Origin of the sequence: Devosia sp. Root685 (genome assembly GCF_001427875.1) — a bacterium.
Taxonomy (GTDB): domain Bacteria; phylum Pseudomonadota; class Alphaproteobacteria; order Rhizobiales; family Devosiaceae; genus Devosia.
On sequence record NZ_LMHK01000002.1, the window covers coordinates 1198023 to 1252873 of the forward strand.

The 54851-nt window shown below is 61.2% G+C and carries 62 protein-coding genes (2 of these 62 cut by a window edge); 42 read left to right on the forward strand and 20 right to left on the reverse strand.

Annotated features, from left to right (window positions below; translation table 11 throughout):
- Positions 1-234, reverse strand: the beginning of a protein-coding gene (locus ASD83_RS14040; protein ID WP_082561187.1) for an abortive infection family protein. It extends 543 nt beyond the left edge of the window; only the first 234 of its 777 coding nucleotides appear in the window; it begins with the start codon at positions 232-234; the stop codon falls past the left edge of the window.
- Between the two features lie 490 nt (positions 235-724).
- Between ASD83_RS14040 and ASD83_RS14045 the strand changes: the two genes are divergently transcribed.
- The 3 genes from ASD83_RS14045 to gmtX all read left to right on the forward strand — a co-directional run bounded on the left by ASD83_RS14045 (position 725) and on the right by gmtX (position 6124).
- Positions 725-2251, forward strand: a complete 1527-nt coding sequence (locus ASD83_RS14045) for a site-specific integrase (RefSeq protein ID WP_056311859.1) — start codon at positions 725-727, stop codon at positions 2249-2251.
- 65 nt (positions 2252-2316) lie between these two features.
- Positions 2317-5409, forward strand: a complete 3093-nt coding sequence (locus ASD83_RS14050; protein WP_162249169.1) for a VPA1269 family protein — start codon at positions 2317-2319, stop codon at positions 5407-5409.
- Positions 5396-6124, forward strand: a complete 729-nt coding sequence (gene gmtX, locus ASD83_RS21025; protein WP_156385965.1) for a gamma-mobile-trio protein GmtX — start codon at positions 5396-5398, stop codon at positions 6122-6124. Before ASD83_RS14050 ends, gmtX begins: the two co-directional genes overlap by 14 nt.
- Here the strand turns inward: gmtX and ASD83_RS14055 are convergent.
- From ASD83_RS14055 to ASD83_RS14065, 4 genes are all read right to left on the reverse strand, one after another.
- Positions 6094-6663, reverse strand: coding sequence for an HNH endonuclease (locus tag ASD83_RS14055; RefSeq protein ID WP_056311864.1), 570 nt, complete (start codon positions 6661-6663; stop codon positions 6094-6096). The genes gmtX and ASD83_RS14055 overlap by 31 nt on opposite strands.
- Positions 6660-7157 (reverse strand): HNH endonuclease, encoded by a 498-nt coding sequence (locus ASD83_RS20735; RefSeq protein WP_082561189.1) that lies wholly within the window; start codon positions 7155-7157, stop codon positions 6660-6662. Before ASD83_RS20735 ends, ASD83_RS14055 begins: the two co-directional genes overlap by 4 nt.
- An 89-nt stretch (positions 7158-7246) precedes the next feature.
- The gene (locus ASD83_RS14060; RefSeq protein WP_200946510.1) at positions 7247-7900 is read right to left on the reverse strand and encodes an alpha/beta hydrolase; all 654 of its coding nucleotides are present in this window, start codon (positions 7898-7900) and stop codon (positions 7247-7249) included.
- Positions 7897-8574: a DNA-3-methyladenine glycosylase family protein gene (locus ASD83_RS14065; RefSeq protein ID WP_056311866.1), complete on the reverse strand. Its 678-nt coding sequence runs from the start codon at positions 8572-8574 to the stop codon at positions 7897-7899. The genes ASD83_RS14060 and ASD83_RS14065 overlap by 4 nt, the downstream gene beginning before the upstream one ends.
- On the opposite strand from ASD83_RS14065, the gene gluQRS reads away from it, so the two are divergent.
- Entirely contained in the window at positions 8573-9418 is an 846-nt protein-coding gene (gene gluQRS / locus ASD83_RS14070; protein ID WP_200946511.1) for a tRNA glutamyl-Q(34) synthetase GluQRS, read from the forward strand. The genes ASD83_RS14065 and gluQRS overlap by 2 nt on opposite strands.
- A gap of 201 nt (positions 9419-9619) precedes the next feature.
- On the opposite strand, the gene ASD83_RS14075 is transcribed toward gluQRS, so the two are convergent.
- Entirely contained in the window at positions 9620-10567 is a 948-nt protein-coding gene (locus ASD83_RS14075; RefSeq protein ID WP_056311868.1) for an NAD-dependent epimerase/dehydratase family protein, read from the reverse strand.
- A gap of 88 nt (positions 10568-10655) precedes the next feature.
- On the opposite strand from ASD83_RS14075, the gene ASD83_RS14080 reads away from it, so the two are divergent.
- The 5 genes from ASD83_RS14080 to ASD83_RS14100 all read left to right on the forward strand — a co-directional run bounded on the left by ASD83_RS14080 (position 10656) and on the right by ASD83_RS14100 (position 12980).
- Positions 10656-11546, forward strand: a complete 891-nt coding sequence (locus ASD83_RS14080) for a LysR family transcriptional regulator (RefSeq protein WP_056311870.1) — start codon at positions 10656-10658, stop codon at positions 11544-11546.
- Positions 11547-11566: 20 nt separating this feature from the next.
- Positions 11567-11767, forward strand: coding sequence for a twin transmembrane helix small protein (locus ASD83_RS14085; protein WP_056311872.1), 201 nt, complete (start codon positions 11567-11569; stop codon positions 11765-11767).
- Between the two features lie 152 nt (positions 11768-11919).
- Positions 11920-12519, forward strand: coding sequence for a rhomboid family intramembrane serine protease (locus tag ASD83_RS14090; protein ID WP_244489176.1), 600 nt, complete (start codon positions 11920-11922; stop codon positions 12517-12519).
- A gap of 65 nt (positions 12520-12584) precedes the next feature.
- Positions 12585-12767, forward strand: coding sequence for a putative motility protein (locus tag ASD83_RS14095; protein ID WP_056311875.1), 183 nt, complete (start codon positions 12585-12587; stop codon positions 12765-12767).
- A gap of 9 nt (positions 12768-12776) precedes the next feature.
- Positions 12777-12980, forward strand: a complete 204-nt coding sequence (locus tag ASD83_RS14100) for a hypothetical protein (protein WP_056311877.1) — start codon at positions 12777-12779, stop codon at positions 12978-12980.
- Between the two features lie 157 nt (positions 12981-13137).
- Here ASD83_RS14100 and ASD83_RS14105 read toward each other — a convergent pair whose 3' ends face one another.
- A complete protein-coding gene (locus ASD83_RS14105; RefSeq protein WP_244489177.1) occupies positions 13138-13800 on the reverse strand; it encodes a TlpA disulfide reductase family protein in 663 nt (220 codons plus the stop codon).
- A 23-nt stretch (positions 13801-13823) separates the two neighbouring features.
- Here ASD83_RS14105 and argH point away from each other — a divergent pair, with 23 nt between their 5' ends.
- The 3 genes from argH (at position 13824) to lysA (ending at position 17612) form a co-directional block, all read left to right on the forward strand.
- Entirely contained in the window at positions 13824-15272 is a 1449-nt protein-coding gene (gene argH / locus ASD83_RS14110) for an argininosuccinate lyase (RefSeq protein ID WP_082561190.1), read from the forward strand.
- A gap of 178 nt (positions 15273-15450) precedes the next feature.
- Entirely contained in the window at positions 15451-16167 is a 717-nt protein-coding gene (locus ASD83_RS14115) for a gamma-glutamylcyclotransferase (protein WP_056311881.1), read from the forward strand.
- A gap of 185 nt (positions 16168-16352) precedes the next feature.
- Positions 16353-17612 carry a diaminopimelate decarboxylase gene (lysA, locus tag ASD83_RS14120; RefSeq protein ID WP_056311883.1) on the forward strand — a complete coding sequence of 420 codons (1260 nt, stop codon included), beginning with the start codon at positions 16353-16355 and terminating at the stop codon, positions 17610-17612.
- 134 nt (positions 17613-17746) lie between these two features.
- Here the strand turns inward: lysA and ASD83_RS14125 are convergent, their stop codons facing one another.
- Both ASD83_RS14125 and ASD83_RS14130 read right to left on the reverse strand, forming a co-directional pair.
- Positions 17747-18157 carry a response regulator gene (locus ASD83_RS14125; protein WP_056311885.1) on the reverse strand — a complete coding sequence of 137 codons (411 nt, stop codon included), beginning with the start codon at positions 18155-18157 and terminating at the stop codon, positions 17747-17749.
- Between the two features lie 104 nt (positions 18158-18261).
- Positions 18262-19233 (reverse strand): zinc-ribbon domain-containing protein, encoded by a 972-nt coding sequence (locus tag ASD83_RS14130; protein WP_056311888.1) that lies wholly within the window; start codon positions 19231-19233, stop codon positions 18262-18264.
- Between the two features lie 208 nt (positions 19234-19441).
- On the opposite strand from ASD83_RS14130, the gene ASD83_RS14135 reads away from it, so the two are divergent.
- The 5 genes from ASD83_RS14135 (at position 19442) to ASD83_RS14155 (ending at position 22861) form a co-directional block, all read left to right on the forward strand.
- Entirely contained in the window at positions 19442-20104 is a 663-nt protein-coding gene (locus tag ASD83_RS14135; RefSeq protein WP_056311890.1) for a cell division ATP-binding protein FtsE, read from the forward strand.
- Entirely contained in the window at positions 20097-21044 is a 948-nt protein-coding gene (locus ASD83_RS14140; RefSeq protein WP_244489178.1) for a cell division protein FtsX, read from the forward strand. Before ASD83_RS14135 ends, ASD83_RS14140 begins: the two co-directional genes overlap by 8 nt.
- Before the next feature lie 3 nt (positions 21045-21047).
- Positions 21048-21572: a YcxB family protein gene (locus ASD83_RS14145; protein WP_056311894.1), complete on the forward strand. Its 525-nt coding sequence runs from the start codon at positions 21048-21050 to the stop codon at positions 21570-21572.
- A gap of 28 nt (positions 21573-21600) precedes the next feature.
- A complete protein-coding gene (locus ASD83_RS14150) occupies positions 21601-22410 on the forward strand; it encodes a lysophospholipid acyltransferase family protein (RefSeq protein WP_056311896.1) in 810 nt (269 codons plus the stop codon).
- A gap of 103 nt (positions 22411-22513) precedes the next feature.
- Positions 22514-22861: a hypothetical protein gene (locus ASD83_RS14155; RefSeq protein WP_056311898.1), complete on the forward strand. Its 348-nt coding sequence runs from the start codon at positions 22514-22516 to the stop codon at positions 22859-22861.
- Here ASD83_RS14155 and ASD83_RS14160 read toward each other — a convergent pair.
- On the reverse strand, positions 22849-23430 hold the full coding sequence (locus tag ASD83_RS14160) for a gamma-glutamylcyclotransferase (RefSeq protein ID WP_082561191.1): 582 nt from the start codon (positions 23428-23430) through the stop codon (positions 22849-22851). The genes ASD83_RS14155 and ASD83_RS14160 overlap by 13 nt on opposite strands.
- Before the next feature lie 262 nt (positions 23431-23692).
- Here ASD83_RS14160 and ASD83_RS14165 point away from each other — a divergent pair, with 262 nt between their 5' ends.
- A complete protein-coding gene (locus tag ASD83_RS14165; RefSeq protein ID WP_056311900.1) occupies positions 23693-24664 on the forward strand; it encodes a DUF2125 domain-containing protein in 972 nt (323 codons plus the stop codon).
- Positions 24665-24716: 52 nt separating this feature from the next.
- On the opposite strand, the gene ASD83_RS14170 is transcribed toward ASD83_RS14165, so the two are convergent.
- Positions 24717-25622 (reverse strand): alpha/beta hydrolase, encoded by a 906-nt coding sequence (locus tag ASD83_RS14170; RefSeq protein ID WP_156385966.1) that lies wholly within the window; start codon positions 25620-25622, stop codon positions 24717-24719.
- A 489-nt stretch (positions 25623-26111) separates the two neighbouring features.
- Here ASD83_RS14170 and rpmF point away from each other — a divergent pair, with 489 nt between their 5' ends.
- The 3 genes from rpmF to ASD83_RS14185 all read left to right on the forward strand — a co-directional run bounded on the left by rpmF (position 26112) and on the right by ASD83_RS14185 (position 28779).
- A complete protein-coding gene (gene rpmF / locus ASD83_RS14175) occupies positions 26112-26291 on the forward strand; it encodes a 50S ribosomal protein L32 (RefSeq protein ID WP_035086813.1) in 180 nt (59 codons plus the stop codon).
- 131 nt (positions 26292-26422) lie between these two features.
- Positions 26423-27823, forward strand: coding sequence for a class II fumarate hydratase (gene fumC / locus ASD83_RS14180; protein ID WP_056311904.1), 1401 nt, complete (start codon positions 26423-26425; stop codon positions 27821-27823).
- A gap of 134 nt (positions 27824-27957) precedes the next feature.
- Complete coding sequence (locus tag ASD83_RS14185) at positions 27958-28779, forward strand: sugar phosphate isomerase/epimerase family protein (RefSeq protein WP_244489179.1); 822 nt, start codon at positions 27958-27960, stop codon at positions 28777-28779.
- A gap of 138 nt (positions 28780-28917) precedes the next feature.
- Here ASD83_RS14185 and ASD83_RS14190 read toward each other — a convergent pair whose 3' ends face one another.
- A complete protein-coding gene (locus ASD83_RS14190) occupies positions 28918-29799 on the reverse strand; it encodes a sugar phosphate isomerase/epimerase family protein (RefSeq protein ID WP_056311906.1) in 882 nt (293 codons plus the stop codon).
- Positions 29800-29911: 112 nt separating this feature from the next.
- Between ASD83_RS14190 and ASD83_RS14195 the strand changes: the two genes are divergently transcribed.
- The 4 genes from ASD83_RS14195 (at position 29912) to ASD83_RS14210 (ending at position 34227) form a co-directional block, all read left to right on the forward strand.
- Positions 29912-31396 (forward strand): GMC oxidoreductase, encoded by a 1485-nt coding sequence (locus tag ASD83_RS14195; RefSeq protein ID WP_056311908.1) that lies wholly within the window; start codon positions 29912-29914, stop codon positions 31394-31396.
- 100 nt (positions 31397-31496) lie between these two features.
- A complete protein-coding gene (locus ASD83_RS14200) occupies positions 31497-32555 on the forward strand; it encodes a Gfo/Idh/MocA family protein (RefSeq protein WP_056311911.1) in 1059 nt (352 codons plus the stop codon).
- Between the two features lie 273 nt (positions 32556-32828).
- Complete coding sequence (locus ASD83_RS14205; protein ID WP_056311912.1) at positions 32829-33722, forward strand: 2-dehydropantoate 2-reductase; 894 nt, start codon at positions 32829-32831, stop codon at positions 33720-33722.
- A 55-nt stretch (positions 33723-33777) separates the two neighbouring features.
- Entirely contained in the window at positions 33778-34227 is a 450-nt protein-coding gene (locus ASD83_RS14210; RefSeq protein WP_056311915.1) for a hypothetical protein, read from the forward strand.
- A 61-nt stretch (positions 34228-34288) separates the two neighbouring features.
- On the opposite strand, the gene ASD83_RS14215 is transcribed toward ASD83_RS14210, so the two are convergent.
- Both ASD83_RS14215 and gloB read right to left on the reverse strand, forming a co-directional pair.
- The gene (locus ASD83_RS14215) at positions 34289-34540 is read right to left on the reverse strand and encodes a hypothetical protein (protein ID WP_056311917.1); all 252 of its coding nucleotides are present in this window, start codon (positions 34538-34540) and stop codon (positions 34289-34291) included.
- A gap of 141 nt (positions 34541-34681) precedes the next feature.
- Positions 34682-35449, reverse strand: coding sequence for a hydroxyacylglutathione hydrolase (gene gloB / locus ASD83_RS14220; RefSeq protein WP_056311919.1), 768 nt, complete (start codon positions 35447-35449; stop codon positions 34682-34684).
- Positions 35450-35533: 84 nt separating this feature from the next.
- Between gloB and ASD83_RS14225 the strand changes: the two genes are divergently transcribed.
- The 3 genes from ASD83_RS14225 to ASD83_RS14235 all read left to right on the forward strand — a co-directional run bounded on the left by ASD83_RS14225 (position 35534) and on the right by ASD83_RS14235 (position 38553).
- A complete protein-coding gene (locus tag ASD83_RS14225; RefSeq protein ID WP_056311921.1) occupies positions 35534-36265 on the forward strand; it encodes a class I SAM-dependent methyltransferase in 732 nt (243 codons plus the stop codon).
- A gap of 225 nt (positions 36266-36490) precedes the next feature.
- Positions 36491-37585 (forward strand): histidinol-phosphate transaminase, encoded by a 1095-nt coding sequence (gene hisC, locus ASD83_RS14230; RefSeq protein WP_056311923.1) that lies wholly within the window; start codon positions 36491-36493, stop codon positions 37583-37585.
- On the forward strand, positions 37582-38553 hold the full coding sequence (locus ASD83_RS14235) for a prephenate/arogenate dehydrogenase family protein (RefSeq protein WP_056311927.1): 972 nt from the start codon (positions 37582-37584) through the stop codon (positions 38551-38553). Before hisC ends, ASD83_RS14235 begins: the two co-directional genes overlap by 4 nt.
- A gap of 118 nt (positions 38554-38671) precedes the next feature.
- Here the strand turns inward: ASD83_RS14235 and ASD83_RS14240 are convergent, their stop codons facing one another.
- Positions 38672-39385 (reverse strand): biosynthetic peptidoglycan transglycosylase, encoded by a 714-nt coding sequence (locus ASD83_RS14240; protein WP_082561255.1) that lies wholly within the window; start codon positions 39383-39385, stop codon positions 38672-38674.
- Between the two features lie 84 nt (positions 39386-39469).
- Here ASD83_RS14240 and ASD83_RS14245 point away from each other — a divergent pair, with 84 nt between their 5' ends.
- The 5 genes from ASD83_RS14245 (at position 39470) to ASD83_RS14265 (ending at position 42661) form a co-directional block, all read left to right on the forward strand.
- On the forward strand, positions 39470-40372 hold the full coding sequence (locus ASD83_RS14245; RefSeq protein WP_056311929.1) for a polyprenyl synthetase family protein: 903 nt from the start codon (positions 39470-39472) through the stop codon (positions 40370-40372).
- A gap of 1 nt (position 40373) precedes the next feature.
- Positions 40374-41006: an MOSC domain-containing protein gene (locus ASD83_RS14250; protein WP_056311931.1), complete on the forward strand. Its 633-nt coding sequence runs from the start codon at positions 40374-40376 to the stop codon at positions 41004-41006.
- 12 nt (positions 41007-41018) lie between these two features.
- Positions 41019-41486 carry a YbaK/EbsC family protein gene (locus ASD83_RS14255; protein ID WP_056311933.1) on the forward strand — a complete coding sequence of 156 codons (468 nt, stop codon included), beginning with the start codon at positions 41019-41021 and terminating at the stop codon, positions 41484-41486.
- On the forward strand, positions 41468-42124 hold the full coding sequence (locus ASD83_RS14260; protein ID WP_244489180.1) for a class I SAM-dependent methyltransferase: 657 nt from the start codon (positions 41468-41470) through the stop codon (positions 42122-42124). The genes ASD83_RS14255 and ASD83_RS14260 overlap by 19 nt, the downstream gene beginning before the upstream one ends.
- Before the next feature lie 108 nt (positions 42125-42232).
- Positions 42233-42661, forward strand: coding sequence for a PACE efflux transporter (locus ASD83_RS14265; RefSeq protein ID WP_056311938.1), 429 nt, complete (start codon positions 42233-42235; stop codon positions 42659-42661).
- An 86-nt stretch (positions 42662-42747) separates the two neighbouring features.
- Here ASD83_RS14265 and ispG read toward each other — a convergent pair whose 3' ends face one another.
- Positions 42748-43989 carry a flavodoxin-dependent (E)-4-hydroxy-3-methylbut-2-enyl-diphosphate synthase gene (ispG, locus tag ASD83_RS14270; protein ID WP_200946512.1) on the reverse strand — a complete coding sequence of 414 codons (1242 nt, stop codon included), beginning with the start codon at positions 43987-43989 and terminating at the stop codon, positions 42748-42750.
- A gap of 201 nt (positions 43990-44190) precedes the next feature.
- Here ispG and ASD83_RS14275 point away from each other — a divergent pair, with 201 nt between their 5' ends.
- Entirely contained in the window at positions 44191-44481 is a 291-nt protein-coding gene (locus tag ASD83_RS14275) for a YkvA family protein (protein ID WP_210168347.1), read from the forward strand.
- A 73-nt stretch (positions 44482-44554) separates the two neighbouring features.
- Here ASD83_RS14275 and ASD83_RS14280 read toward each other — a convergent pair whose 3' ends face one another.
- From ASD83_RS14280 to ASD83_RS14290, 3 genes are all read right to left on the reverse strand, one after another.
- Positions 44555-45070, reverse strand: a complete 516-nt coding sequence (locus ASD83_RS14280; RefSeq protein WP_056312457.1) for a DUF1465 family protein — start codon at positions 45068-45070, stop codon at positions 44555-44557.
- A 371-nt stretch (positions 45071-45441) separates the two neighbouring features.
- Positions 45442-45663: a hypothetical protein gene (locus tag ASD83_RS14285; RefSeq protein WP_056311944.1), complete on the reverse strand. Its 222-nt coding sequence runs from the start codon at positions 45661-45663 to the stop codon at positions 45442-45444.
- A 100-nt stretch (positions 45664-45763) separates the two neighbouring features.
- Positions 45764-45955, reverse strand: coding sequence for a DUF1192 domain-containing protein (locus tag ASD83_RS14290; protein ID WP_244489181.1), 192 nt, complete (start codon positions 45953-45955; stop codon positions 45764-45766).
- Positions 45956-46034: 79 nt separating this feature from the next.
- On the opposite strand from ASD83_RS14290, the gene ASD83_RS14295 reads away from it, so the two are divergent.
- The 8 genes from ASD83_RS14295 (at position 46035) to ASD83_RS14325 (ending at position 54428) form a co-directional block, all read left to right on the forward strand.
- A complete protein-coding gene (locus ASD83_RS14295) occupies positions 46035-47057 on the forward strand; it encodes an NAD(P)H-quinone oxidoreductase (protein ID WP_056312459.1) in 1023 nt (340 codons plus the stop codon).
- A 150-nt stretch (positions 47058-47207) separates the two neighbouring features.
- Entirely contained in the window at positions 47208-47930 is a 723-nt protein-coding gene (locus ASD83_RS14300; protein ID WP_056312461.1) for a DUF1013 domain-containing protein, read from the forward strand.
- Between the two features lie 294 nt (positions 47931-48224).
- Complete coding sequence (locus ASD83_RS14305; RefSeq protein ID WP_056311948.1) at positions 48225-48983, forward strand: sulfite exporter TauE/SafE family protein; 759 nt, start codon at positions 48225-48227, stop codon at positions 48981-48983.
- A 59-nt stretch (positions 48984-49042) separates the two neighbouring features.
- On the forward strand, positions 49043-50845 hold the full coding sequence (locus ASD83_RS14310; RefSeq protein ID WP_056311950.1) for a M3 family oligoendopeptidase: 1803 nt from the start codon (positions 49043-49045) through the stop codon (positions 50843-50845).
- 103 nt (positions 50846-50948) lie between these two features.
- On the forward strand, positions 50949-51062 hold the full coding sequence (locus ASD83_RS20740) for an aa3-type cytochrome c oxidase subunit IV (protein WP_244489182.1): 114 nt from the start codon (positions 50949-50951) through the stop codon (positions 51060-51062).
- 57 nt (positions 51063-51119) lie between these two features.
- The gene (locus tag ASD83_RS14315) at positions 51120-52652 is read left to right on the forward strand and encodes a Re/Si-specific NAD(P)(+) transhydrogenase subunit alpha (protein ID WP_056311952.1); all 1533 of its coding nucleotides are present in this window, start codon (positions 51120-51122) and stop codon (positions 52650-52652) included.
- 1 nt (position 52653) lies between these two features.
- On the forward strand, positions 52654-53016 hold the full coding sequence (locus tag ASD83_RS14320; RefSeq protein ID WP_082561195.1) for a proton-translocating transhydrogenase family protein: 363 nt from the start codon (positions 52654-52656) through the stop codon (positions 53014-53016).
- Between the two features lie 8 nt (positions 53017-53024).
- Positions 53025-54428: an NAD(P)(+) transhydrogenase (Re/Si-specific) subunit beta gene (locus ASD83_RS14325; RefSeq protein ID WP_156385999.1), complete on the forward strand. Its 1404-nt coding sequence runs from the start codon at positions 53025-53027 to the stop codon at positions 54426-54428.
- 161 nt (positions 54429-54589) lie between these two features.
- On the opposite strand, the gene ASD83_RS14330 is transcribed toward ASD83_RS14325, so the two are convergent.
- Positions 54590-54851 carry the 3' end of an insulinase family protein gene (locus tag ASD83_RS14330; RefSeq protein WP_056311956.1) on the reverse strand. 2648 nt of this gene lie beyond the right edge of the window, so 262 of the gene's 2910 nt are visible here — the last part of the coding sequence; its start codon lies off the right edge, out of view; the stop codon is at positions 54590-54592.

The window sequence follows — 54851 nt, forward strand, 5'->3', positions numbered from 1 at the left end:
TAGCCGACGACACACGTGACCGACGATGTGTGCATCCTCCACCTCGATGAAGGCTCGCACATGCCTGGCTTTCGAGGTCCCATTGAAGCCATAGCGCTCTTGATAAATTTCGATGCCGAACTCGTCCTCAAAGAATTCGGCAATCGTGCGGTCGGAGAAGTCGAGCACGTACCCGCCTCCCATTTGGAAAGCATCGTCCAACACGCGCCACTCCGAGCGCTTTAGTGAAACCATCGGACTCGCCTCCCTCAGTACGCAGCTTGCGCCGTTCTCGCAGCGGTCGGCTCATGCTTTGGCCTCGCGGGCCCCTCTAGCAATTCTTCCTAGCTAATTGGCCTCATTTTCTCATTAGAAATTAGGACATGACCGTCATAGGCCAGTGGAGCAGGAGTAGATTAGGATAATGTTCTAATCTTCTAATACAAATCGGCCTTTAGAGATGCGAAAGCAAAGTTCTTGACAATAATTTTCTAATGCCCATTCTGGCTTCGGCGAACAGTGAGCGCCGCGGGAGCTTGGCATCGATGCGAATGGGACAGGGTGCAGACGCACTTTCAGTTATGACTGTCAAAGTTGGAGTGATGGGTAGGCCGCGCCCCGCTATTGACCGACACGGTGCCGAAGTCATGGGTTTTCCTGTTCGCGGGAGCAAAAACTCGGGAGCGGGTTCGCCTTCGGCCTTGCAGAACTCCTCGCATCTTGGTCGTTGTCCGGTGCGGTAAAAATGCAGGTCGATCCAACGAGCATCTCGACCCAGTCCAACCCGTGGCCCTACGGGCAGACTGAACCAGAGGACCACCCGCCCTATCACTTCACCGTCTGGGTGCCGGTCCTTTCCCCTGCGGGGCAAAAGGCTCCGCTCATCATCACTGATCGGGGTGAAGTTCTATTTGAGGCCTGGTGGTATTTTGGGACCGGGTATGTCCAGGGCCTGAGCAAGAGCTGGAAGGAAAAGGCAGCCAGATTTATCGGCCTATTCTACGACTACTTCCGCGCTCGCCAAATGCATGATCGAGCCGAAACCATTCCTGAGCGCTGGATCGAGGATTGCATCACAGCATTTCAGTTCGGTACGAAAATGGAGAACGGGGAGGATCCTCTAGCACTATTCTGGTCACCGATGCCGGCTGCGACGATCAGTTTCGCAGTGAGCGTGCTGAGGCGCTTCTGCCTTTCGACCGCGGACATCTTCGGTGAGAAAAACCCACTCGCGAACTCGGTCTTCGCGCGCAGCACCGCGAGCGCCTTTGCCATTGAACAAAGGAAATTTCACTCCAAGCTATTCCACTTGCATGCTAGGTCGAGGAACCGGGTCGGGCAACAGCAGCGCAGGCTCAGAAGAGGCACATTAGTAGCCAAAGGCACCGCGAAGTCCTTCCCGCGAAATCTCTTGGGCCCGCTGCTGTTTGAGGGCTGCCGTCGGCCAAGACTACTAGAGCAAAACGGTCACGACGCCGCCTCTCAATACAACATCTGCCTCATGATGATGCTGACACTGCTGGCGGGAGGGGGCATCCGCAAAAGCGAAGCATTCCACATATTCGTCGACGACGTCCGTGGGGATGAGGTTAGACTATACGATCCCGTGATTGGCCAAATGGCATGGAGCGACGATCAAGGTCTGCCGGTGGTGGGGCCAAGAGACGATTACCTCAAGCTCGTATGTAATCGGGTGCCAAGATCTATGCTCACCGGCAGCCAGCACGCGGGTTGGAAATCGATGCTGATGGATCACGGCGCGCCATACAACTACTCCGTAGTTCATTGGATCGATCCGCACCTCAAGAAGCTCTTCTTCGACCTATTCGCAGTCTACATCAAGCACGTGCGCCCCCGTCACCTCACCCACCCGTACCTGTTTGTTTCGATGGACAAGTCGAACTTTGGGCAGCCCTGGACGATTGCTGCGTTTGATAAAGCCTTTGCGGAAGCGGTTTTACGCATTGGCGAGCACCCAAACGCCAAACTGGGCCTCAATCCCCATGGTCTTCGGCATTTGTACGGTCAGACGCTGACTGACATGGGCGTGAAGCCCGTGATCATCCAGCACGCGATGCACCACAAGAGCATTGAATCTCAGCTCGTCTACACGAAGCCATCCGTTGGAAAAGTGACCGAGGCTCTTGAGAAATTGTCGCGTTCCGACGGTGTGCCCCTCCCTGACCTAGCAACCGATCTTCAATGGGGGCAGGTCTGGAGATCGGACCCTCTGAACATACTTTCGTCCTGGAATTTGGGCCCACTAAATTGAAAAAAACGTTCATCCATACAACCCGTGAGTTTATCTCACGGGACCGCTTTCGCTTGAACACCTCTATGAATCAGTTGGCACTGATCGAGGACTCTATCTCGGAGTGGAAGCTGTTCGCGCTATCGCTAGACGGAGAAATTAAGGCCGCCGATCAAAAGGGGCTCCTGACGTTTACAAAGGCCCATCAAAATTTCTTCGCTAACTTTCAGCAGAGGATACTGGAAGCTGTTTCGATAGATTCAATACAAGGTGCGGTCGAGAACCTTCTCCTCGCTAGCGTCGAAACGATGGAGGGCGGCTTCTCCGGTGGAACAATAGCGATGCGGAAAACTTCCGGCACTCGCTTGCGTACTGGCATCTTCCATGTTTTGCATCAAGCAAGGGAAATGGATTTAATTCTATTTCCATTAGGTCACCTCAATACATCTGTTATCGAATGGCTCCCCAAAAGCACAAAACTACGCTCCCATCGGCAGCATTCGACAGTCGGAAGTAAGGTGCTAGCGAAATGTGCTCCGATCGTCTCCTTGCAAGATCAGGGCGTTTTAGATCGACTTTTTGACATTCTAGTCAGGTCATGCGCGTTCCAATCGACCTCAGATCTAAACTCAGAATTCTTCGAAGATTTTTGGAATTTCTTTCTTGGCCCCTATAAGGCAATTTTTGATACTTACGCCACTAAATACAGCCGAGAAAAAGGGCTGTACAACAAACTTTTCAAAGCGATTTTTGATTTAGGCCTTCTACCTGACGACCTTGACAGTATGTTCGAATATACTAGCGCGTACTTTGATCGCATCGAACGGAATGAAAAAAGCCTAAGCTCTACAAATTTCAACTGGGTCGGGATCACATATACCAAGGTGAACCTGAGCAAATGGGCAGAAGCGCTGTCTTGGTGGGTACATCACCGACCCAAAAAAACGCCTGCAAATCTGGTGACTGCGGTCAAGCCGTTTGTCGCCTTTTTGGGACAGCTGAATAATCCTCCACCTGCACCGGAGGCCTACACAAGATCTCACACCATCTCACGGCCGGACTCTCCAGAAATCACCTTCTTGGACTATCTCAAGCGAGAAGGCTATTGGGGAACCCAGACAGGGTACAACGCGGTCCAGGACACTCGCAGGTTCTTTGAGGACTGGCACGATCATCATGGGATGGATTTGGCTGAGTGGAGTCCTCCCATTCGTGCGCAGGACCATCCAGTAATTTACTCAAGGGGTAAGACGAATAAGGAGATACTTCCAGTTCGCATTATTAGATTGATGAAGGAGGTGTTGACCGCAGAAGACTACGCCTGGCCAAAAACTCAAACCTCAGACTACATCAATTACTCCAACCCAGAAACAGGCGAATATGAGAAGGTCTGGTGCCCAGTACGGGCCATTGCCATCCAAACTTTGCTCACCTTGCCCATCCGAACGGTTCAGCTGCGAATGGAGGACAGCGGAGAAGCTGACGACCAGATCTACGATCCGGCTTCCGGGCAATGGCTTTCCAACGATCATCCGCTTGCAACACCAGGTAGGTCTCGCGGCTTTTGGACGCCAATGCGCGACCACGCTACTGGTAAGGACTACGTCGGCATTCATGTCACCACAAATAAGACCGCTGCCATCGGAGCCCACGATTTCGAAGAAGGTTACGACATCCCTTGGGATTGCGCTGAGTTAAAGCCCTGCATTAATCAACTCATGAACTGGCAACGATTTTATAATCCGGTGGCCGGCCTTCTCAGCCGCAAAGACTTTATTTTCGACACAGACCGACCAAGTCGGGCAATTAAAAATCTCTACGGCTACACTTTTCTCTTCAGGGACCCCGCAAGCAGCAAACGTCCTCCCAACGAACCGGTGAGTTACGACCGGCTTGCCACCTTTTTTGGTAAACTTCTCGAAGAAGTAGAGCGCAGATTCAAGGTAGGTGGGGAGGACGTCAGTCTCGTCACATACGATCAGTTTGGTAACATCAAATCTCCCTATACTCTCCACGGCTTAAGGGCTGCTGGCATCACGCATTTTGTCGAAGGGGGTGTGCCGATTCAGGTGATCGCGGAGTTCATCGCGGGTCACGCTCACTTCCTCATGACACTCCACTACACCAGGCTCGGCCCATCTTACGTCACAGACACGATTGACCGTGCGCTACAGAAGATGGAGGAAGGCTCCTATGATAACTTCGAACGCTTCCTGCGCGACTCCCCGCTCAGCGAGAGACGCCGATGGCTAGTTGGCAACAGCGATGCTGCCTTTCAATCACTTGCCGACATCTCGCCCGGTCTCTGGTCAACGTCGCATGACGGCATCTGCCCCAATGGGCGCGCGTTGTGCCACATAGGTGGGGAAGTAGCTTCGACGCAATCAAATGCGTACTACGGACCAGTGCCCGGTGGACCAAGAAACTGTCCGCTGTGCAGATTTTGGATGACCGGTCCGGAATACCTTGAGGGCCAGCTGAATTCCTATTGTGTATTCCTGTTCAAGCTCGGCGAACGGGCTCAAACATCAAATCAGCTATCACGGAAATTAGCCGAGCTGGTGGCGTCGGGGGCCGCCAGCAATCGTCAGATTGAACGAGTTAAGGCAGACATCGAAGCCATCACCATCGAGCTCAACATCATGGTCCAAGGTGCTCAGGAGCGCGCTAGACTAATTCTGCAGTCGTGGGCCCTGAGAGATAAGATCAAGAACGATCCCGACCATGATGGAAGCAAATTCGCACTCATCACGCGTCTCGACGAAGACGAATTAGAACTCGTCTTTGAAGAAACGACCTATTGGGATCAGGTTGATTTCGCAGCCCATGCCTTCGAATTTTTCCCTCAGATTGGAGAGACCTCCGCCCCTCTCCGTAAGGGGCGACTGATGGACCAGCTATTGAAGCGAAATGGGTATCAAGCCTTCTTCTTCAACCTCCCTGAAGACGAGGCCCTGCATGCATCAAATTCTCTAACTCGCCTCCTTCAAGGGCTTGCCGGCAGATCAGGTCTACGGTCACTCGTAGAGGGTGAAGAGACGCTGGAAAGTCTGGGCCTCGTCGACAAATTCGAGAACACCTTGAAGGAAATCTCCAAACTCGAGCCTCTCCGTCTTCGACCAATCAATGGCAAAGCACGACTGACGCAAACAGTGGAGGACACAAGTGGGCAAAGGTGATCCCAACTCTGATCCTCTTGCAAATCCTGAGTGGGACGATGCGAAGTCGTTCCGGGACACACTGTTGGATAAAACCGACCGCCCGAATTCGATTAATCGGATTTGGGAAGCATGTTTGGATCTGGAAAAGTCAGGAGTGAAGATCACAGTCGCCGAAGTCGGGCGTGTGACGGTTGCTCGTTGGGGTTCTCCAAAAACACAAAGCATCCGAGACCAGCCACTCAAACTGACTCGTCTGGTGGAGCTTTGCGCAGCCGCTCAAAGGCAAGGAACAGCCAATGGCCCTAGAGGGCCCAGAAATGAGAGCAGGATCGATAGCATTTTGGCTGGTGTAGCGGACCAAACTGACCGGGCTTGGTTAAGACAGATGTCCGTTGAGTGCTCAGATCTCAAGCGCGAAAATCGGGCCCTTAAAAAGGCGTTTCTAAAGTTAGCCCCACTGGCAACTTCAGGCGGCACTAGAAGCGATAATACGCCTGGCGACGAGCCGATGCCGACCTACCAGCCAATTCTTTCTGGAGATGAGAGGAGCCAGCTGGCGCGCGCTGCAGACCGGGAGTTCTGGTACAATGAGGGGTACAACGTCGACGCGATACATGGCCTGCTGACCAGTTCAGGTCGAGCAATCCTTTCTGCATCGTTTTTTCAAGGATTGCAGAAGGTGTTGGGCCGTCATTCCATGGATCACGACCTATCCAGTTCAGAATCCCAATAGAGGAAATCGAGCCAAGTTTCGTGCAGATCACCGAGTGCAAAAGGAAGCTTCCTCGCGACTTGGTCGAGCTCGAACGGACTGGGTTCGAAGGGCTTGCGAATGAGTTTGAGGCCAGCTTCCTCCGGCGTTTTGTCGCTTTTCCTCAGGTTGTCCGCGGCGCAGGAGGCGACGATGTTTGACCACTCGGATCGGCCCCCCTTGCTGCGGGGTACAACGTGATCAAAGGTCAGCTCTTTCGAAGAAAATCTACCCCCGCAGTATTGGCATCTGAAACCATCGCGTAGGAACAAATTATACCTAGTAAACGCTGCGCCGCGCCTCTTCTTATAGCTCTTCAGCGCTACGACAGCCGGCACTTCGAAGATCTGACTAGCCGAATGAACAAAAACGTCTTCGTAGGCCTTAACTTGGATGACACGCTCCTGGACGACGGCCACCAGCGCGTCCTGCCACGACCAAACCGAGAGCGGCGCCCAGCTCAAAGGCTGCATATCGGCATTCACTACGAGGGTGCGGCGTGACGCGAGCGCAACGTTCATTTCCGCCTCCCGCCGCCACGTTGAGCAGATTTTCCTGACCGCCCGTCCCCCGAACAATATGCCGTCACACTACGTATAGTGCGGCTAACCCATTGTGCCGACAGCAACAATATATTTCCGGCTCCACACAAGTTTGCCCACGTCGTCAAGCCGCCCTTCGAGCGCGGAATAACGTGATCAAAAGTCAGATCATCGCGCGAGCCGCAATATTGGCATTGGAAGCGATCGCGGAGGAAAACATTGAAGCGCGTAAAGGCAGGGTGCCGCGCCGGCTTCACATAGTCCTTGAGCGAAACCACGCTCGGCAGCCGCATTTCGAAGCTGGGCGAATGGATCACCGTGTCGTAGAGCGACACGATGTTCACCCGTTCAAGGAACACCGCCTTGATCGCGTCCTGCCACGACCACAACGATAAGGGATAATAGCTGAGAGGCCGGAAATCGGCGTTCAGCACGAGAGCGGGACAGGCCTCTGGCGACACATGGATGGTCACTAGAGTCTCCCGAAGCGGGAATCTGTTAAGTCCATAGCCCCTTTATACTAAGCCCTTTGTGTCAGGGCTGTGAAGCGGGGACGAAAGACTTATTTCGCTGCCAGCCGCCCGATAAAATCCCCGGCAAAGGCCAAGCCGTCCGGAGCAATCCCATGCCCGACGCCGCGGCTCACATGATAGCTGACATCAAAGCCCGCCTCATCAAGCACCGCATTGGCCTCACTCGACAGGTTCGGATCGACCACATCGTCCATATCGCCATGCACGAGGCAGATCGGCGGCTTGGCAAGCGCCTCGCCCCCAAAACCCTCCGGCGGCAAAAAGGCGCCGGAAAACCCGATAACGCCCATGAGCTTTTCGGGAAGCCCCGTCCCCACATGCAGCGCCATCATCGCCCCCTGGCTGAACCCGGCGAGAATCGTCCGCTCCGGCGTGATTCCCGTCTGCGCCCAAAGATCGCGCAAAAAACCTTCGAGCACCGGACGCGCCGCGATAACGCCCGTCTGCCGGCTCGCCAGCCGGTCACCGCTCCAGTCGATGGGAAACCACTGAAACCCACCCATTTCCGTCCCGATCGGCGCATTGGGCGACACGAACAACGCGCCGGGAAGCACATGCTGCCAATGCGGCGCCAACCCGATGAGATCATTACCGTCGCTGCCATAGCCATGGAGCAGAACCACCGCAGCATCGGGCGCTTGCCCATTGGCTGGCGGCATCATCGGCCCCGAAAGCTTGGTCACAGCAAAATCCCTTCCTTGTCGCGCAGAATGGCGAAATAGCGCCAGAACAGCAGCGCCGCGGCCGACCGATGCGGCGACCAGTTTTCGGCCATGCCGATCATCTCCTTGATCGTCGGACGCTCGTCAAGACCAAGCCCGTGATGCGCCGCCTTGAGCAAAGCCAGATCCCCCGCCGGGAAAATGTCGGGATGCGCAGCGCAGAAGAGAAGATAGACCTCGGCCGTCCACGGCCCGATCCCTTTCAATGCCACCAGCGCCTTGATCGCCTCTTCGGCCGGCAAAGCATCCACCTCGGCAAAATTAAGCTCCCCCGCCCGTACCGCCTCCGCGATCGTTCGCACCGCCAGAAATTTCCCACGCGAAAACCCGGCGCCCCGCACCGTTTCCTCATCGAGCAACATGTAAGAATCCGGCTCCAGCGCCCCCGGCAAAAGCGAAAACCGCCCCCAGATCGCCGCCGCACTCTGCACCGAAAGCTGCTGCCCGCAAATCACCTTGGCCATCCCCGCAAACCCCTTGGGATTGACCCGCGGCAACACCGCTCCGACCCGCTCCCGCATCGGCAGCAATTGCGGCACCATGGCGATCAAATGGTCGAGATGCACGGCGACGCCCTCCGCCGTATCGATCCGCGGTGACGCTCCGGGCGCAAAAGTGCTAGTCGGTAAAATCATGAAAGAACCAATTCTTCGTTTCGCCCCGAGCCCCAATGGGCGCCTGCATCTCGGTCATGCCCTATCGGCGCTCGTGACCTGGCAGGCGGCCGAGTTTTTCGGCGGCACAGTGCTTTTGCGCATCGAAGACATCGACATCACCCGCTGTAAACCCGAATTTACCGAGGGTATCTTCGAGGATCTCAATTGGCTCGGCCTCGCCTGGCCCGAACCGGTCCTAATCCAGTCCCAACGCTTCGAGATTTACGCCGAGGCCGCCAATCGCCTGCGCCAGCGCGATCTCATCTATCCCTGCTTCTGTTCCCGCTCGGACATATCGGCCAAGGCCGCAGATACCGACCCCGACGGCGCACCCATTTATCCCGGCACCTGTAAGCACCTTTCCAACGCCGAGCGGATAGAGCGGCTCGAACGCGGCGACCCCGTGCAATTCCGTCTCCATACCGATCGTGCCATTGAAGAAGCCGGCATGCTGACGTTTACCACCATCGGCCCGACGCTGCGCGATCGCCCGCAAATCCGCTATGCCCGCCCCCAGCGCTGGGGCGACGTCGTGCTGCAACGAAAAGATATCGGCACCAGCTACCACCTCTCTGTCGTCGTCGACGACGCCGCCCAAAGCGTGACGCACATCACCCGCGGCCGCGACATGGAAGCGGCCACCGACATCCACGTCCTCCTGCAAATGCTGCTCGGCTATTCGACGCCCCTCTACCACTTCCACCGCCTCCTCCTCGGCGACGACGGCCAAAAACTGGCCAAATCCAAAAACAGCAAAACCCTCGCCGACCTGCGCAGCGAGGGTTGGACGGCGGCGGATGTGCGGAAGGCTGTGGGGTTTTAACTACCCGCCCCACCCACCAGCCTTCCCTCGCCCCTTGAGGGAGAGGGACAGATTTTCTGCGTTCAGCAGAAAATCAGGGTGAGGGGTTTCTCTCCTCCGCAGAGGAGCTGCTGGACGGCGCTGCGAGAATACCCCTCATCCGCCCGTTGGGCACCTTCTCCCGCAAGGGGAGAAGGCGAAAAACCGGAATACCAGCGACTGCTAAGCCGCCTTCTTCGCTTCCATCAATTCCTCCACAGTCGCCGCCACCGCCTCCTCAAATGGCGTCCCAAAGCCCGCTCCCAACAAAGCGTCCAGCCTCGGGTCAACCAGTTCCATCTCGTTGAGCCACAAATACCGCATCCGATAGAGGTCGCGCATAACCGGATTGAACAGTCCCACCGCCCGCATCGTCCACCACTGCAAAGGCGAAACGGCCACCTTGCGCGGCAATGCCGCCTCTATCGCGCCCATCATCTGGCCATGCGACACCCAATGTCCGGCAAAGTGCAAACTTTCGTACCGTCCAAGCGCGCTCCGCTTTTCCGCCAGCGCAGCAAAAGCGCGCGCCAGATCGGGCAGATAAGTCCAGCTATGGCGCATCTGCAGCTCACCCATATGGTACAGCTTGCCCTTGCTCACATCCGGCAGCATCCCCGCATCGAACCAGTCTCCGCGATTGCCCGGCCCGTAAAAATCTCCGGCACGCAAAATGATCGCCTGGAATTTTCCGGCCGCCGCCGCCTCGCGCAACAGTGTTTCGAGCCGAATGCGGATTTCCCCGCGCGGCATCTCGGCGCTCTGCCGCGTTGCCGGCGAGACGGTGCGGTCGCCCGCCCGATAATTGTATATCGACCCCGGAAACAGCAGCGTCTTGCCGCTATTGCCCAATGCGTCGATGACCACCTGCAATTGCTTTTCCGATCGGCCATTGCCCCACTGATCATAACGCAGGTGCAGGGCATTCACGACCACGTCCGCATCGGCAATCGCCGCCCGCACCACCGCCACATCGTCAGCGTCCCCGGCCACAAATGTCGTGCCGCTGACCGGCTTGCGATTGCTCCGCCCCAGTCCCGTCACGCTCCAGCCCGCATCGCGAAACGCCATCATTGCCGCATTGCCGATATGGCCGTTGCTACCCAGAACCGTCACTTTACCCTTGGTCATTCACCGTCTCCTTGACTTGCTGGAGACGAAAATGCCCGCTACAGATTTTTATAGCGATTGGCCAAATTTCGAGATTTGATATTCAATCATGAATAGAGAGCCTGACTGGTCCCTGTGGCGCAGCTTTGCCGGTGTCATCGAGCACGGCTCGCTTTCCGGCGCGGCACGCGCCCTCAAATCGAGCCAGCCCACGGTGGGCCGCCATATCGAACTGCTCGAAGCCCAGCTTGGCCTGCAGCTTTTCGAGCGCAGCCTTTCCGGCCTCAAGCCCAACAGCACTGCCTTAAAACTCTATGGCCCCATAGCAGAGGCGCAAACGGCCCTTGCTCAAGCCAACCTGATGGCCGAAGGCGCCCAGGACGAAACCGGCGGCACCGTGCGCATCACCGCCAGCGCCATGATTTCCAACTATGTGCTTCCCGAAATCCTGGTGCCGATCCGCGCCCTCCATCCGCGCATCGCTCTTGAAAGCGTCCCTTCGGATTCAGCCGAAAATATCCTCATGCGCGAGGCCGATATCGCCATCCGCATGTTCCGTCCCACCCAGCTTGAACTGGTGACAAAACACCTCGGCGACATCGCCCTCGTCCCCGCCGCCCACGAGCGTTATCTCGCCCGTCGAGGCCGCCCCACAACGCTGGCCGAACTCTGGCAGCACGATCTTTTAGGCTTCGACCGCTCCAGCGCCATCGTCACCCACGCGAAAAAACTCGGCTTTACCCTCAATCGCGAAAATTTCATCATCCGCTCCGACGATCAGGCGCATCTGTGGGAATTGTTGCGCGCCGGCCTCGGCATCGGCTTTGCTCAGGCCAATCTGGTGCGCCGCACGCCCGGCCTTGTCGCCCTCCCTATCGACCTCGCCATCCCGCCTTTGCCGGTCTGGCTGACGACGCACCGAGAATTGTACACCTCCCACCGTATCCGCGCCGTTTATGATGCCTTGGCGAGTGGCCTTCTCACCTATATTGAAAGCTGAACCCTTCGGAGGCCAAACCCATGCAGACCCTTCTCAATATCGGCATCGCGCTGGCCCTCTTGTTTGTCGTCATCGTCCTCGGCATGGGCCTCTGGAACATGACCAAGGGCGGCTCGGCCAATACCAGCCAGCGCCTGATGCGCCTCCGCGTCATGGGCCAGGCCGTCGCCATTCTGTTGCTGATCGGCGCGCTCTTCTTCTTCGGCGGCGGTCGGGGCTGACCGCTGCCGCCCTCCTTGCCGCCCGGCGGCAAAAGTACTGACGTCCGCCCGGCCCGAGGAGAAACGCCCTGTTCCTGCCCCTGCATGACGTCAATCCCCACCGCCATATCCGCTTCCCCTACGTCACCTATGGGCTGATCGCCCTCAATATTTTGGTTTTTCTCATCCAGGCGACGCTGCCCCCCGCAGCCTTCGATGACGCAACCATCTACTTCGGCATGATCCCCATCGTGGTGCGCGACATCTATCCCGCCCCGCTCCCCTGGCTACCCGATTGGGCAACGCTGATCACCTATGCCTTCCTCCACGCCGATTGGCTGCATCTGCTTTCGAACATGCTGTTCCTCTGGGTCTTTGGCGACAATATCGAAGACGCCATGGGGCACCTGCGCTTCCTCGTCTTCTATCTCGCCTGCGCCGTGCTCGCCGCCCTCGCTCATCTCGCCTTCAACCTCGATGGCAACGGCCCCCTTATCGGCGCTTCGGGCGCCGTGGCCGGGGTCATGGGCGCCTATATTCTTCTCTTCCCCCATGCCCGCGTCTTCGTCCTCGCGCGCATCGTCATCCCCATTCCGCTGCCGGTGCCCGCCTTCTGGATGCTGGGGTTCTGGGTTGCGACCCAGCTCTTCTATGTCGTCATCGGCTCGCAGGAATCCGTCGCCTGGTGGGCCCATATCGGCGGCTTTGTTGCCGGCATTATCCTCGCCGCCCTGATGCGCCGCCGCGACGTCATGCTGCTCGGCGGCCGGTAGAAGGTTTCTTTACTCTGCCCTGCTAGGCTTCCCTGCGTTATAGTATTGCGTAGGGAAGTCAGCCCATGGACACCGATCTCGCCTCCAGCCTCATGGTGGCTCGCACGGCTCAAACCCAGCAATCGGTCCAGTTGGCGGTATTCAAAAAATCCCACGACATGCAGACCCAGCTTCTCGATATGCTGCTGCAGCCCGCCCAGGCAGTGCTTCCGCCGGGCCAGGGCACGCAGGTCGATAAATCGGCCTGAGGTTTTCCGATGAGCAATGCCCTCAGCGTCAGCCCATCGGTCATGATCAACCGCATCGCCACAAGCGAAGGCGCCTCGCCCAACACGCTCCTTGCGCAAGTCGCAAAAATGCGCGGCGAACTGGCGCTCACGCAAAACAAGGCCGAGCCCGAAGCCCTGCCTGACATTGTTCGCAATCCCGTAAACGGCGCCGAAGTGGATCTCTTGGTTTAGGCAGTCTTCACAGTAGTCCTCATGGTGAGGTGCTTTGCGGAGCAAAGCCACGAGGGCGTGGCACTGCAGCATCCGGGCACCCCCTCGCCCTTCGAGGCTTCGCTACGCTCCGCGCCTCAGAATGAGGGTTACTGTTGCGCCCCCGGGCTGGAACGGTTTACCCCCGCAACCCGATCAGCGCCTCGATCACCGCCCGCCCATCCCGGCTGTGCCATTCCGCCGGCCCCTGCAACACGGCCAGTTCACACCCTTCCGGATCGAGCAGCAGCGTCGCCGGCAGGCCCACGGCCACCGCCTCGCGCTTCAGCCGGTCAAACGCAGCAAACGTATTGTCGGCATAAAGCGGCAGGTTTTCAAACTTGCCCTCGGCCAGAAATTCCTCGGCCTTGGCCAATCCACCCTCACCAATATCGAGATTGATCGGCACCACCTGGAACTTGTCCGAATTATATTCCGTCGCAATCGCATCGAGCGCCGGCATTTCTTCGCGGCACGGCACGCACCAGCTGGCCCAGAAATTGACCAAGAGCGCCTTGCCCGAAAAATCCCCCAGCGTCATCGCCGTGCCATCGGCCGCCTTGAAGGCCATATCGGCATAGCCGCGCCCCTCGCCCGTGCCATTGAGCGCTGCGAGTTCCCCCACCGCTGCCGCATCGACGATCTGCGCTTGGGCCGCCTGCACCGGGCACGAGTTGGCCGAGGCGGCATTGCCGAGATAAACCCACGCCGCTATAGCTACGCCCAATCCGGCAACCCCCATCGCCGCATATGGCTGCCAGCGCCGCGGTGATACTGGCTTGGGTTGGCTGGTGTCCGACATGGGCTACTCCTGAAAGGCAGACGATGAGCAACAAGATGTGGGGTGGACGGTTTGCATCCGGCCCCGACGCCATCATGGAAGAAATCAACGCTTCGATCGGTTTCGACCAGCGCCTGTTCCGCCAGGATATTGCCGGATCAAAGGCCCATGCCACAATGCTCGCCGCAACGGGCATTCTGACGCAGACCGATCGCGACGCTATCCTTGTCGGTCTAGACGAGGTGCTGGCGGAAATCGAGAACGGCTCGTTCAAATTCTCGCGGGCGCTCGAAGACATCCATATGAATGTCGAATCGCGGCTGCGCGAAAAGATCGGCGATGCCGCCGGGCGCCTCCACACGGCCCGTTCCCGCAACGATCAGGTCGCGACCGATTTCAAGCTCTATGTCCGCGACACCATCGATCATCTGGTCGCCCAGATCCACACGCTGCAACTGGCTCTCGTCAAGCGCGCCGAGGAAGAGGCCGAAACCATCCTGCCCGGTTTCACCCATCTCCAGAACGCGCAACCCGTCACCTTCGGCCATCATCTCCTCGCCTATGTCGAAATGCTCGGCCGCGATGCCGGCCGCCTCCTCGACGCCCGCCGCCGCCTCAATGAAAACCCGCTCGGCTCGGCGGCGCTGGCCGGCACGCCCTACCCGATCGATCGCGACATGACCGCGACGACGCTCGGCTTTGACCGTCCCACCGCCAATTCGCTCGACGCCGTCGCCGACCGCGATTTCATTCTCGAAACCCTCGCGGCCGCAGCCATCTGCGCCATGCACCTTTCCCGCTTTGCCGAGGAAATGGTCATCTGGTCCTCGGCCCAGTTCGGCTTCATCAAGCTCAGCGACAAGTTCACCACCGGCTCGTCCATCATGCCGCAAAAGCGCAATCCGGACGCCGCCGAGCTGGTGCGCGCCAAGATCGGTCGCATCATGGGCGCGCTGAATTCCCTGCTCGTCGTCATGAAGGGCCTGCCGCTCGCCTATTCCAAGGACATGCAGGAAGACAAGGAAGTCGCCTTCGACGCCCTCGACGCGCTCTCCCTGTCGCTCGCCGCCATGACCGGCATGGTTTCGGACATGCAGCCGAACCGCGAAAAAATGCACGCCTCGGCCTCGGCCGGTTTCTCCACCGCCACCGATGTGGCCGATTGGCTCGTGCGCGAATTGAACATCCCCTTCCGCGACGCCCACCACATCACCGGCCAGGTCGTCGCCCTCGCCGAATCCAAGAATTGTGGTCTCGAAGGCCTCACCATCGAAGATTTCAAAACCGTCGACACCCGCATCGACAGCCGCATCCACAAGGTGCTCACCGTCGAAGCATCAGTCGCCGCGCGAAAATCCTATGGCGGCACCGCCCCCATCAACGTGATGGCCCAGGCCGCCCGCTGGAAATCGACCCTCACCGGCGAAGACCACGAGCCTCAGCCCCTTGCCAAGAAAAAGCATGGCGGCCATGGCGATGGCGGGGTTGAGTAAAACCGCGAACTCCTTCACTTTCTTCCTTCTCCCCTTGCGGGAGAAGGTGGCCCGAAGGGTCGGATGAGGGGTCGGGGACTATCCGCACACGCGGCGTTCGCAACACAAAACCCCTCACCCGTCTCGGCTTTAGCCGATCCACCCTCTCCCGCAAGGGGAGAGGGAAGACGGAGAAAAAATGCCCGACAAAAAGCGACAGATGCGCCTCACCCCGCGCCATGTCGCCTATCTCCAGCCCGAAACCATCATCGAAACCCTGCCCCCACCCCCCGCAGGCATGACTGAGGCAACCGAGGCCGATCACCGGGCAACCATCGCAAAATTCTTCGGCCCCGACGACCACGACGAAACCTGGATTTTTGCTTACGGCTCGCTGATCTGGAAACCCGCCTGCGATTACGTCGAAATCCGCACCGGCCTCCTCCACGGCTGGCACCGCGCCTTTTGCCTGGGCTGGAACAACCGCTTTCGCGGCTCGGACGAAAATCCCGGCCTCATGCTCGCGCTTGATCGCGGCGGCGCCTGCAAGGGCGCGCTTTATCGCCTTCCCCCCGGCAGACGCGACGAGAGCCTGATAAAACTTTTCGAACGCGAGATGGGCTGGAAGCCCACCGCCTTTCCGCCCCGCATGGTCACAGTCCGCTCCGGCGACCGCACCATCCGCGCCCTCACCTTCTGCATCGACCGCAATTCCGGCCGCTACATTTCCGGCCTTTCGGAAGACCAAATCGCCGATGTCCTCGCCAAGGCCGTCGGCAGCCGCGGCTCCATGGCCGAATACCTGTTCTCGACCGTCGAACACCTCGAACAAATGGGCCTCCACGACCCCCATCTCTGGCGCCTCCAAAACCTCGTCGCCACCCGCATCGAAGCCGTTTATGAGACGGATCGATAAGTCTCACTTTTGTTTTTTTGGGCTTTGGCTTAGGGATTTCCCCGAAAGCCCACCCCACACTCAGGCTGTCATCCCGGCGAAGGCCGGGACCCATCCTGAGATGTAGCAAATTACCCCGATCTCAGGATGGACCCCGGCCTTCGCCGGGGTGACACCGTGCGGTTGGCGCAAATGAGGATGACACCTTGGTCCACCATTTCAACCACCGCGACGGCACCCTCTATGCCGAGGACGTCAATCTCAACGACCTGGCTGAAAAGGTCGGCACCCCGTTTTACGTCTATTCCTCGGCGACCCTGCGCCGCCATGTCCGCGTCGTCCGCGAAGCTTTTGAGGGCATCCCGACGCTGATGGCCTATGCCATGAAGGCCAATTCCAATCAGGCCGTGCTGACCCTCATGGCCCACGAAGGCTGCGGCGCCGACGTCGTCTCGGGCGGCGAACTGCAGCGCGCCCTCGCCGCCGGCATCCCCGCCGAAAAGATCGTCTTCTCCGGCGTCGCCAAGACCGTCGCTGAAATGCGTCAGGGCCTTACCGCCGGCATCAAGTGTTTTAACGTCGAAAGCGAACCCGAGCTTGAACGCCTCTCGATGATCGCCGGGGATATGGGCCTCACCGCCCGCGTTTCCGTCCGCATCAATCCCGATGTCGACGCGCGCACTCACGCGAAAATTTCGACCGGCAAGAGCGAAAATAAGTTCGGCATCCCCTTCAAGCGCGCCCGCGAAGTCTATCAGCGCATCGCCGAACTCCCCAACATCGTCGCCGTCGGCGTCGACATGCATATCGGCAGCCAGATCACCGATCTCGAACCTTTTGGGAACGCCTTCGGCCTCATGGCTGAACTGGTAAAGGCGCTGCGCGAAGACGGCCACGACATCCACCATGTCGACGTCGGCGGCGGCCTCGGCATTCCCTACAACCAGAACGAAGCCTCCCCGCCCCATCCGTCGGCCTATGCCGCCGTTGTCCGCGACAAGATCGGCCAGCTTGGCTGCACCCTCGTCATCGAGCCCGGCCGGCTCCTCGTCGGCAATGCCGGCGTGCTCATCACCAAGGTCGAATATGTGAAGGAAGGCGCGTCCAACTTCATCATCGTTGACGCCGCGATGAACGACCTGATCCGCCCGACCCTTTACGAAGCCCATCACGACGTCGAACTGGTCAACCAGTCCAACCTGCCCCCCATCACCGGCGACATCGTCGGCCCCGTCTGCGAAACCGGCGACTATCTCGCCAAAGGCCGCACCATCCCCGGCGTCAAGGAAGGCGATCTCCTGTCCATCATGAGCGCCGGTGCCTATGGCGCCGTCATGGCCTCCACCTACAATTCGCGACCACTGATCCCCGAAGTGTTGGTCGACGGAACCCGCTGGCACGTCATCCGCCCGCGCAAATCCATCGAAGAATTGCTGGCGCTCGATTCCGTGCCGGATTGGGTGTGAAAACCCCCACCTAACCTCCCCCTGGTAGGGGGAGGGACGTATCGAGTTTGCTTTAGTGTTGGTGAGCCACCGGCAGATCCCTCCCCCTATCAGGGGCAGGCTAGGTGGGGGTCACGGCAAACGCCAAACCCGCCCTACTCTTCCCGCGCCTGCCGTGCCAGCGACAGCACCTCAACCGGCCGCCCTTCCAGCGCATCCTCGACCTTGGCCAGCAGTTCCGCCAACGTAAACGGCTTCACGATCACATCATAAACCAGCGCCTCAAGCCCATGCGCCCGCTCGCGCTGGTCGGCAAAGCCGGTCATCAGGACAATCGTCACATCGGGAAAAGCCGACCCCACCTGCAAGGCGAGCGCGATCCCGTCCATCACCGGCATCTTGATGTCGGACAGCAGGAGATCGAACCGCCCCTCCTCCGCTTCCATGGTCTCGGCAGCCAAGCCGCCGTCTTCCTCGGCCACGACCTCATGACCCTTCATGGTGAGCGCACTCACCACGAAAGCGCGGACGGATGGATCGTCTTCAGCGACAAGTATGCGGGCCATAGGCAGTCTCCGGGCGGCGGGTCGGCGGCCTTACGGCACCGACCGGACCTGTCAGGGGCAAAAATGACAGGCCACACGCTGACTTCAATATAGGAACGATCCGATCAGTGGTGAACAGCGGGCGCCGCAGCTTCAACAGAAGGTTCTGCCGGATGGCCAGCTTCAGCGCTTTGCGCCGCTTCCCCACTATGGCCTTCTGCCTCACCACGCGCTGGCGGCGCCTCGGTAATTGCTGGCGGGGCCGCGGCCTGTTCGCCCGTGTTGGTGGCAGCACGCCCCCCCGCAAAGGTCAGGCGCACCTTGACCGCTTCGGCGGGCGGCAGTGGCAGCCGCGTATCGAGCGTCGCCCGTTCGCCGGCCATCAGGTCGCGAATACGCGGTGTCACGCTCCATTCGTAAATCGTGTGGCCGGTATCATCGAGTAGGCTCACCAGCACCGGCGGCACGCTGACGGGATCGGGCATCAGCCCCACGAGCTGGGCCGAAACCACAAGCACTTCCTTGCCCTCGGAGAGCCCCCGCGTCGATTGCAGATGCGACAGCTCGAGCCCGACCACGTTCACCCCCAGCCCAACCGCCTCATAAAGACCGGCAAGATCGGGATTACGCTCGACGATCTGGAGCCGGCCAAAATAGGCAATCCCGAGAATCCCGACGAGCCCCACCGCGCCGGCCACCCGCGCATAGCGCCGCATCCGTGCCAGCGGCATGCGCGACACCATGGCAGTCTGCCGCCGCGTCAGCGCCTTTTGGCGCGCGCGAATTTCCGCGGCGGTTTCGCGCTTCTTGGCCGGCCTTGGCTCGATCGGTTCGATAGAGCGCGGCAACTCATCGGCACCGGTTTTTTCTTCGGCCTCGATGGCAGCATCGAGCGCCTCTTCGGCCATGCTCTCGAACAGGCGATCCGATTCGGGATCGTCCTTCGGCACCAGCTTCAGGTCGGGCTTGGGATCGGGGAGCGCCGATTGCTGCCAGGATTGGCGGCACGAGGCGCACTGCACCTTACGGCCAACCGAGCCGATGGCCTCGTAGGTCACCTGGTATTTGGTCTGGCAATTGGGGCAGGTAATGATCATCGCGCCGGCAACCGTTTCGATATTGCCTGACCCTATCCCTGCTTGGGTTAATACTCCTCAAACCCATGAGAAATCACAATTGTGCCGCTTTCCCCCCGGCATAGCGGGCACCAGTTCCGCAAACACGGCGTGGCGCTGCTATGATGCCGCCCACTCGTGATTCGCTTTTTGCGTTGAGACCACCGGACGAGCTGGGGAGCACCCGTTCTTGATCGATTTTTCCGATGTTGGCCTGCGCTATGGCAATGGTCCCGAGATTCTGAGCGATCTCACCTTTTCCATCGAGCCCGGCTCCTTCCATTTCCTCACCGGTCCCTCCGGTTCGGGCAAGACCAGCCTCCTGCGCCTGCTGCTGCTGTCGTTGAAGCCGAGCCGCGGCAAGGTGACGATGTTCGATGAGGATGTGGGAAAACTCGACCGCGACAGCCTCCTGCAGATGCGCCGCCATATCGGCATCGTCTTCCAGGAATTCCGCCTTCTCGATCACCTGACGACGTTCGAAAACGTCGCCCTGCCGCTGCGCGTCCTCGGCCAGCCCGAGAGTGAATATCGCCCCAATGTCACCGAACTGCTCGAATGGGTGGGCCTTGGCGAACGTATGCACGCGCTCCCCACCGTTCTTTCCGGTGGTGAAAAACAGCGCGCCGCCATTGCCCGCGCCGTCATCGCCCGCCCCAAGATTCTCCTCGCCGACGAGCCGACCGGCAATGTCGATCCGGACCTGTCGAGCCGCCTCGTCCATCTCTTTGCCGAGCTCAATCGCACTTTGGGCATGACCATCATTCTCGCCACGCACGAATTGCCGCTGCTCGATCGCTTCTCCTATCCGCGCATGGTGCTCAACAAAGGGGCTCTGACCATCCATGACTAGGAGCCTCCTGTCCCGCCTGCCGCACTGGTTGCCCTTCCCCCATCGTGGCGGCGGCGCCCCCATCGTGCCCGAGCGCTCCGTCGCCGGCCGCACGCTGCTTTTGCTCATCACCATCATGAGCTTTCTCTCCGCGGTCACTCTCGGCGGCGTGGTGCTGGTGCAAAAATCGGCCATCGCCTGGTCCGCCGATGTCGGCCGCGAAATGACCATCCAGATCCGCCCGGTCGAAGGCGAGGTGATGGAAAGTAATCTGCGTACCGCCGTTTCCCTCGCCCAAACCACCCCCGGCGTTGCCGGCGCCCGCGCCCTCACCATCGAAGAGAGTCAGGCTCTTCTCGAACCCTGGCTCGGGGCCGGGCTCGATCTCTCCGCCATCGCCATTCCACGCCTCGTCGTCGTGCAATTGGCCGATCCGGGGGATGCCGATATCGAGCAACTGCAGCGCAATCTCCAGGCGATAAAGGGCGCAAGTCTCGATACCCACGCCGCCTGGCGGCAACAGCTCAACACCATGGCCGGCACGGTCGTCGTTTCCGGCCTGCTTGTGCTCGGCCTCATCGGCGTTGCCACCGTCCTCGCCATCATTTTCGCGACCCGCGGCGCCATGGCGTCAAACCGCGAAATCGTCGACGTGCTCCACTTCATCGGGGCCTCCAACAAATTCATTGCCGGTGAGTTCCAGGGGCGATTTTTGTCCATTGGCTTGCAAGGCGGGCTGCTCGGCGCCCTCCTTGCCGCTCTCTTTTTCCTCCTGATCGGCACCGCGGCCGGCTCGGTCCTCCCCACCGAAGCCACGACGCAGGTCGGCTATGTCTTCGGCGGCTTCGTCCTCGGGATCGATGGCATCATCTTCATCGCCCTCGTCGTGCCGGTGATCGCTGTGCTCACCGCCGTCACCTCGCGCCTCACCGTCCGCCGCTATCTCAGCGAGGCCTCCTGATCCATGGTGCATGCCGTTCGCTTCCGGCTGACCGAAGATGACATGGTCCGTGCCGCAAGGCTCTTTAGCCTCGTGTCGCTGCGCCGCCCGAAAACCATCATCTCGATCGCCATGATCTTCGTGATTTGCCTGACGCTGATGGCCTGGCTCGGCGGCGTCATCTTTCCGCTCGACATGGATCGTTTCGCAGAGGAGTGGCCCACCGTCCTCGGGGCCGGTGTCTTTCCCTTCGTCCTGGTGTTTGTGGTTATCCTTGTCGGCAATCCCATGCTGGCCCGTCGCACTTTTCGCCAGCAGAGATCGCTGCACGGAGAAGTCGGCTTGACCTGGACCGAGGAGCGGCTCGAATTCGACAGCGAATATGGCCAGTTCGCCATGCCCTGGAGCCATTTCATCCGCTTTGGGGAAGACAAACATACCTTCGTGCTGTTCGAGTCCGACCGCCTCTATAGGATCATCCCGAAAAGAGCGCTGGATGCCGATACCGAACGCGATCTGCGCGAAAGGCTCGCCACCATAGGCGCATGAGACCAACGTGTCTCACGGGAGGAAAGTGATGACTACCGTGATCGCAGCGATCCGCACGGCCGTGTTCTATCTGCTCTTTATCGGCCAGACCGCGCTTGTCGCCATCATCATCGGCATCGTCGCGCTCTTTGCCGGCCGCACCCGTTTCACCTGGGCCCTGGCCCAATACTGGTGCTGGTCCAATGTGCAATTGCTACGCATCATCGCCGGCGTCCGCACCGAAGTCACCGGCATGGAAAACATCCCGCAAGGCGGCTGCATCATTGCCTCAAAACACCAGTCCGACTGGGACGTGTTTGCGATTTTCCCCCATACCGGCCGCCCCGCTTACATCGTCAAGAAGGAGTTGATGAACATTCCCTTCTTCGGCTGGGCCGCCCGCTCGCTCGATTGCATCGAGATCGATCGCAAGAAGGGCTCCGAAGCCATTCCCGCCATGATGCTCGAAGCCCGCGCCGCGCTCGATCGCGGCTGCCGCATCGTCATCTTCCCCGAAGGCACCCGCAAGGCAGCGCTCGCGCCGCCCGATTACCGCCAGGGCATTGTGCGCATGTATACCGAGCTTAACGTGCCCGTCGTGCCGGTCGCGCTCAATTCCGGCCTCTTCTGGGGCCGTAATTCGCTGATCATCTGGCCCGGCCTCGCCCGTGGCCGCTTTCTCCCCGCCATCGAGCCGGGCCTGTCGCCCGAAGCCTTTGCCGAACGGCTCAGCAGCGCCATCGAAACCCACACCGATGCCTTGAGCCTTGCCGCCGTGGACGCGGGGATTACCCGCCCCATCGATGCGGCGCTGGCGCAAAGAATCGCCGCAGCGCGACAACGCGCCCCCGCATCTTGACCCAACAAAGCCACAAAGCACCACATCTTGTAGCTCAATGACGCGACTTGACTGATTCGCGGTATTTGTTCTAGTTTTGTTCTACTCACGCGGGGGAACAGGGATGCTTTCGTGGATTGAAGCCGGCCTCGAGCCTGCAATGCGGCAGAAGCGGATCAGCCTTTGGCTCGGCCTTTCGGGCCGCACCTATCATCTGGCGAGCGAGAACCTGCGCGACTTCATTCTCGAAGGCGCCGATCTCTATCTCATCGCCCGGGGCAATACCGTGCTCTGGGTCGGCTGCGGCCTCGACCTCGTCGCTGAACCGGCGATCCGCCTCAAATTCCGCAAGGCCCTCAGCCGCGCCGATGGCGTCTTCCGCCTGCCGCGCCCCGAGCTCGATGGCGAACGCCTGTCCATCATTGCCGATCTCGAAGGCGCCGTACCCGCCCCGATCGATCAGGCCGCCTGACTCTCAGCCTCAAGCTTCCGTGCCAGGTCCATCAGCACCCGGTCGCGAATCCCGAGGCTTTCGAGGTGCCGCGCGGTATTGATGACATAGTCGATATTGCGCCCCGAAATCCCGACGCCCGCCCGCACCATGACCAATTGCTCTTCGAGGCTCAACTGCCCGGCAAATTGCTCGTGCCGCTCGTCGACCACAAAAGTCAGCGCCGAAACCTTTCGCCCATCGTCGAGCATGACCGGTCGCATCACGTCGCGATAGACCATCGTCACCTGCTCGCGTGCCTCGAGATAGGCCCGCACCGCCGGCCATTCGGCGTCCGCGACCTCAAACACCATGCCCCGCACCGACCCGCCACGCGTCAGCCCGAAAACCAGCCCCGGCTGTTCCACTGTGCCCCGGTGATGATGCGAAATAATCGAAAGCGATCGATGCGCGCCCTTGAGGCGCCCAAGATGGGTCGAGACGAACGGAAATCCCGGATTCCAGATCAGCGATCCGTAGCCAAAGACCCAGTGATTTTCCGAATTGTCGTCCTGCATCGACCGCTGTCCGCCCGCTTCCTGCCTCACCATCACCCCCTCCCAACCTCCCCCATCAAGGGGGAGGTGCCGCATCGAGCGTAAGACTCGATCTGCTCTCCGCCACCGGGCCGGCACCCTCCCCTCGTGGGGAGGGATGGGGAGGGGGGCGGGAGCCACGATTTTTCACTTGCACAAACCCTAAGCCCAGCCTCGCCATGGCCACAACCACAGCTTAGGCAAAACTTGTATGAACAAAGGCTGATCGGCGCGACCCGCTTTTGCCTTTCGCCCGTCCAAGGTTAAAACCGTTCCCATGAAGAAACGAATCATCATTCTGGGCGCCGTCGTGCTGCTCGTCATCCTTGGCGTCAGCGGCGCCTGGTTTTATGCCTCGGGCATCGTGCGGCAGGAGGTCGAGCGCCTCGCCTTTGCCGATGGTGAAACCAGCCCACAACTGACCTGCGCCAATCTCGATATCGGCGGCTTCCCCTTCGCCTTCGATATCGAGTGCACCGACGCCGTCGTGGTCTCGGGCGACCTGCTTGCGGAAATCCCCGGCGTCCGGCTCAGTGTCATGGTCTACGATTTCAACCATGTCATCGCTTCGGCCAAGGGCCCGGCCCAGCTATCCGACGCCTTTACCGGCCAGCGCTCGGCCATTTCCTGGGCTGGCCTCAATGGCAGCCTCCGTCTCAAGGACAACCGCATCGCCCGGCTCTCGGTCGTTGGCGATGAACTGTCCTGGAACGATCTTCTCGTCGGCGACACCATGCTGGCCAAAGCTTCGCACGCCGAAATGCACGTGCTCGATATCCCCGAAGCCCATGACGCCGAGCGCCATCTCGCGTCCCTGGCGCTCTATCTCAAGGCCGACACCCTCGACCTCCCCGCCGCGACACTTGCCAACACCGCGCTCGAAGTCGAAGCCGAACTGAGCGGCCTCCCCGACGATCTCAACGCCATTGGCACAACGCCCATCCTGCCCACTTGGCAGCAGGCCGGCGGCCAGCTCAAGATCGTCGGCATTCGCGCCAGCGACGGCAATGCCGACCTCAAGGCATCAGGCGAACTCGCCCTCGACGCCCAGGGACTTCCCAACGGCACCATCTCGATCGATTCCATGGGCGTTGCCGAACGCATCGGCCCCTTGATCGAAGAACCCTGGCGCACCCTGGTCCTCGGCACCCCACAAGAAAACGGCCGCCACACCAATCAGCTCAATTTCAGGGGCGGCACGCTCTCCTCGGGCCTGATCCCGATCACCGCCCTGCCGCCGCTGTTCTAAAAGTCAAAACCGAGTTGAAACCCCGGCAGCCGCGCTGCCGGGGTTTGTTTTCTCAATCGTTCTTGAGCGTGCGCGTAAAGAAGTCGATCAAGGCGTCGGTCACTTCGGGCACGCTGGTCATCTGCTCGAAATCATGCCCCACCCCGGTCACGGTGACGAAGGTGGCATCGACACCCTGCGCATTGAGCGCATCATAGAGCCGCTGGCTCTGGTCGATCGGCACCACCTTGTCCTCGGTGCCATGAATGAGCAGCACAGGCGGGCTGTCGGCCGTAATGTGGCTCGCCGGCGTTGCGTTCGCGACCGCCTCCGCATTGGCCTTGTCATGCACCGAAAGCCCCATATGCATACTGGCAAGATCATAGCCGGCCTGACCTGACTCACCCAGATAGGCCGCCGGATAGAAGGCGGCGATGGCAGCCACTTCCGAGGAAACATCGGGCAGCCGGTCATCGACAAAGGCTGGATCATTCCCGGTAAGCCCCGCCATCAGCGACAGATGCCCGCCGGCCGAAGGGCCAAAAACGGCAATCTTGTCCGGGTCGAGATTATAAAGCGCCGCGTTCTGCCGCAGATAGCGCACTGCCGCCTTCACATCCATTTGCGGCTCTGGAAACTTGGCTTCGCCAATGCCGCGATAGTCGATCGAGGCAACGGCAAAGCCCGCCTCCCCGAAGCGCACCAGCTGTGGCAACAGGCGCTCGCGCTCGACGGCGCGCCAGCCGCTGCCGGTCACGAAGACGATGACGGGCGCCGGCTCCGCGCTCGTGGGGCGGATCAGGTCGAGATAGAGCTCGTTCCGCATCAGGCCCAGCGCCGATGTCGAATATTGTATATCCGAATAAAGCTCGACGCCGCTGAACGCGACGCCGGTCGCATCCACCGTGATGGCGTCGGCCTGGGCGCCGCCGATCATCAGGCATGCGAGCGCAATCCCGCAAATGACGGGTTTGAACATGATTTCCTCCTCAAATTCAGTGTTCGTCGCGACGCGCTTGGAGCCAAACTCTCTCCCGATCAGCACCACTGACACGCCGGACACGAGCGCATTTCAAGACCAGAAAGCATTGTTGTCAAGTAATGACCCCAAAAAAACAACCAGACCAAATCGGATCACTCGATTAGAAGATTGGTTTTAAATAACTAAAATGAAACCCGGATTGGCAAAAAACAAGTTTTGCCAATTTTGTTTACAACTTTGATGTCCCAAAATGCAGGCACGCGCCCTTCCGGCAGGGGGCATGCCGGCGCCGCCAATCCACCACTCGCCGGACACGTCTATTGCGGGCGGACGAAATGCTGTAGAACCCGTTCCTCAAGGGCGCTCGCAGCACAAAGCCGTGTTGCCAAGCGCGCGCAACTATTCTATAGAGCCCCCAATCCCCACAGAGACGTGTCTCTGGGCCGCTTTTGGCGGCGCAACGATTTTGAATTCGGAGTACCGACCATGGCAGTGCCAAAACGAAAGACCTCGCCGATGAAGCGCGGCTTCCGCCGCTCGCACGACGCGATTGCCAACCCCACCTATGTCGAAGACAAGGATTCGGGTGAGCTGCGTCGTCCGCATCACGTCGACCTCAAGACCGGCATGTATCGCGGCCGGCAGATTCTCGCCGTCAAGAGCTAAGCCGAAAGGCTTGCGGCGCTGATGCGCGCGACCTGATACTTTTAAGCGGCCGATCCTTCACAAAAGGGTCGGCCGTTTTGTTTTTCCCAAGGGACCGCCGACAAGAGCGGCCAACAGACGGAGAGCCTGCCATGACCATGCGGATTGAATCGGACACGATGGGCACCATCAATGTCCCGAACGACAAGTATTATGGCGCGCAGACCGCTCGCAGCCTCGCCAATTTCGACATTGGCGGGGAAAAGATGCCCAAGGAAATCATCACCGCCTTCGCCATTCTCAAAAAGGCCGCGGCTGTTACCAATACCAAGCTTGGCCTTCTCGACCCGGCATTGCGCGACCTCATCGTCGCTGCAGCCGATGAGGTCATCGAAGGCAAGCTCGACAATCACTTCCCGCTCGTCGTCTGGCAGACCGGTTCGGGCACCCAGTCGAACATGAACGTCAACGAGGTCATCTCCAACCGCGCCATCGAAATGGCTGGCGGCACCATGGGCTCCAAAAAGCCCGTGCACCCCAATGACCACGTCAATATGAGCCAGTCGTCCAACGACACCTATCCCACGGCCATGCACATCGCCGCCATCGAAGCGGTCGTCAATTACCTCTTCCCGCGCGTCAAAATCCTCCGCGATACGCTCGATGCCAAGGCCCAGGAATTCATGGACGTGGTCAAGATCGGCCGCACCCATCTCCAGGACGCCACCCCCCTCACGCTCGGTCAGGAAATGAGCGGCTGGGTCGCCCAGATCGACCTCGCCATCAAGGCTATTGAAGTCACCCTGCCCCAGCTGCGCGAACTCGCCCTCGGCGGCACTGCGGTCGGCACCGGCCTCAACGCCCATCCCGATTACGCCGTCGCCGTGGCCGCCGAAATTTCCACCCTTTCGGGCCACGAGTTCATCACCGCCCCCAACAAATACGCCGTCATGGCCGGCCACGACGCCTTTGTCGGCACCTCGGGCGCGCTAAAACAGCTCGCCGTCGCCTTCATGAAGATCGCCAATGACGTGCGCTGGCTCGCCTCCGGCCCCCGCTCGGGCCTTGGCGAATTGACCATCCCCGAAAACGAACCCGGCTCCTCGATCATGCCGGGCAAGGTCAATCCGACCCAGTCCGAAGCCATGACCATGGTCGTCGCCCACGTCATGGGCAATGACGCCGCCATCGGCTTTGCCGCGAGCCAGGGCAATTTCGAGCTCAACGTCTTCAAGCCCGTCATCGCCTATAATTTCCTGCAGTCCGTCCGCCTCCTCGCCGACGCCGCAAAATCGTTCAACGACAATTGCGCCATCGGCATCCAGCCCGACCGCAAGCGCATCAAGCAGCTTGTCGATCAGTCCCTGATGCTCGTGACCGCGCTCAACCGCAAGATCGGCTACGATAACGCCGCAAAAATCGCCAAAACCGCGCACAAGAACGGTTCCACACTCCGCGAAACCGCCATCGACCTCGGCCTCCTCACCGGCGAAGAATTCGACGCCGAGGTAAAGCCCGAACAGATGGTCGGCCCCCTGACGATCAAGAAGTAGTTTTCAAACTTCTCCTGAAAATGCCGCCCCTCACCGGGCGGCATTTTTGTTTGGAGCAAGACCCAATGAGACATTTCGCGCCTTGGCCCGCGCAACGGCGCCGGTCTAGCATCACCCCAAGAGAGAGGTGAATCATGACCAATTCCGCAGCAAAACCCATGGCCAAATTGAGCCTGAAATGGTCGATGATCGAAGAAGACCTCTCCATCATCGAAAAGTTCAAGCTCCTCGCCGATCTCGGCTTTGACGGCGTCGAACTGGATTCACCCAACGATCTGCCGCAGGCCGAAATCCTTGCCGCGCGCGAAAAAACCGGCCTCGCCATCCCCGGCGTCGTCAACTCAGCTCACTGGAAAACGCCCCTCACCGATCCCGACCCGGCCGTGCGCGAAGCCTGCATCGCCGCCTCCATTCTCGCGATGAAACAGGCAAAAACCTACGGCGCCGAAACCATGCTGCTGGTCCCCGGCGTCGTCAACGACACCACCAGCTACGCCGTGGCCTATGACCGCGCCGTCGAAGGCATCGACCGCCTCCTGCCGCACGCCGAAGAAATCGGCATTTCCATCGCCCTCGAAAACGTCTGGAACAACTTTCTTTTGAGCCCCTTGGAGGCCGCCCACCTCATCGACGGCTTCGACAATCCCCGCCTCGGCTGGTACTTTGATGTCGGCAACGTCATGCGCTACGGCAGCCCGACCGACTGGATCGAAGCCCTCGGCAGCAGAATTTTCCGCATCGACATCAAGGAATACAGCCTCGCCAAAATGAACGCCGAAGGCCCCTGGAAAGGCTTTGAGGTGGACTTAGGCGAAGGCGACGTGGACTGGTCCGGGGTCAACCGCGCCCTCGCCAAGACTGGCTACAATGGCTGGGTCTCCGCCGAAGTCCCCGGCGGCAACCGCCAGCGCCTCGCGGACATCAAATCGCGCCTGGATCGCATCGCCGGGCTCTAGCACACCGCATTAATAGTAGCCCTCATGGTGAGGTGGGAGGCGTAGCCGACCCTCGAACCACGAGGGCGTGTCCCGATGCTTCAGCGTCACACCCTCGTGGTTCGAGGCCTTGCTCCGCAAGGCACCTCACCATGAGGGTTACTGGATCTCCCCCAACATCCGCCTGATATTCCCCAACCCCACCTCGCACCCAAACAGCGTCGGCTCCGCCCCCTCATATTCCAGCGACAAAAACCCGTCATACCCCGAAGCCACGACGCTCCTCAGCAGTGCCTTGGTATCGAGATCCCCATACCCAAACACCGACCCGCGAATAAACTCCCCGCCCGCCGTCCGCAGCCAGCCCGGCCCCGGCTCGGCCCGCCGCATATAAAAATCCTTCACATGCACAAAGCTCGCATGCGGCAGCGTACGCCGCGTCGCGACATAGGGATTGTCATCGACGCAGAGGAAATTCCCCACATCCACCGTCAGCCTGAAATTGGCATGGTCCACGGCATGAACGAGCCGCAACAGCCGCTCCGCCCCATTCATGAAAAACCCATGATCCTCGACGCTGGTGACCACCCCATGCTGCGCGCCAAATTCCGCCACCTCGCGGCACCCCTCGACGATGAACGGAAAGGCCCGCTCGAACTCACCCGCATCGGTCAGCCGCAGCGCCCACGGCACCACATCATGGCGCAAAAACCTCGCGCCGAACCGCACGCAAAGGTCGACATGGCGCTTCACCATCTCGATCTGCCCCTGCCGCCCCTCGCCCTCAAGAAAACTCGCCCCGAGACAAAAGCCCGAAATCGGCACCCCCGTCCGCGCCACCGCCGCTTCCAGGCGCTTGAGCACCGCCTCGTCCGCGCTCAGGTCAAAACCCGCTTCCGTGCCCGGCGCGGCAAAGGAAAACGTCGCGATTTCGAGATGCTCCGCGCCATGCTCCTGCAACCAATCGAACAGCGTCTCCAGCGTCAGCCTGCCATCCGCCAGCATGGGGCGGAAGCTATAGGATGAAAGACCGATCTTCATGGGAGGCCGCTCCGAAACTGAAAAATGACATCGTGTCGCAATCACGACTTTACATACCAATTAGAACCATTGATACCAATTGCATACCAGCCCTTTTCGACGGACCATCGCGATGCCCATCCATTCCACCGATGTCGTGATCATTGGCAGCGGCCCCACCGGTAGCGCCTATGCGCGGATCATTCGTCGCGACTGGCCCGAGGCGCGCATTGTGATGGTCGAAGCCGGCCCGCAGATCCTGCCCCAGACCGGTGGCCATCTCGACAACGTGCTTGATCTCGACAAACGCGCCGAACTTGAAATTCTGGCCCAGGGCGGCGATCGCGAGCCACGTCTTTCTATCAGCAAGGAAGAGTGGGAAGCCCGCCGCGCCGGCGGTTTCGATGCCTCTTTCCTGCGCCGGTCGGGCCTCTTCATCGCCAATGATGCCGACCCCAGCGAAAATCTCTTCGCCGGTTTTGCCGCAGCCAATGTCGGCGGCATGGGCACGAAGTGGTCGACCGGTACCCCGACCCCGTCCCAGGCCGAGCGCGTCCCGTTCATCCCCGCCGACGAATTCGAAGCCGCTCTTTCGACCGCCGAGGGCCTTCTCGGCACCAACAAGGACCCACTCGCCGGCGATGTCAGCGCCATTGCCTTCAGGGAAAAGCTCGGCAAGGCATTCAATCCCGGCCGCAGCCCGGATCGCACCGTGCGCGCCATGCCGCTCGCCGCGACCCCGGGTCCGAGCGGCCTCCGCTATCACGGCACCGATGTGGTGCTCGGGCCGCTGGTCGAAGAACCCGCCGAAACCTTCCAGATTCTCGCCGAAACCATCTGCCGCCGCGTCGTCCATGAAAATGGCCGCGCCACCGGCGTCGAGCTTGTCCGCCCGGGCGAAGACGAGGTCTTTTTCCTCGCCGCCGGCGCCGTCGTCGTCGCCTGCGATTCGCTCCATTCCCCACAATTGCTCCATGCCTCGGGCATCCGCCCCAAGGCCCTGGGCCGCCATCTCAACGACCATTTCATCATCTCGCAAATGGTCGAAATGCAGGACGGCGAGCCCATGCGGTCCATGAGCTGGATTCCGGCAACCAATGAATTCCCCTTCTCGGTGACCCTTTACGGCGCCAGCCTCGATTCCATGGAACGGACGCCCGATTTTACCGGTAACCCCGTTGGCATGGGCGTTTTCTGCCCCACCGATATCGACCCCGACAACCGGGTCCTCTTCGACGACACAAAACTCGATTGGCGTGGCCTGCCGGCAATCTCGATCAAGTGGAAGCCGTCCGAGGCCGACAAGGCACGCGTTGCCGAGGCCAAGGCCGTCGCCGTCCGCATCGCCGAAGTCGTCGGCCGCCCGGCCCCCGGCTTTGCCACCATCATGCAGCCCGTCGGCAGTTCGCTCCATTATCAGGGCACCGTCCGCATGGGCGAAACCGACGATGGCACCAGCGTCTGCGACCGCAACAGCCGCGTCTGGGGTTTTGACAATCTCTACGTCGCCGGCAATGGCGTCATCCCCACCGTCACCGCCACCAATCCCACGCTCTATTCCACCGCCCTCGCCACTTTTGGCGCAAGGCAGATCGCAGCCGCGCGCCGCACCGTCTAGACGGCCACCCGACGCCGCCCACCCTCGATTGTCACCCCGGCGCAGGCCGGGGCCCATCCTGAGGTGCACAGCACGACCAGACCTTCAGGAGACCAAAAGAATGACCGACAAAAAACTGAAAGTCCTGGTCGTTGGCCTTGGCCAGATGGGCCGCAGCCACGCCATCGCCTATCACACCCATCCCGGCTTCGAGATCGTCGGCCTCGTCAATCGCTCGGCTCCGACCCTGCCGGCCGAACTGACCACCTATCCCATCCGCCACGACTACGCCGCCGCCCTCGCCGAGTTCAAACCCGACGTCGTTTCCATCGCCACCCACACCAATACCCATGCCGACTACGCCGTAGCCGCCCTTGAATCCGGTGCCCACGTCTTCGTCGAAAAGCCCCTCGCCGCCACCGTCGCCGATGCCCAGCGCGTCGTTGATACGGCCAAGGCCAACGATCGAAAAGTGGTCGTCGGCTATATCCTCCGCCACCACCCCTCCTGGACCAAGCTGATCGAAGAGGCGCGAAACCTCGGCGGCCCCTATGTCTTCCGCATGAATCTCAATCAGCAATCCTCCGGCGCCGCCTGGGACATTCACCGCTCGATCATGCAAACGACCTCGCCCATCGTTGATTGCGGCGTGCACTATGTCGATGTCATGTGCCAGATCACCGACGCAAAGCCGGTCGAAGTCCGCGGCATGGGCGTCCCCCTCGCCAGGGGCCTGCCGCAGGGCATGTATAATTACGGCCACTTCCAGGTGCTGTTCGATGATGGCAGCGCCGGCTGGTATGAAGCGGGCTGGGGCCCGATGATGTCGGAAACCGCCTTCTTCGTAAAAGACGTCATCTCCCCCAATGGCTCCGTCTCCATCGTCATGGATCAAGGCGCCGCCTCGGCCGACATCAACGCCCACACTCAGACCTCGCGCATTCTCGTCCATCACGCCGGGCTCGACGGTAACAACAAGCCCTCCCGCCCCGACGACTGGCTCGACATGCACGGCGAACCCGACCATCAGGGTCTCTGCGACCGCGAGCAGGATTTCGTCTATCGCGCCATCACCGAGAACTTTGATCTCACCCGCCACATGAACGACGCCGTAACCTCCCTCCACATCTGCCTCGCCGCCGACGAAAGCGTGCGCACGGGTCTGGCGGTCAAGCTCTAGATCATTTCGCTTTTGCTTTGAAATCGACAAGTTAGAAGCCCTCATGGTGAGGTGCTTTGCGCAGCAAAGCCTCGAACCACGAGGGCGGGCGAGTGGAGGCATAGCGCCACGACCTCGTTCTTCGAGGCTGCGCTACGCTCCGCACCTCAGAATGAGGTCTACTCGGGTCGGGCGCGAGGATGACGACCTCCAGCGCAATGCGCATTGCAGCGTCAGCCTTAGCAGGCATACTGATACCTATCTCACCACCCTACCCCGCCCCCGGAGCTCCCCATGACCACCATCGCCCTCATCGGACCCGGCGCCATTGGCGGCACGGTGGCAGCCTGGCTCGCCCAGGACCCATCCTTCGACGTCACCGTCTGTGCCCGAACACCCTTTGCAGACCTGCAGGTCGAAACACCCCAGGGCCTCATCACCGCCACCCCCAAAGTCCTGACGAACCCAACCGACGCCACCCCGGTGGACTGGGTCCTCATCGCCACAAAAACCTATGACGCCGACGCCACAAAACCCTGGCTCGATCACCTGCTGGCCGATCACACCCGCGTCGCCATCATCCAAAACGGGGTCGAGCACCAGCGCCTGTTCGCCCATCTCGTTCCCCCCGCCCGCATCGTTCCCGTCATCATCAATCTGCCCGCCGCCCGCAGCGCCCCCGGCCGCATCGTCCAGCATCGCCACGGTATCATCTCGGTACCCGCCGGAAAAAATGGCGAAGATTTTGCCGCCCTCTTTGCCAAGACCGAAATCGAAGCATCAGCCCATACCGATTTCGTCTCTGAGGCCTGGCTCAAACTCACCGGCAATTCCATCGCCATCGTGCCCTCGCTGACCCTCCGCGCCACTGGCCCCGTCTGGAACCCCGACCTCGAAGCCATTGTCCGCGGCGTGGTGGAAGAATGCGCTGCCGTCGGCCGCGCCGAAGGCGCCACCATCCCCCAAAGCTTTGTCGAGAGCACGATCGAAACCTCCAGCAAGATGGCCGAAGGCTCTTCCGGCGGCTCGCTCCATGCCGATCGCCTCGCCGGCCATCCCATGGAAATCGACGCCCGCAACGGCGTCATCGTCCGCCTCGGCCAAAAGCACGGCATCCCGACGCCGATGAACAAGGTGCTCGTAACCCTCCTCGCCGCCTCCGGCGCGCCGTGGATCGAGACGGCATAGGCCTTTCAAGAGAACGGTTCCTCTGGCATCTTCGCCGCATCAACCGGAGGCCCTCATGACGGAAACCGTCGTCCTGCCCAATCAACGCACCCCGCGCCGCGGCAACACCTTTGTCGTGCCGCTGCTGGTCGTCCCGTTCATCCTCTACAATATCGCCGTCTTCCTGTTCTTCGGCGGCAATCCGGTCAATTGGGGCGCGGGCCTCTTTTCCATCCCCATGCCCTCGGGCATGCCCTGGGCTATCACGGCGGGCGATCTCCTGCTCGTCGTCGGCATCGTGGCGCTCTTTTTCGAAGTGCTGAAATCCACCCAGACGGCACGCAATTCCATCATCGAGCACATGTTTTCCATGCTGCTCTTCGTGGTCTTCCTCATCGAATTCCTGCTGGTCGGCGCCGCGTCGAGCTCGGTCTTTTTCCTCCTGATGGTCATGAGCCTGATCGATGTCGTCGCCGGCTTCACCGTCTCCATCACCAGCGCCAGCCGCGACGTCTCGATGAACTGAGAACGGGCGCCCAAAAAGCAAAATCCCCGCTCTCAAGGGCGGGGATTTCTTTTAATGTCGATCAGACGAGGACCGTCTTGCGATACCCCTCGGGCATCCGCCGCACGGTAATCCCCGCGCCCTGCCGATAGGCCCCCACGGCCCGGTCCACACTCGCCGTCCGGCGTTCGCGTTGAACCGGCAGATGCTCCCGCGCCGCAATAAGCTGGCTGACGAAGGCAGCGGTCGGCGCGCTCCAGGCGAGCGACGGACGCGGCCCCGATGCAGTGACCAGAACAGGAAGCTGTGTCCGCGGTGTTTCGATCTCGGTCATTCTGGTCCCTCGCCTGTGTCATCGAGGGTCAGTTGTTCCGCTTTGAAACAGATCAACCGCCCTCTGCACGTAACGGTGCAAGGCATGTGCCAGACGTTAACAGTCTGTTAACGATTTGGGATCCCAAAATGTGATCGGTTATCAGAAATTATCCTTGCCCTTGCGGATCGCCGCAAAGACTTCAAATGGCTCTTTCCCGGTGAGACCAAAGTGCCGCGCCAACTCCGGCGCATCGGCGCGGAGGAACGGATTGGCCTGCTTATCCTCGCCCAATTCGAACGGAATCGTCGCCTTCCCCGCCAGCCGCAGCGCCTTCACCTCGGCCGCCCGCGCCTGCAGCGCAACGTTGTCGGGATCAACAGCAAGCGCAAATTTCGCATTACTTTCAGTATATTCATGCCCGCAATAGACCAGCGTCTCATCCGGCAGCGCCCGCAATCGCTCGAGCCCCGCCCACATCGGCCCCGGCGTCCCCTCGAACATCCGTCCCACGCCGAGCGAAAACAGCGCATCGGCCGAAAAAAGATGCTTGTTTACAGCATCATGATAGACCACATGCCCCAGCGTATGGCCCGGCGTCGCGATGATGTCGAACACCGTCTCCCCGAGCATCACCCGCTCGCCATCCCCCACCAGTTCGTCAAGCCCCTCGATCTTGTCGGCCTCGGCTCGCGGCCCAACCACCCGGCTACCGAACGCCGCCTTCAATTCCCCAATGCCTTCAACATGATCGAGGTGATGATGGGTGATAAAAATATCGCTCAACTGCCAACCGCGCATATTCAACGCCGTCCGGATCGCCGCCGCTTCCGGCGCATCGAGCGCCGCGGTGCGGCCGGTCGCCTCGTCATGGATCAGGTAGCCGAAATTGTCCTGACGGGCGGGAAAAACATCAACGATTACGGCCATCTGGGACTCCTGTTCACACATAACCCTAGGCTAGGACTGACACCGCGCGATGACAACCCGCCTGGCTTTGGCTAGACTTGATTCATGAGCAGCGATATCGGCCGCCTGATCGCCTATTACAAATCCCCGCTGGGACGCATCTCCCGTGCCCTCGTGCGCGAACAGATCATCGGCCTTGCCGGCGACCTCAAGGGCCGCCGCGTACTCGGCCTCGGCTTTGCCACCCCCTATCTGCGCTTTGCCCTCGCGCCGGCCGAGCGCGTCCTCGCCTTCATGCCCGAGCGCCAGGGCGCCTCCGCCTGGCCACGCGAGGGCCCATCACACACCGTCCTCTGCGACCCCCTCGAAATGCCGCTGGCCGATGCCTCCATCGACATCACCATTGCCGTCCACGCGCTCGAACACGTCGCCGATGCCGAGGAACTGATGCGCGAACTCTGGCGCGTCACCGCGCCCAATGGCCATCTCGTCCTGGTCGTGCCACGTCGCCGCGGCATCTGGGCCCAGCGCGACGTGACCCCCTTTGGGCAAGGCGTCCCCTATTCGGGCGGCCAGTTGGAAAAGCTGCTGCGCGACCACAGTTTCGTGCCCGAAGCCTGGCGCGACGGCCTTTTCGTGCCACCGATCCAGTCTTCGCTCGTGCTGCGCTCCGCCCGTTTCTTCGAGCGCATCGGCCGCCTTTTCGGCCCACCCATGAGCGGGGTCATCTGCGTCCGCGCCCGCAAGGAGGCCTTCCCCGCCGTCCCCCGCCGCAAGCGCGCCGAACGCTATGTGCGCCTCCCAGGTCTTTCGGCTGCAACAGCCCGCTCGAGCTAGCCCCTCTTCACCTCTCCCTTTGGGGGAGAGGTCGACGCGAAGCGGCGGGTGAGGGGGCCTTACCAGGACCGTGACATAAGACAGGCCCCCTCACCCGGCTTGCTGCGCAATCCGACCTCTCCCCCAAAGGAAGAGGTGAAGAGGCCGCCACACTCACCCTTTGCCTTTATTCCCCCTTTTGCATATGGTCCGCGCGGCCTTTCCTGCCCGTCATAAAAGTGCGTCATGACCAATCCCCAGCGTCCCGTCCCGCAACCCGGAATTTTGGATATCGCGCCCTATTTGCCGGGCAAATCCGGCGCGCCCGGCAGCAAGGCGGTAAAACTCTCGGCCAATGAATCCCCCCTCGGCGCCAGCCCCAAGGCCATTGCCGCCTTTGCGAGCGCTGCAGAACACCTCGAAATCTATCCCGAAGGCTCCTCGCGCATTTTACGCGAAGCCCTTGGCGAAGTGCATGGTATCGATCCCGCCCGCATCGTCTGCGGCAATGGCTCGGATGACCTCCTGCATCTCCTCGCCCAGACCTATCTCGGCGAAGGCGACGAGGCGGTGATGAACCGCTACGGTTTTTCGGTCTATCCGATCATCACCATGGCCACCGGCGCAAAAATCGTCATGGTCGAGGAAACCGACTACACCGCAGATGTCGACGCGCTCCTCGCCGCCGTCACCGCGCGCACCAAGGTGATTTGGCTCGCCAATCCCAATAACCCGACCGGCACCTATCTCAGCGATGCCGAAGTGCGCCGGCTGCACGCTGGTCTGCGCCCCGACATCCTGCTCGTCATCGACAGCGCCTATGCCGAATATGTCACCGCCGCCGACTATTCCGTCGGCCTCCACCTTGTCGGCGAGGCCGAAAACGTCGTCATGGTGCGCACCTTTTCCAAGATGGGCCTCGCCGCCGCCCGCATCGGCTGGATGGTCGCCCCCGACCACGTGACGGACGCCATCCACCGCATTCGTGGGCCCTTCAACGTCAACCTGCCCGCCCAGCTTGCCGGCGCGGCGGCCACGCGCGACCTGGAATTCAACGAAAAGCTTCGCGCGCACAATGCCAAATGGCGCGACTGGCTGACGGCCGAACTCAACGGCAATGCCATGCGCGTGCTGCCGAGCGAGGCTAATTTCATCCTCGTGCTCTTCCCCGATGCCGAAACCGCCGCCCGCGCCTTCGCGTCCCTCATGGAAGGCGGCTATATCGTGCGCGAAGTCGGCCAGTCCTACGGCATCAACAATGGCCTGCGCATCTCCATTGGCTCCGAAGACGCCATGCGCGGCGTCGCCAAAATTCTCAAATCCATGGTGATCTCCCAATGAGCACCCACTTTCGCAAACTCGCGCTGATCGGCATCGGCCTTATCGGCTCGTCCATCGCCCTCGCCGCCCGCCGCCAGGGTCTGGTGGATGTCATCTCCATTTCGACGCGCCGCCAGGAAACGCTTGAGGAAGCGCGCGAGCTTGGCCTTGGCGATATCTATACGCTCGATGCCGCGGAAGCCGTACGCGGCGCCGATCTCGTCATCCTCTGCGCCCCCGTCGGCGCCTATGATGCGCTTGCCAAAGCCATCGCGCCCGCCCTCGAACCCGGCGCCATCGTCTCCGATGTCGGCTCGGTCAAGGAGCACGTCGTCAAAGTCGTCGCCCCGCACCTGCCGGCCGGCGTACATTTCATCCCCGGCCACCCGATTGCCGGCACCGAACATTCCGGCCCCGCCGCCGGCTTCCCCGAACTATTCGCCGGCCGCTGGTGCGTGCTCACCCCGGGGCCCGAAGTCCCCGCTGCGCAAACCGAAAAACTCGCCGGCTTCTGGGCCGCCATGGGCTCGCAGGTCGAAACCATGGATGCCGCGCACCACGACATGGTGCTGGCCATCACCAGCCACATTCCACACCTTGTCGCCTATAATATCGTGGGCACGGTGGCCGATCTCGAAGCCGCCACCCAGTCCGAAGTCATCAAATTCTCGGCCTCCGGTTTTCGCGACTTCACCCGCATCGCCGCCTCCGACCCCGTCATGTGGCGCGACGTGTTTCTTACAAATCGCGACGCAGTGCTCGAAATGCTCGGCCGTTTCTCCGAAGACCTCTCGGTGCTGCAGCGCGCCGTGCGCACCGGCGATGGCGAGGCGCTCGAATCCATGTTCACCCGCACCCGCGCCATCCGCCGCTCGATCATCAATGCCGGCCAGGAAACCGCCGCCCCCGACTTCGGCCGCCCCCACGAAACCCCGCCGGCGCCGGAAACGGCCATGGTCCGCGAACATGGCGGTGGCGACGACGCTTAGGGCTGGCTAACTCCCACCTAGCCTCCCCCTGATAGGGGGAGGGATCTGTCGGTGGCCCCCAAATTTCGCGGAATAACCGCGACGTCCCTCCCCCTCCCAGGGGGAGGTTAGGTGGGGGTCACAGATCCAACCGCCCACCCTGCCCAACACAGCTCGCCCGCTCCCCATACTGCCGCGCCCGCTCCTCAACAATCCCCGCCACCCTAAGCAGCCCCGCATTGGGCCGCGCTGGATTCCTCACGATCGGATTGGGCAGCGTCACCGTAAGCAGGCTCGCCGTGCGCCAATCCAAATTCTGCGGCTCCCGCCCGAACGCCCGCTCACTCCCAGCAGCCACGCCGAACTCGCCCTGCGGCCCCCATTCGGCAATGTTGAGATAAATCTCCATGATCCGCTTCTTGGGCAGGATCAGGTCCACATAGATCGCCAGCGGCACTTCCAGCGCCTTGCGGATCGGATCGGGATCGTTCCAGAGAAACAAATTTCGCGCCACCTGCATGGTCAGCGTCGAGGCCCCACGCGTCGGTTTGCCGCCCATGAAATTATCGATTTCGGCCCGCAAGGCCCCGACGTCGACACCCCAATGCCGGCAGAACTGCCCATCCTCCGAGAGAATGACCGAAGCCTTCAGCCGGTCCGAAATATCATCGATATCGCGCCATTCCCGCACCACCGGGCGGCCCGTGAGAAAGCGCTCCAGCATCGGCACCGAAACCGGATCGACCACCAGATAGACCGGGGTCAGCACCAGCGGAATGGCGGCCAGCACCGCAATGGCGGTGCCAAGAAAACGCAATGCCCGCCAGAAACCCTTGGATGCTTTTCGTGCCATGGCATGGTGATAGCGGCTGGAGGCGTGGCGGCCAAGGCCGGAAGTCCCCTTGAAGCCTTCATGCCGACGGGTTAGCAACGAGCCATGTACGACTTTTCCGCCGACAGTGCCGATTGCGCCCGCGCCGTTGAGGCCGGTCTCTCCGATTTTCTTACCGGCGCACGGCTCTCCGGCCCCGGCCCAGCGGCCGATCGCGTCGTCGCCGCCATGCGCCACGGCGCCCTCGAAGGCGGCAAGCGCCTGCGCCCGCTGCTGGTGCGCCAAGCCGCCGCCATCTTCTCCCTCCCGCCCTCGGCTTCGCTCCTGACCGGCCTCGCGGTCGAAATGGTGCACTGCTATTCGTTGATCCATGACGATCTGCCGGCGATGGACGATGACGATCTGCGCCGCGGCCGCCCCACTGTCCACAAAGCCTTTGACGAAGCCTCGGCCATCCTGGCCGGCGACGCCCTCCTCACCCATGCCTTCGCCGTTCTCAGCGATCCCACCTGCCACGCGGACCCTGCAGTGCGCATCCGCCTCGTCACCGAACTGGCCTTGGGCAGCGGCGCCGGCGGTATGGTCGGCGGCCAGATGCGCGATATCGAGGGCGAAAAAGGCGGCTTCTCCGAGGGCGACATCTCCATCATGCAGGCGATGAAAACCGGCGCCCTGATCCGGGCCAGCGTCCGCATGGGCGCCATTCTCGGCGGCGCCGATCCGCGCGCCCTCTCGGCCATGACCGCCTATGCGGAAGCTGCCGGCCGCGCCTTCCAGCTCGCCGATGACATCTTGGACGTCACCGCCACGCCCGAAGCCATGGGCAAGGCCACCGGCAAGGATGCAGAAGCCGGCAAGCAGACGCTGGTCTCAAAGCTCGGCGTCGACGGCGCACGAAAAGTGCTCAACGACACCGTCAACGAAGCCATTCTGGCGCTGCGCACCTTTGGTCCCAAGGCCGATGGCCTCCGCGCCACGGCAAAGTACTTTGCGAGCCGGGAGAAGTAGCTTGCCAAAACTCCTCGCTGTTTGCGTCGGCAAAGCGGAACACATTGCAGGCTACAGCCCGCTCACCGGCATCAACAAGCGCGCCGTATCCGGCCTCATCGCCATCGGCCCGCAAGGCATTGCCGAAGACGCGATTCTCGATCGCCAGCACCATGGCGGCGCCGACCAGGCCGTCTATATCTATTTCCAGGGCGACTATGACTGGTGGGCCCAAGAAGGCGTGGAGCCCGCACCCGGCCTCTTCGGCGAAAACCTCGTCATCGAGGGACCGCGAAGCGCCGATACCGCCATCGGCGACCGTTTTGAGATCGGCGATTGCCTCTTGGAAGTCACCTATCACCGCACCCCCTGCATGACCTTCGCCGCCAAGATGAACGACAAGTTCTGGGTCAAGCGCTTCCACCGCGCCAACCGCCCCGGCGCCTATTGCCGCGTGCTCAAGCCTGGCACCGTGGAAGCGGGCATGGAGATTATCGTGACGCCCTATGCCGGCGAACGCATCACCGTCTCCGACCTCATGGCCTTCGACGTCAGCAAGGACATCCCGCTCGATTTTATGCGCCGCGCGGTAACCACCCCGATCCGCGAAAAGACCCGCTTCAAATACGAAACCCGCCTAGCGGACCTCTTTTGAGTTGTTTTGCCGATGAGCCTAGAATCCGTCCGCGCCGACCTCACCACCCGCGCCCCTGACCTATCGGTGGAAGTCACCGATAAGTCCACCGCCACGGTACAACTCGCCGCCGAAGTGCATGGCGTCGAACCCGGCCAGATCGCCAAAACCCTCTGCATCCGCATCCGCGACGAAGAAGTCTTGCTGGTGACCCGCGGCGATGCCCGCCTCGACAACCAGAAGTCCAAATCCGCCTTCGGCGGCCGGCCGCGCATGCTCGGCGCCGAAGATGTCCTGCGCCTCACAAGCCATCAGGTCGGCGGCGTGTGCCCCTTCGGCCTCCCCGCGCCGCTGCCGATCTATCTCGATGCCTCGCTCAAAATCTACGACCTCGTCATTCCCGCCGGTGGCGACACCCACGCCTCGGTCAAACTCAGCGTCAACCGCCTCGCCGAACTCTGCGGCAACAAATGGGTAGACGCTTGTCAGCTTCCCGAGTGAGCCTGTCGCCCGAAGATTTTATCCGCCAGCGTTTTGCGCTGTCGCCGCTCTCCTTCCGCCCTGACATTTCGCTCTATCGGCCCACGCCGCAAAGCGGGCTGATCGGCTGGTTGGCCGCGCAAGACCGCGCCGATGACCCGCCCTATTGGGCCTATGCCTGGGCCGGCGGCGCCGTGCTGGCGCTTTATCTTGAGGACCACCCGGAAGTCGTCGCCGGAAAAACCGTGCTCGATTTCGGCGCCGGTTCTGGCCTCGTCGGCATTGCCGCGGCACGTGCGGGCGCGGCAAAAATCTGGGCCATCGAGCCCGATCCGATCGCCCATTTAGCCATGATGCTCAATGCGAAAGCCAATGGCGTCACCCTGAAATCCTGGACTGAACCCGGCCTGCCGGAGGTCGACCTCATCCTTGCCGGCGACGTCTTCTACGACGCCGCCGTCGCCCTTCACACTCTTCCCCTACTGGCTACCGCCGCGGAAAATACAAAAATCCTCGTCGGCGATCCCTTCCGCCGCGACCTGCCGCTCGATCAGCTCGATCTCCTTGCCGAATATACCGTGCCCGATATGGGCGGCGGTACCCCGGTGCGCGCCGGGGTCTTTGCCCTGCGTCCGGGGAATATCGGAAATGCCCCCTAGAGCTTGCCGGAAAACCGGGAAAATCCTATATGCCTCCGCAAGCGAGGACGACCTCCCCCTTTTCGGGATCACGTTTCGGGACGACCCGAAGATCCAAGGGAGTTTCCCATGCGGACCACCGCTGACCGCATCCGCCACGCCGTAAGCTTTGAAGTCATCGGCATCATCATCGCAACGCCGCTCGCGGCCTTTGCCTTCCATCTGCCGGGCGACGATTCCGCCGTCATCATCGTCGCCAGCGCCACCGTCGCCATGCTCTGGAACTATGTCTACAATCTCGGCTTCGACCACGCGATGCAGCGCCTGACCGGCGGCACCGCCAAGACGACGCGCATCCGTGTGGCTCACGCCATGCTGTTCGAGCTTGGGCTCTTGGCGCTCATGCTGCCGCTCGTTGCCTGGTATTTGCAGATTTCGCTCTGGCAGGCGCTGGTCATGGATATCGCGCTCGCCCTTTTCTATATGGGCTACGCCTTCGTCTTTAACTGGGCCTACGACCGCGTCTTCCCGCTGGCCGAATGGCAGAAAGCTGCCTGATCAGCCGAGGTGCCCGGTAAATTTCAGCACGCCGAGCACGATGATGAGGGCCGCCAGCCAGAACAGGCGTCGTGTGTTGCGCTCGTTCATTCGGCTGCGTTCTGCCGGCCGGTGCCGAACTTGCGCTCGATATAATCGGCCACCATCACCTTGAACTGGTCGGCCACATCAGCCCCGCGTAGCGTCGCCACCTTTTGTCCATCGACGAAAACCGGCGCGGCCGGGGTTTCCCCGGTGCCCGGCAGCGAAATGCCGATATTGGCGTGCTTGCTCTCGCCCGGCCCGTTGACGATGCAGCCCATCACCGCGACCGAGAGCGTTTCGACGCCGGGATAGCGCTCGCGCCATTCCGGCATCGAGACGTTGAGATGGTCCTGAATATCCTTGGCCAGATGCTGGAACGTATTGGAGGTTGTGCGCCCGCAGCCGGGGCAAGCCGCAACCACCGGCAGAAACTGGCGAAAACCCATGGTCTGCAACAATTCCTGCGCGACCTTCACCTCGGTCGTGCGATCGCCACCCGGCTCCGGGGTCAGCGAGATACGGATGGTGTCGCCAATGCCCTGCTGCAAAAGAATACCCAGCGCCGCCGATGAGGCGACAATGCCCTTCGAGCCCATCCCCGCCTCGGTCAGCCCCAGATGCAGCGCATAGTCGCAGCGCGCCGCAAGGTCCTGATAGACGGCAATGAGATGCTGCACATCCGACACCTTGGTCGAAAGCAGAATCTGGTTGCGGCGCATGCCCAGCTCTTCCGCACGAGCGGCGGACAAAAGCGCTGACTGGATGATCGCCTCGCGCTGCACGGCAGCCGCCGAAATCGGCGCCTCGGCCACAGCGTTCTCATCCATCAATTTTGTAAGCAGCTCTTCGTCGAGCGAGCCCCAATTGACCCCGATCCGCACCGGCTTGTCATAGCGATTGGCAATCTCGATCAGCGTCGCAAACTGGGTATCCCGCTTGGCCTTGAAGCCGACATTGCCCGGATTGATGCGATATTTGGCCAGCGCCTCGGCACAGGCCGGATGGTCGGTGAGGAGCTTATGCCCAATGTAATGAAAATCGCCGACCAGCGGCACATCGTAGCCCATGAAGGCCAGGCGATCGCGAATGATCGGCACGGCAGCCGCGCTCTCGTCACGATCGACGGTAATGCGCACGATCTCCGAACCGGCGCGCGCCAGTTGCATGACCTGCTTCACCGTGGCATCGATATCGGCCGTATCGGTATTGGTCATCGATTGGACGACGACGGGCGCGCCGCCCCCGACCATCACACCACCGACATTGACCCCGACTGAGTGCCTCCGCGGCGCTGGACCGGCCATGATATTCCTCATTCACGCGTTTATTCGAGATAGGCCTTCCCATCTGCGCGTGCAACTGAACAATAACATGACAGCCAAAGGCGGCGGCGGTCGGGCAGGGGTCAGCGTCGAAATTACGCACCATCACACACGGGCGCAGAGATGTGATCGGACCACCCTTGAACCAGACGCGGGCAGAGCCATTTATGGATCATGATGAACATGCTCCTCCCCCGCCTCATTCTCTTTCGTAAGGAAGTCGTGCAGCTCTGGAAGGCTTTCTGGGCTGCCGAGACGCCGTTTTACCTGAAGGCGGCGACGCTGTTCACTGCCTTCTATCTGGTCAATCCGTTCGACATCCTGCCCGACTTCATCCCGATCCTGGGCTGGGTGGATGACATCGTCCTCGTGCCGCTGATGGTCGGCTGGATCGTCTCCCGCCTGCCCGTCCCGGCCCCTGTCTATGCCGGCAAATACGGCAAGACCGTCGATGGCAAAGCGCGGCGCCTGTAGCTGCTAAAACGTCGAGCCAAATGAAAAAGGCGCCCGTCGGGCGCCTTTGGTTTATCCAGCGTCTCGCTAAAGCCTATTCCGAGCGCTTGAATGCGGCATGCAGCCGCGAAAACTGATCGGCAATACCATTGGCTTGTCCCGCCGAAACCTCGGGCAATTTACCGCGTTCGAGCTGGTCGAGTTGCGTGACGCGATCAAAAAGCCGGTCGCCCTGATCGATGAAAGTCCGCAGTTTTTCGGGCAGATGATCGTAACCCGGCCCGCCCCGCTCGGAAGGCGTGGCTGAAAACTGCACCTTTTCCTTTTCCGTGCGCGCGTTTTCGCGGGTGATCTCGCCTTCATTGACCGCCCGCTGCAACAGCAGCCAGGAGGCGATCTGCATCAGGCGCGTCGTCAGGCGCATGGATTCGGTGGCATAGAGGAACGAGGCTTCGCGCGGCAGCAACCGGCTGTCCTCGCGCCCTTCCTGGTCGAGATAGGCCGCGACGGCCTCGATCAGGCCCATGCCTTCGCGATAGAGCTGGTCAAAGCCTCCCGATGCCGCAATGCGCGGACCCAGGGCCACAGCCGAACTGCTCGTTTCGCTCATATCCGCCACGGTCCATCCCAGCTCTAGGAGTTATCGGAGGAAAGACTCCCGCCTCTCGTTTCCCTCCCATGCTAGGCGCAAATGAGGCCAGCGTCATCCGGCGAGCGCAACTAGCCTCAACAAGTCGTTGCACATGAGCAGCTTATCATTGCGCCAAAGAGGGAAAACCGACGCCCCAAAAAAGAAAAAGAGCCGTGGACCACGGCTCTCGAAGTTAACAGGGAGGCGTCAAACAGAGGGAGAACCGCTCTGAAAAATTCAGAAAAATCTGAATAACCCCACCTTAACCGCGAAGTGTTAATTGTGCGTTAACAGGAGGCGATTTCTTAACCTTGACGAAAACTAGGTCGGCGCACGAAGGTCAGTACGCTTCAGCGTCGCCGAAACGGCGGCTGCCAATAGCGCGCCACCTGCACCTGAAACATGAAGGTCTGGACCGGCTCCTCGCGCCAGGCCCGTTCCGGCCTTTGATCGGGCACCGGCGCATTGAGTGGACTGCCATCCTCCACCCCCGCCAGGCGCAGTGCATAGACCAGCGCAGCAGTGCCCGATACCAGAACAAGCGTGAGCAATATCAGAAGCGTCCAGGACATGGGCGAATCTCCCTGCGAGTGTCCTGCAAAGAGTTACTCCAGCGCTCCCCCGGCCCGAACCTTTAGCCTTTCTTAACCTTAATCCGCCGCCTTTTATCGATCAGAACTTGAACGCCGCCTCGGCGGCCTGGCGCGTGCTGCCGCGCGCCTCGATTGCCGCCCTCAAGCGCACGATTTCGCCTTCGAGCAGCGCGATTCTCTGTTCGAGTTCGGATACGGAGAGCGTATCGAGAACCATGCCGACCTCATGCGCCACCGGCTTTTTGCGGCGCTGTTCTTCGTCATCCATCATGGCGGCCTCCCAAACTTTGCCCCGTAAGATTACCCTCCCGCCCTTGCCGGACAAGCCCGCTTTGCGCCAGCATGGGTCCATGAGCGAGCAAATCACCCTCCCCGCCACCATGTCGGCCGTCCATATCGCAACGCCCGGCGCCGCCGATGCGCTGCAAGTGACATCCTTGCCCCTGCCCGAGGTAAAACCCGGCGAGGTGCTGATCCGCGTCGCGGCGGCCGGGGTCAATGGACCTGACCTGGCGCAACGGCGGGGGCACTATGATCCACCGCCCGGCGCCTCGCCCCTGCCCGGCCTCGAAGTGTCGGGTGTCGTCGTCGCCTCGGGCGAAGGCACCACGCGCCACCGCCCCGGCGCCCGCGTCATGGCCCTGACCAATGGCGGTGGCTATGCCGAATATGTTGCCGTCCCCGAGGGCCAGGTCCTGCCCGTGCCACATGGCTGGAGCTTTGCCGAGGCCGCCAGCCTCCCCGAAACTTGGTTCACCGTGACCCAGACCCTCGTCATGCGCGCCGGCCTTGCCCCCGGCATGACCGTCCTCGTCCACGGCGCTTCCGGCGGCATTGGCGGCGCGGCCATCCAGATCGCCTCCATCCTCGGCGCCAGGGCGATCGGCGTCACCTCGAGCCCCGAAAAAGCCGCCTATGCCCGCTCGCTCGGCGCTTTTGCTACCGTCGATCGCAGCGAAGACGTGGCCGAACGCGTGCTCTCGCTGACCGAGGGGCGGGGCGTCGATCGCGTCGTTGACGTCATCGGCGGCGATATGGCCGCGGTCAATGTCGCCGCCTCCGCCCGCTCCGGCCACATCGTCCTGATTTCTACGCTCGATGGAAGCACCGCCGCGGTGCCGCTGCGCCAGATGATGGCCAAGGGCATCACCATGTCCGGCTCGACCCTGAGGCCGCAATCCTCCGAGACCAAGGCCACCATTGCCGAGCGCATCGCCTTCTCGCTGCTGCTCAATCTTTCCCTGCCCGATTGGGTAAAGCCCCGGATTTCGACTTTCCCGCTCGAGGACGCCGCCCGCGCCCACGAACAAATGGAAGCGCGAAATCACATCGGCAAGCTGGTGCTCCTGACCTCGTTCGGACGAGACCAATAAAATTTGCAGCAATAAATGGTTATGGCCTGACTTCAGCGTTGCGGAAACCGGGCCAAAACTCTATATTGTGGGCAGTTCCCCCTCAGCACTTGGCTTTTGAGGCGGAGCGGTCCGGAGGAAAACCGGCCGCGCCAGCAGGAGAGTTATACCATGTCCCAGCCCCTACTTATGCCCAAGGCAACCGCTGTCTGGCTCGTGGACAACACGGCTTTGTCCTTCGACCAGATCGCTGCCTTCTGCACGCTGCATCCGCTCGAAGTGCAGGGCATTGCCGATGGCGACGTCGCCTCTGGCATCATGGGTGTCAACCCGATCCAGAACGGCCAGCTGACCAAGGAAGAAATCGAGAAGGCCGAGGCTGATCCCAATTATCGCCTGAAACTGTCCGATCCGAAAGTTCGCGTCGCCGCCGTCAAGCGCAAGGGTCCGCGCTATACCCCGATTTCGCGCCGCAACGAGCGCCCCAATGCCATTAAGTGGCTGGTGCGCAACCATCCCGAATTGAAAGACGCGCAGATCATGCGCCTCGTGGGCACCACCAAGTCCACCATCGACTCCGTGCGCGAAAACAGCCACTGGAACGCGGCCAACCTCGCCGCCATGGACCCGGTAACCCTGGGCCTCTGCAGCCAGATCGATCTTGATCTCGAGGTCAAGCGCGCCTCTAAGGATGCCGGCATCCCCAACGAAGTGTCCGAAGGCACGACGCTCCTCACCGCCGAGGAAGCCCTCGCCCGCGCCACTGCCCGCCAATCCGAATATGGCAGTCAGGAAGGCGACGGCGAAGGCCGCCGCACCCAGGCCCACGAAGACCTCGACGCAGATTCGGTCTTCTCCAAGCTCAAGTCGCTCAAATCCGACGCCGACGAATAGTTTTTGGAATTTTTGGAATTGAAGATCCCCGCCCTTGTGGTGGGGATTTTTGTTTTGGGGCATGAAACGCCGGTGGGCGCCAACACCCCCTCCCATCCTCCCCCATCAAGGGGGAGGTGCCGCATCGAGCGTATGGCACGATCTCCAATAGCCACAGTCCCTTCACCTCCCCCTTGATGGGGGAGGGCGGGAGGGGGTGGGGCCGGAGACACCGCTCTGATGGAAGCCCCCCGTTGACAAACCAACCATACAAGAGTGCTCATACCCACCCTGCCCGCCGGATTCGCCTTTCCCATGATTGATCCCGTCTTTGTCGCTGTCGCCGTCTTCGCGGTGCTGATCGTCGGCCTGTCCAAGGCCGGTTTTCTCGGAGGGCTCGGCGTTGTCGGCGTGCCGCTTCTGGCTCTCGTCATGCCCGCCCGCGACGCCGCCGGCATGATGCTGCCGGTGCTGCTGTGCATGGATGCGGTGGCGGTCTGGATGTATCGCAAGGAATTCGATCGCAGCATTCTCAAAATCATGCTGCCCGGTGCCGCCGTCGGCACGCTGCTCGGCTGGGCCCTCTGGGCCTTTGTCAGCGACGCCGTCGTCCTCCTCATGGTCGGCGTCGTGACCCTCCTCTTCGTCATCGACGCCATCCTGCCGCTGCGCAAAAAGCTCGAAGGCCTGCCGCCCTCAAAACCCTGGGGCGCCTTCTGGGGCTCCATTGCCGGCTTTACGAGCTTCATTTCCCATACCGGCGGCCCGCCATTCCAGATCTACGTCCTGCCCAAAAAGCTGCCGCCCGCGGTCTATGCCGGCACCACTTCTGTGTTTTTCGCCATCGTCAACACCGCCAAGCTGATCCCCTATTTCTTCCTCGGCCAGCTTTCGGTGAGCAATCTCACCCACTCGGCCATGCTCGCCCCCGTGGGCATTGTCGGCGTGCTGCTCGGCGTCTGGCTCGTGCGCCGCATCTCGGTAAAGCTCTTTTACCAGATCGCCTATTGGCTGGTTCTCTTGCTGGCGCTCTACCTCGTGTGGCGCGGCGTCACAGAGGTGTTTCTGACCTAGCCTGAGGGAAATCTCCTCGCTAAGGTCCACACCAATCAAAAGAATTCGGGAGTTCACCCATGAGCGCCAGCGCACAAAAAGGCCACAACCAGTTCGGCAACCTGCCCACCTGGGACCTCAACGATCTCTATCCCGGCCAGGACAGTCCCGAATTCAAGTCGGCGCTCGAACAAGCCAAGGCGCTCGCCGCCAAATTCGAGAGCGACTACAAAGGCAAACTCGCTGATCTCACCAAGTCCGGTGGCCTCATCAAGGCGATCAAGGATAGCGAAGTCCTCGGCGACATCACCGGCCGCATCGGCTCCTTCGCCTTCCTCCAATATGCACAGCGCTCGACCAATCCCGACCGCGCCAAATTCATGGGCGACACCAATGAGGCGCTGACGACGCTCTCGACCCGCGTCCTGTTCTTCGAACTCGAACTCAACCGCATCGACGATACCGAACTCGATGCCGCCATCGCGAGGGATCCCGAGCTTGGCCGCTACAAGACCTGGTTTGCCGAACTGCGGAAGGCAAAACCCTACCAGCTCGACGACAAGCTCGAAGAGCTGTTCCACGATAAGTCTGTCACCGGTTTTTCCGCCTGGAACCGGCTCTTTGACGAGACCATGTCGAGCCTCGAATTCGAAGTCGATGGCGAAACGCTGAACCTTGAATCGACGCTCCATCTCCTCTCCGAAAAAGACGAGAAAAAGCGCGAAAGCGCCTTCAAGGCCCTCGCCAAAACTTTTAAGGCCAATGGCCGTCTCTTCACCCACATCACCAATGTGCTGGCCAAGGACAAGGAAATTTCGGATCGCTGGCGCGGCTACGAAGACATTGCCGATTCCAGACACATGGCCAATTCGGTCGAGCGCGAAGTCGTCGATGCGCTGCAGTCCGCCGTCGAAGCCGCCTATCCCCGCCTCTCGCATCGCTACTACAAGATGAAGGCCAAATGGTTCGGCAAGGACAAGCTGAACGCCTGGGATCGCAACGCCCCGCTGCCGACCAGCGACGAGCGCATCTGGGATTGGGACACGGCAGTCTCAACCGTCCTCGACGCCTATGGCCGCTTTTCGCCCGAATTGGCCGAGGTGGCAAAACCCTTCTTCAATTCCGGCTGGATCGACGCGCCGACCGGCGACGGCAAGCTTTCGGGCGCCTTCGCGCACCCAACGGTGCCGAGCGCCCACCCCTATCTGATGCTCAATTATCTCGGCCGCACCCGCGATATCATGACCCTTGCCCATGAGCTGGGCCACGGCGTCCACCAGCGCCTTGCCGCCGCGCAGGGCCCGATCCTTGCCAACACGCCTCTTACTCTTGCCGAAACCGCCTCGGTCTTCGGCGAAATGCTGACCTTCCGCGCGCTGCTCGACAAGACCACCGACCCCAAGCAGCGCTTTGCGCTTCTCTCGTCCAAAGTGGAAGACATGCTCAATACCGTGGTGCGCCAGATCGCGTTCTATACCTTCGAGCGCCGCGTCCACACCGCGCGCCGCCAGGGCGAATTGCGCACCGAGGAAATCAACCAGATCTGGCTCGACGTGCAGACCGAGTCATTGGGCGATGGCATCATCCAGAACGAAGGCTATGACATCTTCTGGACCTATATCCCCCACTTCATCCATTCGCCCTTCTACGTCTATGCCTATGCTTTCGGCGATTGCCTTGTGAACTCGCTCTACGCACAGTATGAGAAGTCCAGTGTTGGCTTTGCGGAGCGCTATTTCGAGCTCCTCAAGGCCGGGGGAAGCAAGCATCATTCCGAACTTCTGGCGCCCTTTGGGCTGGATGCCAAAGACCCGAACTTCTGGTCGCTCGGCCTGTCGATGATCGAGGGGCTGATCGACGAACTTGAGGCCACCTCGCCCTGATCGGGCGGCGGCTTCGCGAGAGACTGACGCGACTTATCTTTACGAGGACGACATGGCCAAGACGCGCCCTGAGCATCATTCCCAGCCGGTACTTGAATCCGGGATGGACTACGTTGAACACGAAAAGACCTATAACGGCTTCATCACCGGGGTGAAGTGGTCGATCTACGGATTGGCCGCGCTGTTGGTCATTCTGTACTTCGTGGTCAATCCCTAATCTATAAAAGCAGGCCAAGAGCTGCCTGCCCGCCGGCAGGCGGGTAGGAGAGTTCTCATGAAAATTGCGGTTCTGCGGGAAACCGTGGCGGGCGAACATCGCGTCGCCGCCACGCCCGAAACCGTCGCCAAGCTGATCGGGCTTGGCGCTGAAATCAGCGTCGAAAAAGGTGCGGGGCTCGGCTCGCGCATCAGCGACGCCCAGTTCGCCACCGCGGGCGCCAGCCTCGCCGCTTCCGCGGCCGAAGCGGTAAAACGCGCCGACATCGTCCTCGCCGTGCGCCGCCCTGCGGCAAAGGCGCTGGCCGGCTCCAATCCCGGCGCTCTCCTTGTCGCGGCGCTCGACCCCTATGGCAATGAAGGCGAAGTCGCCGCTCTCGCCAAATCTGGCGTCACTGCTATTGCCATGGAATTCATGCCGCGCATCACCCGCGCGCAGGTGATGGACATTCTCTCCTCCCAGGCCAATCTCGCCGGCTATCAGGCCGTCATCGAAGCCGCTGCCCATTTCGGCCGCGCCCTGCCGATGATGATGACCGCCGCCGGCACCGTGCGCCCGGCAAAAACCTTCGTCATGGGTGCCGGCGTCGCCGGTCTCCAGGCCATCGCCACCGCCCGCCGCCTCGGCGCCGTGGTGTCGGCGACCGACGTACGCGCCGCAGCCGGCGAACAGGTTGAATCCCTCGGCGCCAAATTCATCATGACCGATGCGCTCAAGGACGCATCCGGCACTGGTGGCTATGCCCGCGAACTGACGCTGGTCGAAAGCCAGGCCCAGGCCGAACTCGTCGCCGGCCATATCGCCAAGCAGGACATCGTCGTCACCACCGCGCTCATTCCCGGCCGCCCTGCACCAAAATTGGTGACGAGGGCCATGGTCGAAAGCATGGCGCCCGGTTCCGTCATCGTCGATCTCGCCGCCGAACGCGGCGGCAATGTCGAACTGACCCGGCCCGACGAGATCGTCGACCATAACGGCGTCACCATCATCGGCTTCACCAATCTCGCCAGCCGCATTCCGACGACGGCGAGCCAGCTCTACGCCAAGAACCTCCTCAACTTCCTCGAAACCCTGATCGACAAGACCACCAAAACGCTCGCGATCAATTGGGACGACGATCTGGTCAAGGCCACCGTTCTCACCCGCGAGGGCGCCGTCGTGCATCCCAATTTCGCCGCGGCCGCAGCGCCGGCCCCTGTTCCGGCCACGCCTGTCGCCGTGCCGAAAGCCGCGCCCAAAACACCAAGCCGCAAGGTCGAAGCCAAGGCCGCCCCCGCCAAAACCGGCGCCGCCCGCAAGGCCCCGGCCAAGCCGGCCGCAGTGATCGCCGAGAGCGCGCCTGTCGCCAAGCCTGCGCCCAAAGCAGCGGCCGCCAAAAAGCCCGCTGCCAAAGCCGTAGTCGCCAAACCGGCACCCAAAAAGCCGGCACCGAAAAAACTGCCGGCGGCCACGCTCGCCCCCGAGGCGATCGTCACCGCAGGCTCGCAACCCGAGGCCCAAAAAGTCGTGGCGCGCCGGGCTGCCGAAAAAAAGCCAGCAACCAAAAAGCCGACCGTGAAGAAACCTGCCACACCGGAGGGGGGCAAGTAAGATGGAAACAACTGCAAACTCGGTCGCTGATGTCGCGACGGCCGTGGCGCATGGCGCCATTGGTGGAGCCATCGACCCCTTCATCTTCCGCCTCGCCATTTTCGTCCTGGCGATCTTTGTCGGCTATTTCGTCGTCTGGAGCGTCACCCCGGCGCTCCATACCCCGCTGATGAGCGTCACCAATGCCATCTCCTCGGTCATCGTTGTCGGCGCCCTCCTCGCCGTCGGCGTGCACCTCGCCAATGACGCCAGCTGGATCAGCAAGGTCTTCGGCTTCATCGCCCTGGTCTTTGCCTCGGTGAACATTTTCGGTGGCTTCCTCGTGACCCAGCGCATGCTCGCCATGTACAAGAAGAAGGGCTGAGCACCATGATCGACGCCAATTTCGCCGCCGTCTTCTACCTCGTTTCGGGCGTGCTCTTCATCCTGGCGCTGCGCGGGCTTTCGAGCCCCTCGACGGCCCGCCGGGGCAATCTCAATGCCATGGTCGGCATGGCCATCGCCGTCGTCACCACCCTCCTCGTCGCCGCCCCCAGTGATTGGGTCAGCTGGCTGCTGATCATCTGCGGCCTCGGCCTTGGTGGCGGCATCGGCGCCTATATCGCGCGCGAAGTAAAGATGACTGACATGCCCCAGCTTGTCGCTGCCTTCCATTCGCTCGTGGGCCTCGCCGCCGTCTTCGTCGCCGCCGCCGCGCTCTATGCCCCGGAAGCCTTCGGCATCGGCGTCCCCGGCGATATTCACGCCCAGGCATTGATCGAAATGTCGATCGGCGTCGCAATCGGCGCTTTCACCTTCACCGGCTCGGTCATCGCCTTCGCCAAGCTCAATGGCAATATGTCAGGCAAGCCGATCATTCTGCCGGCCCGCCACCTGATCCACATCGTCCTCGGCATCGTGCTCCTGGCGCTGGTCTGGGCCTTCACCGTCACCGCCGAGCCCTGGCTCTTCTGGCTGATCACTATCCTCGCCCTCGTTCTCGGCGGCTTGATGATCATCCCGATCGGCGGCGCCGACATGCCCGTCGTCGTCTCGATGCTCAATTCCTATTCGGGTTGGGCCGCCGCCGGCATCGGCTTTACGCTTGGTAATACCGCGCTGATCATCACCGGCGCCCTCGTCGGCTCCTCGGGCGCGATCCTTTCGTACATCATGTGCAAGGCGATGAACCGCAGCTTCATCTCGGTCATCCTTGGCGGCTTCGGTGGCGACACCTCATCCGCTGCCGGCGGTGCCGAAGAAGACCGCCCGGTCAAACAGGGCGCTGCCGAAGACGCGGCCTTCCTGATGAAAAACGCCGGCAAGGTGATCATCGTCCCCGGCTACGGCATGGCCGTCGCCCAGGCCCAGCACGCCCTCAGAGAAATGGCCGACCAGCTCAAGGCGGCAGGCGTCGAAGTCAAATACGCCATCCACCCGGTGGCCGGCCGCATGCCGGGGCACATGAACGTGCTGCTCGCCGAAGCCAACGTGCCCTATGACGAAGTGTTCGAACTCGAAGACATCAATTCCGAATTCGCCCAGTCAGACGTCGCCTTCGTCATCGGCGCCAATGACGTGACCAACCCTGCCGCCAAGACCGACAAGACCTCGCCGATCTACGGCATGCCCGTTCTCAATGTCGAAGACGCCGGCACCGTCCTCTTCATCAAGCGCGGCATGGCCGCCGGTTACGCCGGCGTCCAGAACGAACTGTTCTTCCGCGATAATACGATGATGCTTTTTGGTGATGCGAAGAAGGTGACTGAGGATATCGTGAAGAGCCTCGGCCACTGAGGGCGCCGGACACCCCCTCCCAGCCTCCCCCATCAAGGGGGAGGTGCCAGGCCGGCGCGGGGGGCACTATCTAGCCAAATACTCGATAAACACCTCCCCCTTGATGGGGGAGGTTGGGAGGGGGTGAAGCCCCACGCTCGATAACAAAGTGAGTAAAAGCCTCACATCACCTTGCTGACTTCCATCAGTCCCGGCCGCTGATCGTTTGCCGCCTTGATCGCCGTCTCGCCGCCCAGCACGACCACATGCCCCTTCTCGGCCAAGACATCGAGCGCATCGGCCAGCGCCGAAAAATCCTTCTGGCTGGCACCAAGAATTTCATCCCGCCGCTGCTGACGGATAGCGTCCGTCGTACCGGTCAATATCCGCCACATGGCCGAATAGCCCTTGGCATCGACGAATTCGGGCCGGTCGGCGTCCCCG

What these genes read in the sequence shown, in the direction of transcription:
- ASD83_RS14320 (WP_082561195.1), top strand. Translation starts at nt 52,654, where the DNA reads ATGGAAACAACTGCAAACTCGGTCGCTGATGTCGCGACGGCCGTGGCG.
- ASD83_RS14195 (WP_056311908.1), top strand. Translation starts at nt 29,912, where the DNA reads ATGCCCATCCATTCCACCGATGTCGTGATCATTGGCAGCGGCCCCACC.
- ASD83_RS14170 (WP_156385966.1), bottom strand. Translation starts at nt 25,622, where the DNA reads ATGTTCAAACCCGTCATTTGCGGGATTGCGCTCGCATGCCTGATGATC.
- ASD83_RS14140 (WP_244489178.1), top strand. Translation starts at nt 20,097, where the DNA reads ATGACTAGGAGCCTCCTGTCCCGCCTGCCGCACTGGTTGCCCTTCCCC.
- ASD83_RS14160 (WP_082561191.1), bottom strand. Translation starts at nt 23,430, where the DNA reads ATGGTGAGGCAGGAAGCGGGCGGACAGCGGTCGATGCAGGACGACAAT.
- ASD83_RS14190 (WP_056311906.1), bottom strand. Translation starts at nt 29,799, where the DNA reads ATGAAGATCGGTCTTTCATCCTATAGCTTCCGCCCCATGCTGGCGGAT.
- ASD83_RS14045 (WP_056311859.1), top strand. Translation starts at nt 725, where the DNA reads ATGCAGGTCGATCCAACGAGCATCTCGACCCAGTCCAACCCGTGGCCC.
- ASD83_RS14050 (WP_162249169.1), top strand. Translation starts at nt 2,317, where the DNA reads ATGAATCAGTTGGCACTGATCGAGGACTCTATCTCGGAGTGGAAGCTG.
- ASD83_RS14085 (WP_056311872.1), top strand. Translation starts at nt 11,567, where the DNA reads ATGCAGACCCTTCTCAATATCGGCATCGCGCTGGCCCTCTTGTTTGTC.
- ASD83_RS14295 (WP_056312459.1), top strand. Translation starts at nt 46,035, where the DNA reads ATGAGCGAGCAAATCACCCTCCCCGCCACCATGTCGGCCGTCCATATC.
- ASD83_RS14290 (WP_244489181.1), bottom strand. Translation starts at nt 45,955, where the DNA reads ATGATGGATGACGAAGAACAGCGCCGCAAAAAGCCGGTGGCGCATGAG.
- ASD83_RS14080 (WP_056311870.1), top strand. Translation starts at nt 10,656, where the DNA reads ATGAATAGAGAGCCTGACTGGTCCCTGTGGCGCAGCTTTGCCGGTGTC.
- argH (WP_082561190.1), top strand. Translation starts at nt 13,824, where the DNA reads ATGAGCAACAAGATGTGGGGTGGACGGTTTGCATCCGGCCCCGACGCC.
- ASD83_RS14065 (WP_056311866.1), bottom strand. Translation starts at nt 8,574, where the DNA reads ATGATTTTACCGACTAGCACTTTTGCGCCCGGAGCGTCACCGCGGATC.
- ASD83_RS14075 (WP_056311868.1), bottom strand. Translation starts at nt 10,567, where the DNA reads ATGACCAAGGGTAAAGTGACGGTTCTGGGTAGCAACGGCCATATCGGC.
- hisC (WP_056311923.1), top strand. Translation starts at nt 36,491, where the DNA reads ATGACCAATCCCCAGCGTCCCGTCCCGCAACCCGGAATTTTGGATATC.
- ASD83_RS14275 (WP_210168347.1), top strand. Translation starts at nt 44,191, where the DNA reads ATGCTCCTCCCCCGCCTCATTCTCTTTCGTAAGGAAGTCGTGCAGCTC.
- gloB (WP_056311919.1), bottom strand. Translation starts at nt 35,449, where the DNA reads ATGGCCGTAATCGTTGATGTTTTTCCCGCCCGTCAGGACAATTTCGGC.
- rpmF (WP_035086813.1), top strand. Translation starts at nt 26,112, where the DNA reads ATGGCAGTGCCAAAACGAAAGACCTCGCCGATGAAGCGCGGCTTCCGC.
- gluQRS (WP_200946511.1), top strand. Translation starts at nt 8,573, where the DNA reads ATGAAAGAACCAATTCTTCGTTTCGCCCCGAGCCCCAATGGGCGCCTG.
- ASD83_RS14165 (WP_056311900.1), top strand. Translation starts at nt 23,693, where the DNA reads ATGAAGAAACGAATCATCATTCTGGGCGCCGTCGTGCTGCTCGTCATC.
- ASD83_RS14205 (WP_056311912.1), top strand. Translation starts at nt 32,829, where the DNA reads ATGACCACCATCGCCCTCATCGGACCCGGCGCCATTGGCGGCACGGTG.
- ASD83_RS14265 (WP_056311938.1), top strand. Translation starts at nt 42,233, where the DNA reads ATGCGGACCACCGCTGACCGCATCCGCCACGCCGTAAGCTTTGAAGTC.
- ASD83_RS14150 (WP_056311896.1), top strand. Translation starts at nt 21,601, where the DNA reads ATGACTACCGTGATCGCAGCGATCCGCACGGCCGTGTTCTATCTGCTC.
- ASD83_RS14100 (WP_056311877.1), top strand. Translation starts at nt 12,777, where the DNA reads ATGAGCAATGCCCTCAGCGTCAGCCCATCGGTCATGATCAACCGCATC.
- fumC (WP_056311904.1), top strand. Translation starts at nt 26,423, where the DNA reads ATGACCATGCGGATTGAATCGGACACGATGGGCACCATCAATGTCCCG.
- ASD83_RS14305 (WP_056311948.1), top strand. Translation starts at nt 48,225, where the DNA reads ATGATTGATCCCGTCTTTGTCGCTGTCGCCGTCTTCGCGGTGCTGATC.
- ASD83_RS14155 (WP_056311898.1), top strand. Translation starts at nt 22,514, where the DNA reads ATGCTTTCGTGGATTGAAGCCGGCCTCGAGCCTGCAATGCGGCAGAAG.
- ASD83_RS14105 (WP_244489177.1), bottom strand. Translation starts at nt 13,800, where the DNA reads ATGTCGGACACCAGCCAACCCAAGCCAGTATCACCGCGGCGCTGGCAG.
- ASD83_RS14235 (WP_056311927.1), top strand. Translation starts at nt 37,582, where the DNA reads ATGAGCACCCACTTTCGCAAACTCGCGCTGATCGGCATCGGCCTTATC.
- ASD83_RS14055 (WP_056311864.1), bottom strand. Translation starts at nt 6,663, where the DNA reads ATGAACGTTGCGCTCGCGTCACGCCGCACCCTCGTAGTGAATGCCGAT.
- ispG (WP_200946512.1), bottom strand. Translation starts at nt 43,989, where the DNA reads ATGGCCGGTCCAGCGCCGCGGAGGCACTCAGTCGGGGTCAATGTCGGT.
- ASD83_RS14225 (WP_056311921.1), top strand. Translation starts at nt 35,534, where the DNA reads ATGAGCAGCGATATCGGCCGCCTGATCGCCTATTACAAATCCCCGCTG.
- ASD83_RS14210 (WP_056311915.1), top strand. Translation starts at nt 33,778, where the DNA reads ATGACGGAAACCGTCGTCCTGCCCAATCAACGCACCCCGCGCCGCGGC.
- ASD83_RS14310 (WP_056311950.1), top strand. Translation starts at nt 49,043, where the DNA reads ATGAGCGCCAGCGCACAAAAAGGCCACAACCAGTTCGGCAACCTGCCC.
- ASD83_RS14145 (WP_056311894.1), top strand. Translation starts at nt 21,048, where the DNA reads ATGGTGCATGCCGTTCGCTTCCGGCTGACCGAAGATGACATGGTCCGT.
- ASD83_RS20740 (WP_244489182.1), top strand. Translation starts at nt 50,949, where the DNA reads ATGGACTACGTTGAACACGAAAAGACCTATAACGGCTTCATCACCGGG.
- ASD83_RS14125 (WP_056311885.1), bottom strand. Translation starts at nt 18,157, where the DNA reads ATGGCCCGCATACTTGTCGCTGAAGACGATCCATCCGTCCGCGCTTTC.
- ASD83_RS14315 (WP_056311952.1), top strand. Translation starts at nt 51,120, where the DNA reads ATGAAAATTGCGGTTCTGCGGGAAACCGTGGCGGGCGAACATCGCGTC.
- ASD83_RS14130 (WP_056311888.1), bottom strand. Translation starts at nt 19,233, where the DNA reads ATGATCATTACCTGCCCCAATTGCCAGACCAAATACCAGGTGACCTAC.
- ASD83_RS14255 (WP_056311933.1), top strand. Translation starts at nt 41,019, where the DNA reads ATGAGCCTAGAATCCGTCCGCGCCGACCTCACCACCCGCGCCCCTGAC.
- ASD83_RS14200 (WP_056311911.1), top strand. Translation starts at nt 31,497, where the DNA reads ATGACCGACAAAAAACTGAAAGTCCTGGTCGTTGGCCTTGGCCAGATG.
- ASD83_RS14285 (WP_056311944.1), bottom strand. Translation starts at nt 45,663, where the DNA reads ATGTCCTGGACGCTTCTGATATTGCTCACGCTTGTTCTGGTATCGGGC.
- ASD83_RS14095 (WP_056311875.1), top strand. Translation starts at nt 12,585, where the DNA reads ATGGACACCGATCTCGCCTCCAGCCTCATGGTGGCTCGCACGGCTCAA.
- ASD83_RS14185 (WP_244489179.1), top strand. Translation starts at nt 27,958, where the DNA reads ATGACCAATTCCGCAGCAAAACCCATGGCCAAATTGAGCCTGAAATGG.
- ASD83_RS14215 (WP_056311917.1), bottom strand. Translation starts at nt 34,540, where the DNA reads ATGACCGAGATCGAAACACCGCGGACACAGCTTCCTGTTCTGGTCACT.
- ASD83_RS14240 (WP_082561255.1), bottom strand. Translation starts at nt 39,385, where the DNA reads ATGGCACGAAAAGCATCCAAGGGTTTCTGGCGGGCATTGCGTTTTCTT.
- ASD83_RS14115 (WP_056311881.1), top strand. Translation starts at nt 15,451, where the DNA reads ATGCCCGACAAAAAGCGACAGATGCGCCTCACCCCGCGCCATGTCGCC.
- ASD83_RS14245 (WP_056311929.1), top strand. Translation starts at nt 39,470, where the DNA reads ATGTACGACTTTTCCGCCGACAGTGCCGATTGCGCCCGCGCCGTTGAG.
- ASD83_RS14280 (WP_056312457.1), bottom strand. Translation starts at nt 45,070, where the DNA reads ATGAGCGAAACGAGCAGTTCGGCTGTGGCCCTGGGTCCGCGCATTGCG.
- ASD83_RS14300 (WP_056312461.1), top strand. Translation starts at nt 47,208, where the DNA reads ATGTCCCAGCCCCTACTTATGCCCAAGGCAACCGCTGTCTGGCTCGTG.